Annotated in this window: 55 protein-coding genes and 1 riboswitch; of the genes, 24 read left to right on the top strand and 31 right to left on the bottom strand. The window is 74.4% G+C overall.

Annotated features, from left to right (window positions below; genetic code table 11):
• On the bottom strand, positions 1–680 hold a 680-nt coding region (locus ACR9ZK_RS02235; protein WP_481339672.1), incomplete at its 3' end, for a TrmH family RNA methyltransferase.
• 300 nt (positions 681–980) lie between these two features.
• Here ACR9ZK_RS02235 and ACR9ZK_RS02230 point away from each other — a divergent pair.
• Together ACR9ZK_RS02230 and ACR9ZK_RS02225 are read left to right on the top strand one after the other, a co-directional pair.
• Entirely contained in the window at positions 981–1,685 is a 705-nt protein-coding gene (locus ACR9ZK_RS02230; RefSeq protein WP_481339669.1) for a DedA family protein, read from the top strand.
• A gap of 112 nt (positions 1,686–1,797) precedes the next feature.
• Positions 1,798–2,784: a TIGR03086 family metal-binding protein gene (locus tag ACR9ZK_RS02225; protein ID WP_481339667.1), complete on the top strand. Its 987-nt coding sequence runs from the start codon at positions 1,798–1,800 to the stop codon at positions 2,782–2,784.
• Between the two features lie 89 nt (positions 2,785–2,873).
• Here ACR9ZK_RS02225 and ACR9ZK_RS02220 read toward each other — a convergent pair whose 3' ends face one another.
• Complete coding sequence (locus tag ACR9ZK_RS02220) at positions 2,874–3,617, bottom strand: LemA family protein (protein ID WP_481339664.1); 744 nt, start codon at positions 3,615–3,617, stop codon at positions 2,874–2,876.
• A 206-nt stretch (positions 3,618–3,823) separates the two neighbouring features.
• Between ACR9ZK_RS02220 and ACR9ZK_RS02215 the strand changes: the two genes are divergently transcribed.
• Positions 3,824–4,129 carry a DUF1905 domain-containing protein gene (locus ACR9ZK_RS02215; RefSeq protein WP_481339661.1) on the top strand — a complete coding sequence of 102 codons (306 nt, stop codon included), beginning with the start codon at positions 3,824–3,826 and terminating at the stop codon, positions 4,127–4,129.
• Positions 4,126–4,788, top strand: coding sequence for a hypothetical protein (locus ACR9ZK_RS02210; protein ID WP_481339659.1), 663 nt, complete (start codon positions 4,126–4,128; stop codon positions 4,786–4,788). Before ACR9ZK_RS02215 ends, ACR9ZK_RS02210 begins: the two co-directional genes overlap by 4 nt.
• Before the next feature lie 36 nt (positions 4,789–4,824).
• Here the strand turns inward: ACR9ZK_RS02210 and pyrE are convergent, their stop codons facing one another.
• Together pyrE and ACR9ZK_RS02200 are read right to left on the bottom strand one after the other, a co-directional pair.
• Positions 4,825–5,391, bottom strand: a complete 567-nt coding sequence (gene pyrE, locus ACR9ZK_RS02205) for an orotate phosphoribosyltransferase (protein WP_481339657.1) — start codon at positions 5,389–5,391, stop codon at positions 4,825–4,827.
• Between the two features lie 43 nt (positions 5,392–5,434).
• Complete coding sequence (locus ACR9ZK_RS02200; RefSeq protein ID WP_481339654.1) at positions 5,435–6,265, bottom strand: SDR family NAD(P)-dependent oxidoreductase; 831 nt, start codon at positions 6,263–6,265, stop codon at positions 5,435–5,437.
• A gap of 53 nt (positions 6,266–6,318) precedes the next feature.
• Between ACR9ZK_RS02200 and ACR9ZK_RS02195 the strand changes: the two genes are divergently transcribed.
• Together ACR9ZK_RS02195 and ACR9ZK_RS02190 are read left to right on the top strand one after the other, a co-directional pair.
• Entirely contained in the window at positions 6,319–7,164 is an 846-nt protein-coding gene (locus ACR9ZK_RS02195) for an exodeoxyribonuclease III (RefSeq protein WP_481339651.1), read from the top strand.
• A complete protein-coding gene (locus ACR9ZK_RS02190; RefSeq protein ID WP_481339649.1) occupies positions 7,161–8,051 on the top strand; it encodes an alpha/beta fold hydrolase in 891 nt (296 codons plus the stop codon). Before ACR9ZK_RS02195 ends, ACR9ZK_RS02190 begins: the two co-directional genes overlap by 4 nt.
• Positions 8,052–8,135: 84 nt before the next feature.
• Here ACR9ZK_RS02190 and ACR9ZK_RS02185 read toward each other — a convergent pair whose 3' ends face one another.
• Together ACR9ZK_RS02185 and ACR9ZK_RS02180 are read right to left on the bottom strand one after the other, a co-directional pair.
• Positions 8,136–9,947, bottom strand: a complete 1,812-nt coding sequence (locus ACR9ZK_RS02185; RefSeq protein ID WP_481339647.1) for an MFS transporter — start codon at positions 9,945–9,947, stop codon at positions 8,136–8,138.
• Positions 9,948–9,967: 20 nt separating this feature from the next.
• Positions 9,968–10,678 carry an LppX_LprAFG lipoprotein gene (locus tag ACR9ZK_RS02180; protein ID WP_481339645.1) on the bottom strand — a complete coding sequence of 237 codons (711 nt, stop codon included), beginning with the start codon at positions 10,676–10,678 and terminating at the stop codon, positions 9,968–9,970.
• Positions 10,679–10,806: 128 nt separating this feature from the next.
• Here ACR9ZK_RS02180 and ACR9ZK_RS02175 point away from each other — a divergent pair, with 128 nt between their 5' ends.
• Positions 10,807–11,508, top strand: coding sequence for a hypothetical protein (locus ACR9ZK_RS02175; RefSeq protein WP_481339643.1), 702 nt, complete (start codon positions 10,807–10,809; stop codon positions 11,506–11,508).
• A gap of 17 nt (positions 11,509–11,525) precedes the next feature.
• Here the strand turns inward: ACR9ZK_RS02175 and ACR9ZK_RS02170 are convergent, their stop codons facing one another.
• Both ACR9ZK_RS02170 and ACR9ZK_RS02165 read right to left on the bottom strand, forming a co-directional pair.
• Positions 11,526–12,980, bottom strand: a complete 1,455-nt coding sequence (locus ACR9ZK_RS02170) for a sensor histidine kinase (protein ID WP_481339641.1) — start codon at positions 12,978–12,980, stop codon at positions 11,526–11,528.
• Positions 12,977–13,627, bottom strand: a complete 651-nt coding sequence (locus ACR9ZK_RS02165; RefSeq protein ID WP_481339639.1) for a response regulator transcription factor — start codon at positions 13,625–13,627, stop codon at positions 12,977–12,979. Before ACR9ZK_RS02165 ends, ACR9ZK_RS02170 begins: the two co-directional genes overlap by 4 nt.
• Before the next feature lie 105 nt (positions 13,628–13,732).
• Here ACR9ZK_RS02165 and ACR9ZK_RS02160 point away from each other — a divergent pair, with 105 nt between their 5' ends.
• From ACR9ZK_RS02160 to ACR9ZK_RS02150, 3 genes are read left to right on the top strand one after another with little or no spacing between them, the layout of a single operon-like run.
• A complete protein-coding gene (locus ACR9ZK_RS02160; RefSeq protein ID WP_481339635.1) occupies positions 13,733–14,941 on the top strand; it encodes a LolA family protein in 1,209 nt (402 codons plus the stop codon).
• The gene (locus tag ACR9ZK_RS02155; RefSeq protein ID WP_481339633.1) at positions 14,938–15,900 is read left to right on the top strand and encodes an ABC transporter ATP-binding protein; all 963 of its coding nucleotides are present in this window, start codon (positions 14,938–14,940) and stop codon (positions 15,898–15,900) included. Before ACR9ZK_RS02160 ends, ACR9ZK_RS02155 begins: the two co-directional genes overlap by 4 nt.
• Positions 15,893–16,795: an ABC transporter permease gene (locus tag ACR9ZK_RS02150; RefSeq protein ID WP_481339631.1), complete on the top strand. Its 903-nt coding sequence runs from the start codon at positions 15,893–15,895 to the stop codon at positions 16,793–16,795. The genes ACR9ZK_RS02155 and ACR9ZK_RS02150 overlap by 8 nt, the downstream gene beginning before the upstream one ends.
• On the opposite strand, the gene clpB is transcribed toward ACR9ZK_RS02150, so the two are convergent.
• From clpB to ACR9ZK_RS02115, 7 genes are all read right to left on the bottom strand, one after another.
• A complete protein-coding gene (gene clpB, locus ACR9ZK_RS02145; RefSeq protein ID WP_481339628.1) occupies positions 16,785–19,370 on the bottom strand; it encodes an ATP-dependent chaperone ClpB in 2,586 nt (861 codons plus the stop codon). The genes ACR9ZK_RS02150 and clpB overlap by 11 nt on opposite strands.
• Positions 19,371–19,625: 255 nt before the next feature.
• Positions 19,626–22,862 carry an ATP-binding protein gene (locus ACR9ZK_RS02140; protein WP_481339626.1) on the bottom strand — a complete coding sequence of 1,079 codons (3,237 nt, stop codon included), beginning with the start codon at positions 22,860–22,862 and terminating at the stop codon, positions 19,626–19,628.
• Between the two features lie 95 nt (positions 22,863–22,957).
• The gene (locus tag ACR9ZK_RS02135) at positions 22,958–23,410 is read right to left on the bottom strand and encodes a heat shock protein transcriptional repressor HspR (protein WP_481339624.1); all 453 of its coding nucleotides are present in this window, start codon (positions 23,408–23,410) and stop codon (positions 22,958–22,960) included.
• Positions 23,411–23,449: 39 nt separating this feature from the next.
• Positions 23,450–24,481 (bottom strand): DnaJ C-terminal domain-containing protein, encoded by a 1,032-nt coding sequence (locus tag ACR9ZK_RS02130; RefSeq protein ID WP_481339622.1) that lies wholly within the window; start codon positions 24,479–24,481, stop codon positions 23,450–23,452.
• A 101-nt stretch (positions 24,482–24,582) separates the two neighbouring features.
• Positions 24,583–25,308, bottom strand: a complete 726-nt coding sequence (locus ACR9ZK_RS02125) for a nucleotide exchange factor GrpE (protein ID WP_481339620.1) — start codon at positions 25,306–25,308, stop codon at positions 24,583–24,585.
• Entirely contained in the window at positions 25,305–27,218 is a 1,914-nt protein-coding gene (gene dnaK, locus ACR9ZK_RS02120; protein WP_481339618.1) for a molecular chaperone DnaK, read from the bottom strand. Before dnaK ends, ACR9ZK_RS02125 begins: the two co-directional genes overlap by 4 nt.
• A gap of 246 nt (positions 27,219–27,464) precedes the next feature.
• Complete coding sequence (locus ACR9ZK_RS02115) at positions 27,465–27,764, bottom strand: hypothetical protein (RefSeq protein ID WP_481339616.1); 300 nt, start codon at positions 27,762–27,764, stop codon at positions 27,465–27,467.
• A 1-nt stretch (position 27,765) separates the two neighbouring features.
• On the opposite strand from ACR9ZK_RS02115, the gene ACR9ZK_RS02110 reads away from it, so the two are divergent.
• Positions 27,766–28,755, top strand: coding sequence for a PQQ-dependent sugar dehydrogenase (locus tag ACR9ZK_RS02110; RefSeq protein ID WP_481339614.1), 990 nt, complete (start codon positions 27,766–27,768; stop codon positions 28,753–28,755).
• Between the two features lie 29 nt (positions 28,756–28,784).
• Here ACR9ZK_RS02110 and ACR9ZK_RS02105 read toward each other — a convergent pair whose 3' ends face one another.
• The 4 genes from ACR9ZK_RS02105 to ACR9ZK_RS02090 all read right to left on the bottom strand — a co-directional run bounded on the left by ACR9ZK_RS02105 (position 28,785) and on the right by ACR9ZK_RS02090 (position 34,540).
• The gene (locus tag ACR9ZK_RS02105) at positions 28,785–30,557 is read right to left on the bottom strand and encodes an alkaline phosphatase D family protein (protein WP_481339611.1); all 1,773 of its coding nucleotides are present in this window, start codon (positions 30,555–30,557) and stop codon (positions 28,785–28,787) included.
• A gap of 84 nt (positions 30,558–30,641) precedes the next feature.
• Entirely contained in the window at positions 30,642–31,382 is a 741-nt protein-coding gene (locus tag ACR9ZK_RS02100; RefSeq protein WP_481339608.1) for a dienelactone hydrolase family protein, read from the bottom strand.
• A gap of 62 nt (positions 31,383–31,444) precedes the next feature.
• On the bottom strand, positions 31,445–32,764 hold the full coding sequence (locus tag ACR9ZK_RS02095) for a cation:proton antiporter domain-containing protein (protein ID WP_481339606.1): 1,320 nt from the start codon (positions 32,762–32,764) through the stop codon (positions 31,445–31,447).
• An 81-nt stretch (positions 32,765–32,845) separates the two neighbouring features.
• Entirely contained in the window at positions 32,846–34,540 is a 1,695-nt protein-coding gene (locus ACR9ZK_RS02090) for an alpha/beta hydrolase (RefSeq protein ID WP_481339604.1), read from the bottom strand.
• A gap of 133 nt (positions 34,541–34,673) precedes the next feature.
• Here ACR9ZK_RS02090 and ACR9ZK_RS02085 point away from each other — a divergent pair, with 133 nt between their 5' ends.
• From ACR9ZK_RS02085 to ACR9ZK_RS02065, 5 genes are all read left to right on the top strand, one after another.
• Complete coding sequence (locus ACR9ZK_RS02085; protein WP_481339602.1) at positions 34,674–35,516, top strand: alpha/beta hydrolase; 843 nt, start codon at positions 34,674–34,676, stop codon at positions 35,514–35,516.
• 86 nt (positions 35,517–35,602) lie between these two features.
• Positions 35,603–36,322 carry a DsbA family oxidoreductase gene (locus ACR9ZK_RS02080; RefSeq protein ID WP_481339600.1) on the top strand — a complete coding sequence of 240 codons (720 nt, stop codon included), beginning with the start codon at positions 35,603–35,605 and terminating at the stop codon, positions 36,320–36,322.
• A gap of 20 nt (positions 36,323–36,342) precedes the next feature.
• Entirely contained in the window at positions 36,343–36,762 is a 420-nt protein-coding gene (locus ACR9ZK_RS02075; RefSeq protein ID WP_481339598.1) for an MmcQ/YjbR family DNA-binding protein, read from the top strand.
• Between the two features lie 135 nt (positions 36,763–36,897).
• Complete coding sequence (locus ACR9ZK_RS02070) at positions 36,898–37,179, top strand: hypothetical protein (protein ID WP_481339596.1); 282 nt, start codon at positions 36,898–36,900, stop codon at positions 37,177–37,179.
• The gene (locus tag ACR9ZK_RS02065; protein ID WP_481339593.1) at positions 37,176–38,021 is read left to right on the top strand and encodes a 2-phosphosulfolactate phosphatase; all 846 of its coding nucleotides are present in this window, start codon (positions 37,176–37,178) and stop codon (positions 38,019–38,021) included. The genes ACR9ZK_RS02070 and ACR9ZK_RS02065 overlap by 4 nt, the downstream gene beginning before the upstream one ends.
• A 51-nt stretch (positions 38,022–38,072) precedes the next feature.
• Here ACR9ZK_RS02065 and ACR9ZK_RS02060 read toward each other — a convergent pair whose 3' ends face one another.
• Positions 38,073–39,458 carry an NAD(P)/FAD-dependent oxidoreductase gene (locus ACR9ZK_RS02060; RefSeq protein ID WP_481339591.1) on the bottom strand — a complete coding sequence of 462 codons (1,386 nt, stop codon included), beginning with the start codon at positions 39,456–39,458 and terminating at the stop codon, positions 38,073–38,075.
• A gap of 150 nt (positions 39,459–39,608) precedes the next feature.
• Between ACR9ZK_RS02060 and ACR9ZK_RS02055 the strand changes: the two genes are divergently transcribed.
• The 6 genes from ACR9ZK_RS02055 to ACR9ZK_RS02030 all read left to right on the top strand — a co-directional run bounded on the left by ACR9ZK_RS02055 (position 39,609) and on the right by ACR9ZK_RS02030 (position 44,241).
• The gene (locus tag ACR9ZK_RS02055) at positions 39,609–40,964 is read left to right on the top strand and encodes a transaminase (protein WP_481339589.1); all 1,356 of its coding nucleotides are present in this window, start codon (positions 39,609–39,611) and stop codon (positions 40,962–40,964) included.
• Positions 40,965–41,037: 73 nt separating this feature from the next.
• The gene (locus tag ACR9ZK_RS02050; protein WP_481339587.1) at positions 41,038–41,496 is read left to right on the top strand and encodes an SRPBCC family protein; all 459 of its coding nucleotides are present in this window, start codon (positions 41,038–41,040) and stop codon (positions 41,494–41,496) included.
• Positions 41,493–41,930, top strand: coding sequence for an EVE domain-containing protein (locus ACR9ZK_RS02045; RefSeq protein WP_481339585.1), 438 nt, complete (start codon positions 41,493–41,495; stop codon positions 41,928–41,930). The genes ACR9ZK_RS02050 and ACR9ZK_RS02045 overlap by 4 nt, the downstream gene beginning before the upstream one ends.
• Positions 41,927–42,376, top strand: coding sequence for a MarR family winged helix-turn-helix transcriptional regulator (locus ACR9ZK_RS02040; RefSeq protein WP_481339583.1), 450 nt, complete (start codon positions 41,927–41,929; stop codon positions 42,374–42,376). The genes ACR9ZK_RS02045 and ACR9ZK_RS02040 overlap by 4 nt, the downstream gene beginning before the upstream one ends.
• 121 nt (positions 42,377–42,497) lie before the next feature.
• The gene (locus ACR9ZK_RS02035; protein WP_481339581.1) at positions 42,498–43,490 is read left to right on the top strand and encodes an L-lactate dehydrogenase; all 993 of its coding nucleotides are present in this window, start codon (positions 42,498–42,500) and stop codon (positions 43,488–43,490) included.
• Positions 43,491–43,566: 76 nt separating this feature from the next.
• Positions 43,567–44,241 (top strand): TetR/AcrR family transcriptional regulator, encoded by a 675-nt coding sequence (locus ACR9ZK_RS02030; protein WP_481339579.1) that lies wholly within the window; start codon positions 43,567–43,569, stop codon positions 44,239–44,241.
• A 112-nt stretch (positions 44,242–44,353) separates the two neighbouring features.
• Here the strand turns inward: ACR9ZK_RS02030 and ACR9ZK_RS02025 are convergent, their stop codons facing one another.
• The 3 genes from ACR9ZK_RS02025 to ACR9ZK_RS02015 form a co-directional block, all read right to left on the bottom strand.
• Positions 44,354–44,782, bottom strand: a complete 429-nt coding sequence (locus ACR9ZK_RS02025; RefSeq protein WP_481339577.1) for an OsmC family protein — start codon at positions 44,780–44,782, stop codon at positions 44,354–44,356.
• Between the two features lie 78 nt (positions 44,783–44,860).
• Positions 44,861–45,883 (bottom strand): LLM class flavin-dependent oxidoreductase, encoded by a 1,023-nt coding sequence (locus ACR9ZK_RS02020; protein WP_481339575.1) that lies wholly within the window; start codon positions 45,881–45,883, stop codon positions 44,861–44,863.
• 43 nt (positions 45,884–45,926) lie between these two features.
• Positions 45,927–46,355, bottom strand: a complete 429-nt coding sequence (locus ACR9ZK_RS02015) for a hypothetical protein (protein ID WP_481339572.1) — start codon at positions 46,353–46,355, stop codon at positions 45,927–45,929.
• 24 nt (positions 46,356–46,379) lie between these two features.
• Between ACR9ZK_RS02015 and ACR9ZK_RS02010 the strand changes: the two genes are divergently transcribed.
• A complete protein-coding gene (locus ACR9ZK_RS02010; protein WP_481339568.1) occupies positions 46,380–46,700 on the top strand; it encodes a hypothetical protein in 321 nt (106 codons plus the stop codon).
• 15 nt (positions 46,701–46,715) lie between these two features.
• Here the strand turns inward: ACR9ZK_RS02010 and ACR9ZK_RS02005 are convergent, their stop codons facing one another.
• The 7 genes from ACR9ZK_RS02005 to ACR9ZK_RS01975 all read right to left on the bottom strand — a co-directional run bounded on the left by ACR9ZK_RS02005 (position 46,716) and on the right by ACR9ZK_RS01975 (position 54,648).
• A complete protein-coding gene (locus ACR9ZK_RS02005) occupies positions 46,716–47,930 on the bottom strand; it encodes a pyridoxal phosphate-dependent aminotransferase (RefSeq protein WP_481339563.1) in 1,215 nt (404 codons plus the stop codon).
• A 169-nt stretch (positions 47,931–48,099) separates the two neighbouring features.
• On the bottom strand, positions 48,100–48,672 hold the full coding sequence (locus ACR9ZK_RS02000) for a hypothetical protein (RefSeq protein WP_481339558.1): 573 nt from the start codon (positions 48,670–48,672) through the stop codon (positions 48,100–48,102).
• Between the two features lie 33 nt (positions 48,673–48,705).
• Positions 48,706–50,478 carry a polyprenol phosphomannose-dependent alpha 1,6 mannosyltransferase MptB gene (gene mptB / locus ACR9ZK_RS01995; RefSeq protein ID WP_481339554.1) on the bottom strand — a complete coding sequence of 591 codons (1,773 nt, stop codon included), beginning with the start codon at positions 50,476–50,478 and terminating at the stop codon, positions 48,706–48,708.
• A complete protein-coding gene (locus ACR9ZK_RS01990) occupies positions 50,471–51,067 on the bottom strand; it encodes a histidine phosphatase family protein (RefSeq protein WP_481339550.1) in 597 nt (198 codons plus the stop codon). The genes mptB and ACR9ZK_RS01990 overlap by 8 nt, the downstream gene beginning before the upstream one ends.
• A 1-nt stretch (position 51,068) precedes the next feature.
• Entirely contained in the window at positions 51,069–51,566 is a 498-nt protein-coding gene (locus ACR9ZK_RS01985) for a hypothetical protein (protein WP_481339547.1), read from the bottom strand.
• Between the two features lie 101 nt (positions 51,567–51,667).
• Complete coding sequence (locus tag ACR9ZK_RS01980; RefSeq protein ID WP_481339544.1) at positions 51,668–54,025, bottom strand: ATP-binding cassette domain-containing protein; 2,358 nt, start codon at positions 54,023–54,025, stop codon at positions 51,668–51,670.
• A gap of 8 nt (positions 54,026–54,033) precedes the next feature.
• Positions 54,034–54,648, bottom strand: a complete 615-nt coding sequence (locus ACR9ZK_RS01975) for an ECF transporter S component (RefSeq protein ID WP_481339540.1) — start codon at positions 54,646–54,648, stop codon at positions 54,034–54,036.
• Between the two features lie 68 nt (positions 54,649–54,716).
• Positions 54,717–54,832, bottom strand: a riboswitch (TPP riboswitch).
• 65 nt (positions 54,833–54,897) lie between these two features.
• On the opposite strand from ACR9ZK_RS01975, the gene ACR9ZK_RS01970 reads away from it, so the two are divergent.
• A complete protein-coding gene (locus ACR9ZK_RS01970; RefSeq protein WP_481339538.1) occupies positions 54,898–55,362 on the top strand; it encodes a DUF4235 domain-containing protein in 465 nt (154 codons plus the stop codon).
• A gap of 18 nt (positions 55,363–55,380) precedes the next feature.
• Here ACR9ZK_RS01970 and ACR9ZK_RS01965 read toward each other — a convergent pair whose 3' ends face one another.
• Positions 55,381–56,049, bottom strand: coding sequence for a response regulator (locus tag ACR9ZK_RS01965; protein ID WP_481339535.1), 669 nt, complete (start codon positions 56,047–56,049; stop codon positions 55,381–55,383).
• Between the last annotated feature and the right edge of the window lie 143 nt (positions 56,050–56,192).

Genomic DNA, 56,192 nt, shown 5'->3' with positions numbered 1-56,192 from the left:
GGGGTCGCCGGGATCGGGGCGTCGGGGGTGGGGCGCTGGTCGAAGACGTGGCGGCGGACCCAGGCGTGCATCGCCACCGCGGCGGCGGCGCCGGCATTGATCGACCGCGTCGAGCCGAACTGCTCGATGTGCAGGACCACGTCGCAGGCGGCCCGCATCGGTCCGGACAGTCCCGGCCCCTCCTGGCCGAAGACGAGGACGCAGCCGCGCGGCAGCTCGTAGGTCTCGATCGGCAGCGACCCGGGCAGGTTGTCCACGCCGACGAGGACGAGGCCCGCCTCGCGCGCCCACCCGGCCAGCCCGGCGGCGTCGGGGTGGTGGTGCTCGTGCTGGTAGCGGTCGGTGACCATGGCACCCCGACGGTTCCAGCGTCGTCGCCCCACGATGTGGAACGCCTTGGCGCCCATGGCATTCGCGGTGCGGATGACCGAACCGATGTTGAAGTCGTGGCCCCAGTTCTCGACGGCGACGTGGAAGTCGTGCCGCCTGGCGTCGAGGTCCGCGACGATCGCCTCGTGCCGCCAGTACCGGTACGCGTCGACGACGTTGCGGCGGTCACCGTGCGCGAGCAGCTCGGGGTCCCAGTGCTGCCCGACCGGCCACGTCCCCACCCACGGACCGACGCCCACCGTCCCGGTGGTCTTGGCGGTCTCCGCTGCCTTGGCGGTCCCCGCGGCCACGGCGGTCTCCGCGGTCTCGGTGAGCGCAGCGGGTTCGGCGGGCTCGGCGGGCACGCGCCGAGTGTACGGGCGTCGGCGGCGCGGGCTCGACGGGAGAAGGCCGGTGCGGGCATCGTCGCGGGCCTCGCGGCCCGGCGACCAGCGCCGCGCCGGTCCTCCTCCCTCGCTCCCGAGCCCATGTTCACCCGCCCGTCGACGGGACCGGAACCCGGAGCCGCACTTCGATACCGCATCGAGACCGGAGCGCGGCACGGCCGACACGGGGAAGGACCTCGCGGCCACACCGCCTACCCTTGGCGCATGCACGCACTCGCCGCCGTCCCGGCACTCGGCCCCAAGTGGATGGACCCGACGTACCTGCTGGACCAGTACCAGGGTGCGTTCTTCGTCATCGCCCTCGTCATCGTCTTCATCGAGTGCGGCCTGCTCTTCCCGATCCTGCCCGGCGACTCGCTCCTGTTCGCCATCGGCCTGTTCATCGCGACGCAGCAGGTCGACCTCAACCTCTTCGTCGCGATGGCGGCCCTCACCGTCGCGGCGTTCCTCGGCAACGTCGCCGGCTACGAGATCGGCCGGGCCGTCGGACGTCCGCTCTACGGACGGCAGGGGCGGTTCATCAACACCGCGAACTTCGACAAGACCAACGCGTTCTTCGACAAGTACGGCAACCGCGCCCTCGTCCTCGGCCGGTTCGTCCCCATCGTGCGGACCTTCATCACCGTCGTGGCCGGCATCGGCCGGATGCACCGCCAGCGGTTCTTCGGCTGGAGCGCGATCGGTGCCGTGGCGTGGGTCGTCAGCGTGACCCTGCTCGGCTACTTCCTCGGCCAGGTCTTCCCGGACCTGACGAAGAACATCGAGTACGCCATCCTCCTCGTCGTCCTCGTGTCGGTCATCCCCATGGTCATCGAGGTCGTCAGGCACCGTCGCGAGGCCCGCGAGGTCGCTGCGGAGATCAGCGACGCGAGCGGCGAGGAGCGCCTCCGCGGCGAACCGCGCGCCTGAGCCGGTCAGCCGCCCCCACGTCCACGACGCGTCGGGGACGTTCCGGTGAAGCCGGGACACCGCGTCGCCGACCGGAGCACACTGGTCGGTGCAGGGGTGGACGGAGGCCGACGTGGACACCGAGACGACGGACCGGGCCGCACGCCCGGACGAGCCGCACGACCCGGCCGGGCCGGAACCGCCCGACCTGTGGACCCTCTACCGCGCCAGCGTCCGGGGGTGGACCGACCGGGTGGCCGAGCTGGCGGAGGACGACTGGGACCGACCGACGCCGTGCTCGGCGTGGACGGTGCGCGACCTCGTCAACCACGTGACCGGCGAGGACCTGTGGACCGTGCCGCTCATGGAGGGCGCGACCCTCGAGGAGGTCGGCGGCCGGTTCGACGGTGACGTCCTCGGCGCCGACGGTGCCGGGGCGTCGACCCGGGCGGCGCAGGAGGCGCTCTCGACGGTCGAGCGGACGCTGCCGAGCCACGGCACCGTCCACCTCTCGTACGGCACCGAGTCGATGGAGGAGTACGTCCGCCAGCTGCTCGCCGACCACGTCGTGCACGGCTGGGACCTCGCGGCCGCGACCGATGGCGACACCGGCCTCGACCCCTCACTCGTCACCGCGGTGGCGTCGTGGTTCGACGACCGCGAGGAGCTGTACCGCTCCGTGGGGGCCGTCGCCGGCCGACGCGGCATGACCGGTGACGCCGGCGCGGACCTGCTGGCCCGGTTCGGCCGGGACGCCTCGTGGGGCGCGGCGCACGCCGCCTTCGCGGCGTTCGTGGCGGCGTTCGGCCGTGGGGACGTCGACGCGATCATGGCGCGGATGACGGACGACTGCGTCTTCGAGGCCACCGGGCCTGCGCCGGACGGGGTGCGGCACGAGGGCGCCGACGCGGTGCGCGCGGTCTGGGAGGACCTCTTCGCGGGCACGCGCGACCCCCGGTTCACCGAGGAGGAGTCGTTCGTCGCCGGGGACCGCGGGGTGCTGCGGTGGCGTTTCGACTGGGTGGAGGCCGACGGCTCGCCCGGTCACGTGCGCGGCGTCGACGTCGTGCGGCTGCGCGACGGCCTCGTCAGCGAGAAGCTGTCCTACGTCAAGGGCTGAGGGCCCGGACGGCAGCCACGGCTGCGGGGGACGCGGCTCACGCGTCGGTCCGTCGGTCAGGCGTCGGTCCGGCGTCGCTCACGCGTCGGTCACGCGTCGGGTCGGGTGCGGTCGATGCTGGGGTCGGGCGCGCCGAGGTCGGCGGGCGCGTCGGCCTGCGGGAGGGCCGGACCCGGCTGGGTCGAGGGCCCACCGACCGCGCCCGGCTGCGTGGACCCGCCGACGGTGGCCGCGCCCGGGCCGGCCGGTGCCGACCCGAAGGTGCCGGGTGCCTGGTCGCCGAACGTGACGCTGGGGACGGCCGCCTCGCCGGCCGGTGTCTCGAAGTACTCGGCGCGCTTGACGCCGCCCATGCCCGCGACGATGTTCGAGGGGATGCTCTCGACCTTGGTGTTGAGGTCACGCACGAGGGCGTTGTAGTACCGGCGAGAAGAGGCGATGCGGTCCTCGGTGCTCGACAGCTCCTGCTGGAGCGCGAGGAAGTTCTGGTTCGCCTTGAGGTCGGGGTAGGCCTCCGCGACGGCGATGAGGCGCCCGAGCGCCTGGCTCAGCGCACCCTCGGCCTGGGCGGCCTGCGCCGGCGACGGCGAGCCGGACATCGCCGCCGAGCGGGCCCGCATGACCTCCTCGAGGGTGCCGCGCTCGTGGGCGGCGTAGCCCTTGACCGTCTCGACGAGGTTGGGGATGAGGTCGTGGCGACGCTTGAGCTCGACGTCGATCTGCCGCCAGCCCTCCTCGACCCGGTTGCGCAGGCGGATCAGGCCGTTGTAGCTGACGACACCCCAGACGACGAGGAGCACGACGAGCGCGAGCAGGATCCAGACGATGATCATGGGGTCTCCCCGTAGGCGTGTGCGTGGCGTCAGGGTTCAGCAGGGGTGCAGCAGGGTCCGAGTGGTGGCACCGATCCTAGACCGGCGGGTCCCGCCCGCCGGGGGCTGCGCGGCGACGCCCCTGCCCAGGGGACCGGCGCTCCGACGCCGTCCGACCCGGCCGGGCTCCCTCCGGCGCTGTCGGTGCGGCTTCGTACCGTTGTCCCATGGAGGACGTGCCGCTCGCCTTCGACTTCACCGCCGAGCTGTGGCGGTGGGACGCGCAGTCGGGCTGGTTCTTCGTCACCGTCCCGCCCGACGAGTCCGAGCTGGTCCGCGAGCGCCCACGTCCCCCGCGCGGGTTCGGGTCGGTGCGGGTGCGCGTCACGGTCGGCCGGTCCACGTGGGCCACGTCGGTGTTCCCGATCGCGTCCCGCGGCGGGTACGTGCTGCCGATGAAGCAGGCGGTCCGCCGGGCCGAGGGGCTCGACGAGGGCGACCCGGCCGACATCCACCTCGAGGTGCTGGGGTGAGCGAGGTCGGGGGCGGGCCGACGCCCGGTCCGGCCGCCAACCGCGTGACGCCGCTCGGTGACGTCGTCGCCGTCCCGGGCCGCGGGGCGTGGATGGGCAACCGGGGGCGGCTGCACGAGGGCACGGGCACGAGGCAGGTGCGCAGGCACCACGTCGGCCGGGCCTGGATCACGTGCGTCCTGGCCTTCCGCGACCGGCGCGTCGACCAGTGGCACCCGGGTCGCTACACCCCGCTGTTCTTCCTCGACGAGGCCGTGGCGCTCGCGGCCGGGCACCGACCGTGTGCCGAGTGCCGGCGCGGCGACTACGTGCGGTTCCGCGACCTCGTGGCCGAGGCGCTGGGGGTCGGGCGGCTCGCCGCGCCCGAGCTGGACCGCCTGCTCCACGAGGAGCGCTGGGACTCCCGCCACCGCACCCGGCGGATGCACGCCGCCGCCTGGGCCGACCTGCCCGACGGCGCGTTCGTCCTGCTCGACACCGGCCCGGCCCGCGTCGCCGGACCCACGGTCGTCCCGTGGCTGGCGACCAACACCTACGGTGACCCGGTCCCGCGCCCGGCGCTCGGTACCGCCGTCGTCCTCACGCCGCCCTCGAGCCTCGACGCGCTACGGCGCGGGTACCCCGTCCAGGTCGGGGCGCCCGCGCCACCCGACGCGTGAGGCGTCAGTCCAGCGCCATCTCGCCGGACCTACGGCTCAGGCGAGTCCGAGGTCCTCGAGGGTGTAGACGAAGCGGTACTCGACACCGGCCTCGTCGGTGATGCGCTCGCCGGCGCCGGTGGCGCGGTCGGCGATCGTGGCCACCGCCACGGGGTTGCCGCCGTCCTCGCGGACGGCCTTGACTGCCTCGAGCGGGGAGGCACCGGTCGTCGTCGTGTCCTCGACGACGAGGACGTCGCGGCCCTTGACCGACGGGCCCTCGATGCGCTGCTGGAGGCCGTGGGCCTTACCCGCCTTGCGCACGACGAAGGCGTCGAGCCGCTCCCCCGCGCTCGCGGCGGCGTGGAGCATCGAGGTGGCGACCGGGTCGGCGCCGAGCGTCAGGCCACCGACCGCGTCGAACGAGAGGTCCTTGACGAGGTCGCGCATGACGATGCCGACGAGGGGCGCTGCCTCGCCGTCGAGCGATATGCGGCGCAGGTCGACGTAGTAGTCGGCCTCCTTGCCCGAGGACAGCGTGACGCGTCCGTGGACGATGGCCTTGTCCTTGATGATCTCGAGGAGGCGGGCGCGGGCGGTGGCGGTGTCGGGCGTCTCGGTCACGCCCCCGATGGTAGGGGTCCTCGCGACGGCCCGGCGTCGGGGTTCAGTCGCCGCGACGGCTCGGCAGCCGGGTGCTGCGCAGCCGGCCGCGCACGAGCGGGCGCGGCAGGACGCGCAGCAGCGTCGAGACCGCCTTGTACTGCAGGCCCGGCACCGACACGACGCGTCCGTGGGCGACGTCCTCGAGGCAGTCGGCGACGAGCCGGTGCGGGTCCAGCCACAGGAAGCGGGGACCCGGGCTGGAGATCCCGGCCCGCTGCTGGAACTCGGTGCTCGTGAACCCCGGGCACAGCGCCGTTGCGGTGACCCCGGTGCCGGCGAGGTCGCCGGCGAGGCCCTCGGTGAACACCGTGACCCACGACTTGGCCGCCGAGTACGTGCCCGAGGCGAGCCACCCCGCCACCGAGGACACGTTGACCACCGCACCGTGGCCGCGCTCGACCATCGCCCGGGCGCCCGCGTGCGACAGGACGAGGACGGCCCGGGTCAGCACGTCGAACATCCGCTCCTCGTCGGCGAGGTCGTTGCGCAGGAACCGCCCACGCAGCCCGTAGCCCGCGTTGTTGACGAGGAGGTCGACCGGCCGCGCCGGGTCCGAGAGCCGGTCGGCCACGCGCTGGAGCGCCTCCCGGTCCGACAGGTCGGCGGTGAGCACCTCGACGTCCGACCCGGTGCGGCGCAGCGCCGCCGCGAGCTCCTCGAGCCGGGCGGTGTCGCGCGCGACGAGGACGAGGTCGTGCCCGCGCCCGGCCAGCTGCACCGCGAACTCGCGGCCGATGCCGGCGCTCGCGCCCGTGACGAGGGCGGTCGGGCGCCTCCGGTGCGAGGCGTCGGGCGGGCCGGGGGCTGCCTCGGCGGGGGTGGGCTCGGTCATGCGGCACACCCTAGGCAGCACGCGGGCTCCTTGTCCCTCTAGGGTGTCCGACCATGCGAGTCGCCACGTGGAACGTCAACTCGATCCGATCCCGCATCGACCGGGTCGAGGCGTGGCTGGACCGCACCGGCGTCGACGTGCTCGCGATCCAGGAGACGAAGGCGCGTGAGGACCAGTTCCCGTTCGAGCGCTTCGCCGCGCGAGGCTACGAGGTGGCGCACCACGGGCTCAACCAGTGGAACGGCGTCGCGATCGTCTCCCGGGTCGGCCTGGAGGACGTCACGGTCGGTTTCGACGGCATGCCCGGCTGGGGCGAGCCCGTGGCGCCGGAGGCCCGCGCCATCGGGGCGACGTGCGGTGGGGTCCGCGTCTGGTCGCTGTACATCCCGAACGGGCGCTCGCTCGCCGACCCGCACCTGACGTACAAGCTCGACTGGCTCGCGGCCCTGGCGCGCACGGGGCGAGGATGGCTGGCCGCCGACCCGGACGCGCAGATCGCCCTGCTCGGCGACTGGAACATCGCGCCGACGGACGCCGACGTGTGGAGCGTCGAGTACTACGCCCACCGGACCCACACGTCGCCGGGTGAGCGGGCGGCCTTCCAGGGTGTCGTCGACGCGGGGTTCACCGACGTCGTCCGCCCGCACACCTCCGAGCCCGGCACCTTCACGTACTGGGACTACACGCAGCTGCGGTTCCCCAAGCGGCAGGGCATGCGCATCGACTTCGCGCTGTGCTCACCCGGCCTCGCCCGCCGCGTCGTCGGTGCCGCCATCGACCGGGAGGAGCGCAAGGGCAAGGGCGCGTCCGACCACGCCCCCGTCGTCTTCGAGGTGGCCGACGACGGTGTGGCGGGTCCCGCGGCCGGCGCGTCGGACGCGACGGGTACGCAGGCGTGAGGCGCCACGACCGCCGCGGCATCGTCACCCCCGACGGCGCCGTCCTGTCCGTCCACACCCATGCCGACCCGGACCTCCCCCCGGACGCACCGACGGTGGTGCTGACGCACGGCTGGGCCGTCCACCACGAGAGCTGGCTGCCGGTCGTCGAGGCGCTCGGCGACACCCCGGTGCGCATCGTGCTGTGGGACCAGCGCGGGCACGGTCGCTCGACGATCGGACTGCGACGGGCCGAGCTCGCGTCCCTGTCCGTGGAGCACACCGCACGCGACCTCGATGTCGTGCTGCGCGCGGTCGTGCCACCGCCGTCACCCGTCGTGCTCGCCGGCCACTCGATGGGCGGCATGACCGTCATGGCGCTCGCCGGGCAGCGCCCGGACCTCTTCGGCCCGCGGGTGCGTGCCGCGCTCCTCGTCGCCACGGCGTCCGCGGGCGTCGCCCTCGGCGAACGGCCCGGCGAGGCTGCCGTCATGCGGCTCGCCGCTCGCGGGCTCCCGTTGCCGCCGGGTGCCGCCGGGCGCATCCGGGCCCGGGTCGGCGGCCTCTTCGGTGAGGGTGCCGACCCGGTGGCCGTCGAGAGCGCCCGGGCCCACGTCGCCGCCATGAAGCCGGCGATGTTCGCAGCCTTCTACGGTGCGCTGCTCACGGCCGACCAGCGGGGCGGCCTGCTCGGCCTCGAGCGCATCCGGGTCGGCATCGTCGCCGGTCGCCTCGACCCGCTCGTGCCGGTCGCGCGGGTCCACGCGCTGCGCGTCACCCTGCCTCACGCGACGTTCACCGAGCTGCCCGGGGCGGGCCACATGCTGCCGTGGGAGGCGAGCGACGTCCTCGCCGACGAGGTGCGCGACCTGCTGGCCGAGGTGCGCGCCCGTCCTGCCTCCGCCTGACCGCGGTACCGTCCCGTACGCCCCCGGACGCCTGCGGCAGACCCGGGCCGACCTGGAGGCCCGGAGGCTCGGCGCCTCGCGCCGTCAGAGCCCGACCGGCCGCGGGTCGGCCGCCGTGGCGGACCGGGCACGCGTGCGTGGCGTGCCGAGCGTCGTCGCGACGACCGCCGCGCACCCGGCGGCCACGGCACCGCCGAGGAACACCGTCTGCACCTGGACGACACCGGCCGCGAGCAGGGCGTCGGTGTCGAGCGGGTCGGGCAGGTGGCGCACCGCCTCGAAGTAGCGGGCCAGCCCGATCGAGGTGAGCAGCGCCAGCCCCACGACCATGCCGACCATCCGGGCCACGACGACGAGCGAGCCGGCGACGCCGTGCGCGTCGGGTGGTGCGTCGGCGAGCGCGGCGTCGTTGACGGGCGCGAGGGCCAGGCCGACGCCGAGCCCGACGAGCACGAGCACGAGGGTCGTCGGGAGGGTCTCGACGACCGACTCCAGGGTCCAGCGGGACATGAGGACCATCCCCAGGGCCGCGAGCGCGAGGCCGGACGCCGCGACGGCGCCGTCGCCGAGGCGGCGCAGCGACCAGCCGCCGAGGAGCGCGCCGACCGGGACCGCGAGGAGGAAGCGGACGAGGACGAGTGCCGCACCCGTCTCGTCGTACTCGTCGGTGAGGCGGGCCAGCAGCGGGACGTCGACGACGACGGCGACGAGCGCGGCCCCGACGAGGAGACTGACGACGTAGGCGCGCAGGCCACGCGGGCCGAGGACGCCGCGTGGCACCAGCGGGTCGGGGGCCACGCGGTGCCACACCGCGAGGAGCACGAGGGCGAGCGCGCCGACGGGCAGGAGGCGGTAGCCGAGCGGGCCGACGACCTCCTTCTCCGGGTCGGACGATGCGAAGGTGAGCACGAGGCTGCCGAGCGCCACCGCGACGAGCCCCGCCCCGAGGAGGTCGGCCCGACGCAGCACGGGCCACCACCGCGGGGCGGTCACCAGAGCGGTGACCACGAGCAGCCCGAGCCCGGTGACGCCGACGGGCGTCAGCACCTTCGACGTGCCGGCGAACGGCACGAAGGGCAGGCCCAGCCGCACGTCCGTGACGAGTGGCTCCGGCGCCGCGAGCGCCAGCCACACCGTGGCGAGGCCGAGGACGGCGGTGACCGCCGCGACGCCGGTGGCGACGCGGCGGCCCGTTCGAGAGGGCGCCCGCACACTGCCCCGGGAGCCTCCCGCGCTCCCCGCGCTCCTCGCGCTCCTCGCGCTCCTCGCGCTTCCTGCGCTTCCTGGGCTCGCGCGACCGAGCAGCCGGAGCACGAGGTGCAGCAGCAGCCCCGCGACGACGTTGGCCCAGAAGATCGCCCGCCAGCCCTGCCAGGTGAGGATGACGGCACCGACCACCGGCCCGAGGACCGAGCCGAGCTCCTGCACCGCCCCGACGACCCCGAGCGGGGTGCCGCGTCGGTCCGCGGGCCAGAGGTCCGCCACGAGCGCCAGCGTGGCCGGCACGAGGCCGCCGCCGCCGACCCCCTGCAGGACCCGTCCGGTCACGAGCACCGGCATCTCGGTCGCGAGCGCCGTGACGGCCGAGCCGACGACGAAGACGACGAGGCAGCCGAGCAGGATGCGGCGCCGGTCCAGCACGTCGGACAGTCGGCCGATGAGCGGGAGCACCGCGACGTAGCCCAGGAGGAACCCGGAGATGATCGGCGTGGCCCGCTGCAGGGCGTCGATGCCGATGCCGACTCCGGCCATCATGTCGGTCAGCGCCAGCACGACGACGTACGTGTCGGCCGCCGCCAGCGCGACCGCCGTCGACGCCACGGCGAGGAGGCCGAGCCGGTGGCGGGGCGGTGCGCCGACCGGGCCCGGCGTCTCACGGGTCGGCTGATGCGTCACGGGCAGGTCACCGTCGACCCTCAGGGCCTGGTGATGGTGACGGGCTGGCCGTACCTGTCGAGCGCCAGCGTGTACGTCGAGCGCGTCCCGGACCCGAAGAAGGCTCCGGTGAGGCCGACGGTCCGCAGCTGCTGTCCGTCGGTCAGGCCGTAGGACACCTCGTAGCTGCCGGAGCGGTCGCCGATGAGGAACAGGTCGACGACCGACGCGCCGGGCAGCGTGCCGGTGATCGTCGTCAGCACCTCGGCGCCCCGACGTACCTGCGTGCCGACGCGCGGCGTCTGCGTCTTCGTCAGCAGCGTCGTCAGGCCGTGGTCGGGCGAGAAGAGGGTGGCGGGGTCGGGCAGGCCGAACGTCCTGGGGTCGATCTTGTTGGTGCCGGGCACGAGCGGCAGCTTGGCGTAGACCTCGCCACCGACCGACGTGATCTCGGCGTCGGCCTGGATGCCCCTGAGCGCCACCTTGAAGGTGCCCTTGAACGCCGGTGGGTGGGTGCCCCATCCGTCGGCGGACACGATGCCGCTCGAGCCGTCGGGCACCCCCGAGCTCGTCAGGGCCAGGTGCACCGACGTCGCGGCGTCGACCTGGCTCTTGGCGGCGGCCAGGCGCTGGGCCGGCGTCAGCGACGTCTGCGCGGGTCCGGGGCCCGGGCTCCCGCTCGAGCACGAGGCGGCCGTGATGATGCAGAGGCCGGACAGCACGGCGGCGGCGATCCTTCGGGTGACGCGCATGCGCGTCAGGCTAACGGGTGCCGGTGGTGGGGCCCGGCGCCACGGCGCCGCGGGCGAATGCGGGTATGGCTAGGGTCGATGGACCTCGACGGCGGGACCTTCCCGACGTCCGGATGAAGGAGCACACCATGGCCCTCCTCGGAGTCGTCCTCCTCCTGCTCGGCATCGGTGCCGGCGCCACAGCGGTGGTCGCCGCCCGATCCACCGCCTCGACGCTGACCGTCACGGCCCTGGGCTTCTCCCGCAACGCCACGGCCCTCGAGCTCGTCCTCTACGGCGCGATCGCCGTCCTGCTCTTCGCGCTCGGCTGTGCGCTGCTCGCCGCGGCGGCCCGGCGCCGGACGCGGGCGCGTCGTGCGGAGCGCGACGCGTCCCGGGTCGCCGAGCTGGAGGACCGGGCGGTGGCCGACCGGCTCGAGCACGAGCGCCGCTTCGAGGAGGCCGGGCTCCGCGAGGAGGACCTGCGCCGCCGCGAGAGCGAGCTGGCCGCTCGGCACGAGGGCCTCGACACCCGTGAGGCCGAGCTCGAGAGTCGGGAGGCAGAGCTGCGTGAGAGGCAGGTGCCCTCGCGGGCCGACGTCGTCATGGGCCGAGCGGACGGGAGCGTGGCCGAGGGCACCGCACGCTGGTCCGACGAGGCCGGGACCGACACCGGGACCGACGCCGCAACCGGGACGGGAGCCGAGGTCGCGCCCGGACCGGTCGACCGGCGGGTGGACGAGCGGCCCGGCGACCGGACAGCGGAACGCACGGACGACCGCCACGACGAGTCGACGGGGACCGGTGACTCCACGGTCGAGCTGCCCGCCGACCGCGGCACCCGCGCCTGAGGGAGAACGGCCGCTCCTCAGCCTCCGGGGGTGGGGGCCGAGCCCGCCGGCAGGGTGACGACGGCGCGGACGCCCGGGCCGGCGTCCTCGAGCCGCACGTCGCCGCCCCAACGGCGCACGAGGGCCCGGGTGATGGCCAGGCCCAGCCCGGTGCCTCCGCTGTCGCGGTCGCGCGCCTCGTCGAGCCGGGTGAACCGGTCGAAGACCCGCTCGCGGTCGGCCTCGGGGATGCCGTGCCCGTCGTCGGCGACGACGACCTCGACGCGGTGGCCCACCGCGGACGCGTCGAGGACGACGGCGGTCCTGGCATGGCGGACGGCGTTGTCGAGGAGGTTGGTCAGGGCCCGGGTGAGGTCCTCGGCGGCGACCCGCGCGTCGACCCGCCGAGCCGCGAGGCCGGGCGCCGTCCGCACCGGTACCCGGGCGGACGCGTACCGCGCTGCGAGCGCGGACGCCAGCGCGGCCACGTCGACGGTCGTCCCGGTCGCGGCGGCCGAGGTCCCGGCGTCGTCCGCGCGGGCCAGCAGGAGCAGGTCGTCGACGAGGGTCGCGAGCCGCTCGACGTCGGGCAGGACCTCGGCCGGCAGCCGCCCGCCCTCCCCGAGCCGCTGGGCCACCTCGAGCTGCGTCCGCATGCTCGCGAGCGGGCTGCGCAGCTCGTGGGCGGCGTCGGCGACGAAGGCCCGCTGCTTGCGTCGGGCGGTGGCGATCCGGTCGAGCATCGCGTTGAGCGTCGTCGCGAGCGCGCTGACCTCGTCGTCGGTCGGCGGGACGGGCAGCCGTTCCCGTTCCGAGGACGCGTCGTCGACGCGTTCGGCGCCGCGCCGCAGCGCCTCGACGGGCGCGAGCGCCGCGCCGATGACGCGCCAGGCGATGGCCGCGAGCGCCGCCAGCAGGAGCGGGAAGATCGCGAGGAGCAGCCAGCGGACGGTCCGGGCACTCTGCTCGATGTCGGCCGTCGGCGCGGCCGCGACGACCGTGTAGGCGCGGCCCCGGCCGTCCTGGGGACCTGCTGCGACGGCCGCGACCTGCAGCTGCCCCGAGAGGCCGGAGCGGCTGCCCGGGACGACGACGGCCGCACCGGCGAGGGCCTCCCGTCGCTCGTCGTCGGTGACGAGCGGGGTCAGCCGGTCGGCGGTGACGGAGCCGCTGACGACGCGACCCTGGGCGTCGAGCACCTGGAGCACCTGCGCTCCCGACACCGGGACGGGGTCGGGGACGCGTCCGGCGTCGACGAGCAGCGCCACCTGTTCGGCGCTCGAGCGGGCGGCCGACTCGACCGAGCGGGACAGCGACCCGGTGAGCACGACGTAGAGCAGGACGCCGCCGATGACGAGCGCGCCGGCCACCCCGACGAGCCCGACGAGCATGAGACGTCCGCGCAGCCCCACCCGCGCGAACCGGGTCGAGGGCCCGGTCGAGGGCCCGGTCGAGGGCCCGGTCGAGAGGCGGGGGCTGCCCGTCGTGCTCACCGGGCCATCCGGTACCCGGCGCCGCGGACCGTCTCGATCCGCGACCGGCCGAGCTTGCGCCGGAGGTACCCGACGTAGACCTCGACGACGTTGGGGTCATCGAGCCCGCCCCACACGCGGTCGAGCAGCTCGTCCTTGGGCACGACGGCGCTGTCGGCCCGCATGAGGTGCTCGAGGAGGAGGAACTCGCGCGGCGCCAGGGCCACGTCGGCGCCGTCCACCTCGACGCGTCGGGTGGCCGGGTCGAGCGTCACGCCGGCGCGGCGCAGGAGGACCGGACGCGGTGCGGGGTCGCGGCGCAGCAGGGCCCGGAGCCGGGCGACGAGGACGACGAACGAGAAGGGCTTGGTCAGGTAGTCGTCGGCGCCGTAGTCGAGCCCGTCGGCCTCGTCGTACTCGCCGTCCTTGGCAGTGAGCAGCAGGACCGGGACCCAGTTCTCCTCCTCGCGCAGGGTCCGCACGACGGTGTAGCCGGACATCCCGGGCAGCATGATGTCGAGGACGACGACGTCGTAGCCGCCGAACCGGGCCGCCTCCAGGCCGGCGAGGCCGTCGGCGACGTGGTCGACGACGAAGCCCTCGGCACCGAGCCCGCGCACCAGCGCGGCGGCCATCCGCGCCTCGTCCTCCACCAGCAGCACCCGCACACCGTCACCATGTCACGCCCCACCTGCCGTGCGCCGTCGAGCGGGCCGATGCCGCACCACCGCGCTCTCAGTCGGCTCTCAGTCCGGGCGGCGCACGATGGGTCCATGAGCATCTTCACCGACCACCCGGCCGCGCGCTGGGGCCTGCCCGCCGCCGCCGTCGGCGTCATCGGCGTCGCGGCGCTGACGATCAACCAGACGGCCTCCGCCGACGCGGGCCTGCCGCCGCGCACGCCGCAGCAGCTGCTCGCCGACGTGCGGTCCGCCGACGTCTCGAGCCTGTCGGGAACCGTCGTGCAGACGTCCGACCTCGGTCTGCCCCAGCTGCCGGGCCTCACAGGAGGCGGTCCGGTGGGTGGCGGAGCCGGCGGGGCGGCCGGCAGTTCGCTCGCCTCGGTCCTGTCGGGCACGCACACGTGGCGCATCTGGGTCGACGGCCCGACGCGTCAGCGCCTCGCCCTCGTCGGTACGAGCGGCGAGTCGGACGTCATCCGCAACGGGCGCGACCTCTGGCTGTGGTCGAGCACCGACAAGACGGCTGTCCACCACACCCTCGGCGCCGGTGACCAGCGCCCGGCCCTGCCGCACCCGACGGCGAGCCTGCCGGCCGGCGTCCCGAGAACCCCGGACGAGGCCGCGTCGACGGCGCTCGCGGTCATGGGCAGGGACACGACGTTGACGACGTCCGGCACCGCGTCGGTCGCCGGTCGCTCCGCCTACGAGCTCGTCCTCACCCCGAAGGACCGGGCGACCCGCATCGCGTCGGTGCGCATCGCCATCGACGCGGAGAAGCACGTGCCGCTCCGGGTGCAGGTGTACTCGACGAAGCTGTCCAACCCGGCCTTCGAGGTCGGCTTCACCGCCGTCGACTTCTCGAGACCGGAGGCCCGGCAGTTCTCGTTCACCCCGCCTGCCGGCACGACCGTCACGCAGTCCGACGCGGTCGCCCCGAAGGGCATCGCGGGGACCAACCCGGCGCTGTCGAAGGAGCGAGCCGCCGCTGCTGCCAAGGCAGCCGGCGCCCTGCGCGTCGTCGGCTCGGGGTGGAGCACCGTCGTCGTCACGAGGATGCCGTCCGAGCCGGGCACCGGCTCAGGGACCGGCTCGGGCACCGGCTCAGGGGCCGGCTCAGGGGCCGGCACCGCGGCGCAGCTGCAGACCCTCCTCAAGGCGCTGCCGGCCGTCTCGGGCACCTGGGGCTCGGGTCACGTCCTCGAGGGCACCCTCTTCTCGGCCGTCGTGACCGACGACGGCCGGGTGGCCCTCGGGGCGGTGGCGCCGGACACCCTCTATGCCGCCCTGGCCTCGAAGTGACCGACGCCCGGGACGGCTCGCTCGTGGCCGGTGACCTCGCGATCGCCAGCCGCGGCCTGACCAAACGGTTCCGGGGCGCGGCGGCGGTCGACGGCATCGACCTCGCCGTGCCCCGCGGCTCGGTCTACGGGTTCCTCGGGCCCAACGGGTCGGGCAAGACGACGACCATCCGGATGCTGCTCGGACTCGTCCGCCCGACGTCGGGGACGAGCACCCTTCTGGGACAGCCGATTCCGCGGGCGGCTCAGGAGGTCCTCCCCCGGGTCGGCGCCCTCGTCGAGGGTCCGGCCTTCCACCCCTACCTGTCGGGCCGGGCCAACCTGCGCCGCCTCGACGCCGCCGACCTCACGGCCGACCCCCGCAGTGCCGGCTCCCGTGTCGATGCCGCCCTCGACCGGGTCGGCCTGCTCGCCGCGGCCGGCAAGCGGTACCGCGCGTACTCGCTCGGGATGCGCCAGCGCCTCGCCATCGCCGCGGCCCTCCTCGTCCCGCGCGAGCTGCTCGTCCTCGACGAGCCGACCAACGGCCTGGACCCGCAGGGAACCCGGGAGGTGCGCCACCTCGTCGCGTCGCTCGCCTCGGACGGCACGACGGTGTTCGTGTCGAGCCACCTGCTCTCCGAGGTCGAGCAGATGTGCACGCACCTCGGGGTCATGAGCGAGGGCCGGCTCGTCGCCCAGGGCTCGACGTCGCAGGTCCGGGGTGGCGCGGCCCCGGTCGCCCGCGTCCTGACCGACCAGGCGGACGAGGCCGCGCGGATCCTGGCCGAGCTGGGCGTCCGCTCCGTCGAGCCGGTCGCCGGCGGGGTGCGCGGCGTCCCCGACGGCGTGGCGCCGGAGAAGATCGTCGCCGCCCTCGTGCAGGGTGGCGTCGGGGTCCGCGAGTTCACCGTGACGAGCCCCAGCCTCGAGGACCTGTTCGTCGCGCTGACCGGGGAGGGTTTCGATGTCAGTGGCTGAGTCCGTCCCGTCGCCGGGGCCTGCCGGTCCGCGCCCGGCACCGGCCCCGCCGGCCGCCTCGCGGCGACCCCGCCCGGCGACGCGGTTGTCCCCGCGGCTGCTGTGGTCCGAGCTCGGGCTCATCGGCGGCCGCCGTCGCAACCAGATGGGCCTGCTCGTCCTCGCGGCCGTGCCGGTCCTCATGGCCGTCGCGGTGCGGATCTCCACACCGCGTGCCGGTCGCGGGCCGGACTTCCTGTCCTCGATCACCTCGAACGGGCTCTTCGTCCCGCTCGCCGCACTCGGCGTCGAGATGGGGCTGTTCCTGCCGCTCGCCATCGCCATGCTCTCGGGCGACTCCGTGGCCGGCGAGGCGAACCTCGGCACGCTGCGCTACCTGCTCACCGTCCCGGTGGGCCGCACCCGCCTGCTGGCCGTCAAGTACGCCTCGCTCGTCATCGGCGCCCTGTGGGGCGTGGCCGTCGTCACGGTCGCGGGCGCGCTCGTCGGGATCGCCCTGTTCGGCACCGGGCCGATGACGACCCTGTCGGGCACGCAGCTGCCGTTCTGGGCCGCGGTGTGGCGCGTCGTCCTCGTCGGGCTCTACGTCGCGGCAGGGCTGGCCGCCCTCGGCGCCGTCGGGCTCTTCATCTCGACCCTGACCGAGCAGCCGCTGGCCGCCACCGTCGCGCTCATGATCTTCACGATCCTGTCCTGGATCGCCGACTCGGTGCCGCAGATCTCGTGGCTGCACCCGTGGCTGCTCGTCGACCAGTGGGGCGCCTTCGGTGACCTGCTGCGCGACCCGCCGTTCTGGGACAACATCGCCCGTGGCCTCTGGGTCGACCTCGGCTACGCCGTCGTTTTCTGGCTCCTGGCGTGGGCCCGGTTCTCCGGCAAGGACATCACGAGCTGACGTGGGCCGTGAGCTCGCCGAGGACGAGTTCGTTCCCGGCCGGGTCCACGTCGACGGTGACCGTCTGGCCGTCGCGGACGTCGCCGGCCAGCAGGCTCCGGGCGAGCCGGTCGCCGATCTCGCGCTGGACGAGCCGACGCAGCGGCCGCGCACCGTAGGCGGGGTCGTACCCGCGCTCGGCCAGCCAGCGCCGGGCGGCCTCGGTGACCTCGAGCGAGATCCGGCGGTCCGAGAGCCGCGCCGCGAAGGCACGCACCTGCAGGTCGACGATGTGGGCCAGGTCGTCCTGCGAGAGGGCGTCGAAGACGACGACCTCGTCGAGCCGGTTGAGGAACTCGGGCTTGAACGCCGTGCGCACGACCGCCATGACCTCGTTGCGCTTCTCCTCGGGCGACAGGATCGGGTCGACGAGGTACTGCGAGCCGAGGTTGCTCGTCAGCACGAGGATGACGTTGCGGAAGTCGACCGTGCGGCCCTGGCCGTCGGTGAGGCGGCCGTCGTCGAGCACCTGCAGCAGGACGTCGAACGTCTCCGGGTGGGCCTTCTCGACCTCGTCGAGGAGCACGACCGAGTACGGACGCCGCCGCACGGCCTCGGTGAGCTGACCGCCCTCCTCGTAGCCGACGTAGCCGGGGGGCGCGCCGATGAGCCGGGCCACCGCGTGCCGCTCGGAGTACTCCGACATGTCGATGCGCACCATGGCGCGCTCGTCGTCGAAGAGGAAGTCGGCCAGGCTCTTGGCCAGCTCGGTCTTGCCGACGCCGGTGGGGCCGAGGAAGAGGAAGGAGCCGGTCGGGCGGTCGGGGTCCGAGACGCCCGCGCGCGTGCGGCGGACCGCGTCGGACACCGCACGCACGGCTTCGGCCTGCCCGATGAGGCGGGCACCGATGTGCTGCTCCATGTGCAGCAGCTTCTCCGACTCGCCCTCGAGCAGGCGCCCGGCGGGGATGCCGGTCCAGGCCGAGATGACGTCGGCGATGTCGTCGGCGCCGACCTCCTCCTTGACCATCGGGGCCTCGTCGGACGTCGTCGCCGTGGCCTCGCGCTCCTGGGCTGCGGCGAGCTCCTTCTCCAGCGTCGGGATGTCGCCGTAGAGGATCTTCGAGGCGCCGCCGAGGTCACCCTCGCGCTGGAGCCGGTCGGCCTGGGTGCGCAGGTCGTCGATGCGGGCCTTGAGGTCGCCCACCGCGTTGAGCCCGGACTTCTCGGCCTCCCACCTCGCGTTGAGGGCGGCCAGCTCCTCGGTGCGGTCGGCGAGGTCCTGGCGCAGCCGCTCGAGGCGGTCGCGCGAGGCCGGGTCGGTCTCCTGCTCGAGGGCGAACTCCTCCATCTTGAGCCGGTCGACGGCGCGCCGCAGCTCGTCGATCTCGACGGGGCTGCTGTCGATCTCCATGCGCAGCCGCGAGGCGGCCTCGTCGATGAGGTCGATGGCCTTGTCGGGCAGCTGCCGGCCGCTGATGTAGCGGTCGGACAGCGACGCCGCGGCGACGAGCGCGGAGTCGGCGATGGTCACCTTGTGGTGCGCCTCGTAGCGCTCCTTGAGGCCGCGGAGGATCGCGATGGTGTCCTCGACCGAGGGCTCGCCGACGAAGACCTGCTGGAAGCGCCGCTCGAGCGCGGCGTCCTTCTCGATGTGCTGGCGGTACTCGTCGAGGGTCGTCGCGCCGACGAGACGCAGCTCGCCGCGGGCGAGCATCGGCTTGAGCATGTTGCCGGCGTCCATGGCGCCCTCGCCGCCGGCACCCGCGCCGACGACGGTGTGGATCTCGTCGATGAAGGTGACGATCTGCCCGTCGCTGCCCTTGATCTCCTCGAGGACGGCCTTGAGGCGCTCCTCGAACTCGCCGCGGTACTTCGCACCGGCCAGCATCGCGCCGAGGTCGAGGCTGTAGAGGGTCTTGTCGCGCAGGCTCTCGGGCACGTCCCCCTCGACGATGCGCTGGGCCAGGCCCTCGACGACGGCGGTCTTGCCGACGCCCGGCTCGCCGATGAGGACGGGGTTGTTCTTCGTGCGGCGCGAGAGCACCTGCACGACGCGGCGGATCTCGGCGTCGCGGCCGATGACGGGGTCGAGCCTGCCGTCGCGGGCCAGGGCCGTCAGGTCGGTGCCGTACTTCGCCAGGGCCTCGAAGGTGCCCTCGGGGTTCTCGGTGGTGACCGCTCGGCCGCCGCGCAGCTCGGGGATGGCCTTCTCGATGGCGTCGGCGTCGAGGCCGAACTGGCCGGTGCGCGCGACGGCGAGCAGGAGGTGGTCGGTGGAGACGTAGGTGTCGCCCATCGCCGTCATGTACTGCTGCGCCTGCTTGACGACGCGGCCCGCGGTGGGCGACAGCTGCGGCTGCTGGGTACCTCCGCTCACCTGCGGCATCGCGGCCATGGCCTTCTCGGCGGCCGTGGTGGCCGCGGCGACGGACGAGCCCCCGGCCGTGAGCAGCGCGGGGGTCGTGGTGCCGGACTGTGCTGCCAACGCGAGCAGCAGGTGCGCCGGCTCGATGTTCGGGTGGTGCTTGCCGGTCGCGGTGGTCGCGGCCTGGGCGAAGGCCTCCTGAGCCTTGTTGGTCAGCTGAAGGTCCATGCGTTCTCCTGTGACGAAGCGGGACGAGCGGGACGAGCGGGGGGTGAGGATGGACGACCGGGATACGACTGGTCGCCGTCCACCCGGGACAACGGTCCCGCAGTTGAGTGTATTCCGCTCAACTTCGTGCGTGTGTGACAGGCCGAGAGGATGCCCCTGTCGGGTCGGGGCGGCCGTGCGGGCCGGCGCCGGACCAGCAGCCGTCGTCGGCGGGGAGCGCGGTCGGGCTCCACGGGCCGAGTCTACGGTCGGTGGTCAGGCCTCGCCGGGGTCCAGCCCCGTCTCGACGACGCGCTGGGCCAGCTCGCGCAGCTTGATGTTGCGGTTGAGCGAGTGCTGCCGCAGCGTCTCGAACCCCTGCACCGCCGTGATCCGGTGGCGCTCGATGAGGACGCCGACGGCGTGGCCGATGACGCGATGGCTCTCGATGGCCTGGCGCAGCTGCGCCTCCTTGGTCTCGCGGTCCTGCCGGGCCGCGACCCGGTCGACGGCGTGGGCGAAGAGCTGGGCGACGAGGTCGCCGGCGATCTCCTCGTCGGCCGAGACGATGCGGGGTGCGCGCAGCCGGACCCACACGCGGACCGGCGACTCCGGGCCGTCGGGCTCGAAGAGGATGCCCGGGGCGACGCCGGCCCGGGCGTCGTACCCACCGGGCAGCCGGCCGGTGGTGAGGACCGAGCGGGTCAACGGGTGCAGGTCGGCGACCGGCGTCGGGCCCTGCGGCTTGAAGTACAGCCGCTCCGCCTCCGAGCCGCCTGCCACCTGGACGGTCGCGATGCCGTCGAACAGGACGCTGAAGCCGGCGATCGCGGCCGAGACCACCTGCTCGAGCTCCTGGGCCGAGCGCAGCTCGGCGGCCAGCGCGGCCGCACGCGCGCGGCGCTGCTCGCCCTCGTGCTGCAGCGTCGTGTCGCGCACGACGTTGACGACGAGCGTCGGGTGCATCCCGCTGGCGGGGATGACCGAGGACGTGGTCGAGACCCAGGCCCGGCTGCCGTCGCGGCGGGCGAGGGGGAAGGTCTCCTCGACCGGCTCGCTGGAGGCCAGGATGCGCGCGATGCGCTCGGTCGTGGTGCCCGGCCCCTCGACGCTCCACGGGTAGGGCGGCGCGATCGGGCCGTCCTCGAGGCTCCAGCCGTAGGAGCGGGTGAACGCCTCGTTGAGCGACACGACCCGACCGTCGGGCTCGAACACCGACAGCGGCTCGTGCAGCGAGGCGACGACGGCGCGCCGCCAGGCGGCGTCACGTGCGCGTTCGTGGGCCCGGGCGAGGTTGGCCGACAGGCGCGCCCGCAGGTGCCGCATCGCGAACGGCTTGGCGACGTAGTCGTCGGCGCCGCGACCGAGGCCGGTGACGCTGGCCTCGTCACCGGCCCGAGCGGTGAGCATGACGACGGGAACGTCGGCCAGGGTGTCGTCCTCGCGCACCGCCCGGAGCAGCTCGAGGCCGTCGAGGCGCGGCATCATGACGTCGGCGAGGACGAGGTCCGGCCGGCGGGACCTGGCCGTCGCCAGCGCCTCGACGCCGTCCCTGGCCGCCACGACCTCGTAGTCGTCCGCGAGTGCCTCGCTCAGGTAGGCGCGCATGTCGGCGTTGTCCTCGGCGAGCAGCAGGAGCGGGCGCCCACCCGGCTGTCGGGAGGCGGGTCCCGACCCGGACGCGGTTCCGGCGTCGGGGCGCGCCGGCCGGTGGGCGGCTGGGTCGGCGTCGTCCGCGGTGTCGGGGCCGGGGTCGGGGTCGGCGTCGTCCGCGGTGTCGACGCCGTCCGGGGCCGACGCCACGGCGTCGGCGCCGGCGTCCCAGCCGTGCGCCTCGGCCAGGAAGGACTCGACGGTGCGCGGCGTGATCGAGGGGCTCGCCGGCGGGGAGCCCGCGGGCGGCCGACCCCAGGGGAGGTAGACGCCGAAGGTGCTGCCCATGCCCTCGACCGAGTCGACCCAGGCGTCGCCGCCGTGCAGCTCAGCGAGCTGGCGCACGAGGAACAGGCCGATGCCGGCGCCCTCGCGCGACCGGATGCCGTCGGTGCGGGGCAGCTGCCGGAACCGCTCGAAGACGGTGGCGAGGTCGTCGGTCGGGATGCCGATGCCGGAGTCGGTGACCAGCACCTCGAAGCCCTCGGGAAGCTCGTGAAGGGTGACCTGCACGCCGCCGGCGGGCGTGTACTTCAACGCGTTGGACAGCAGGTTGAGCACGATGCGCTCGACCATGTCCCGGTCGACCCACGCAGACCGGCCGAGGTCGGGGATGTCGGTCGTGAAGGTCAGGCCCACGCGGTGCACGGCCGGACGGAAGCTCGCGGCCAGCCCCCGGACGAGCTCGGCGACGTCGGTCTCGACGCGGTGCGGCTCGACCCGCCCGGCGTCCATGCGGGTCAGGTCGAGCAGCTGGTCGACGAGGACCTTCAGCCGGTCGGTGTTGCGCTCGACGAGCTCGAGGTGTGAGCGCACCGCCGCCGGCAGAGCGGGCTCGCCGAGCGCGTCCTCGACCGGCCCGGCTATGAGCGTCAGCGGCGTGCGCAGCTCGTGGCTGATGTTGGCGAAGAAGACGGTCTTGGCGGTGTCGAGCTCGGCGAGCGCCTCCACGCGGTGCCGCCCGGCGTCGAGACGGCGCACGCCCGCGAGCGCGGCGGCGACGTGCGACGCGCACAGCTCGACGTAGGCCTGCAGCTGCTCGTCCCACGGCCGCCGGAGGTTGGCGGTGACGACGAGCGAGGCGCTGGCCCGCCTCCGGCCGGGCTCGACGACCGGCACGACGTGGACGCCCGGGTCCGGCGCGCTCGTGCCGTCTACCGGGCCCTCGATGAGCCCGACCGACGCGTGGTCCTCGACGTTCTCACGCATGATCTCGAGCGCGAGACGCTCGACGTCCTCGGCGGTGGCCGCACCGGCGAGGGCCGCCCCCAGCCGTGACACGACCGAGGCGCGACGCTCGGCCAGCACCTTGCCGGTGGTCTCGGTGGCGATGTCGAGGACGCCGGCCACCTCGCCGTCCGGTCCGGTGACGACGCTGTAGGACCACGTGAAGTAGGCCTCCTCGAGGAAGCCGTTCCGGTCGACGACGAGCAGCTGGTCCTCGTCCCAGGAGGGGACGCGGGTGCGCGCCACCTCGGCCAGCCGCGGCGCGATCTGGTCCCACACCTCCGGCCACACGTCCCGCACCGGCAGGCCGAGCGCGGCGGGGTGCTTCGCCTCACCGAGCAGCACCCGGTAGGCGTCGTTGTAGACCATGAGCAGCTCGGGACCCCAGCACACGAGCATGGGGAAGCGCTGTGCGAGCGCGGTGTCCACGACCGCGACGAGCTCGGCCGGCCAGTCGTCCACGGGACCGAGGCCGGTGGCCGCCCAGTCGGTGGTGGCCATGAGGCGGCCGATCTCGGTGTCCGGCAGGGCGAGCCGGTGGCTGCGCCCGGGTGCCGCGAGGGTGGAGGACCGGTCGAGCCCGCCGTCCGGCGTCATCGGGGCGTGCGGCTGGGACAACAGGAAGACCTCCACGTGGGCAGGGTGCAGCGCGCGCCCACACGGCTGGAGGCCCGGTCATCCTCGCACCTGCGCCGTGCGTTGCCAAACGACGTGCGCGAGGCGGGTGGTCAGCGCTCCGGGCGCCAGACGACCAGGGCCTGCGACGCGGGGGTGCGCGGCGGGCGCTGGCCGGGCCGCAGCGGGACGGCGTCCCCGCGCGGCCCGACGGCGAAGAAGCGCGCGCTCGCGTGGAGCGCGGCCTGGGTCTGCTCGAGCTCGGCGGCGAGCTCCTCGACCCGCGACCGCAGCGCCGTGACGTGGTTCTCGAGGTCGAGGATGCGCTGGATGCCCGCGAGCGACACGCCCTCCTGCGACAGCCGCTGCACCTCACGGAGCAGCTCGACGTCGCGGGTGCTGTAGCGCCGCCCGCCCCCGCGGGTGCGCGACGGCGTGACGAGGCCGAGGCGGTCGTACTGGCGCAGCGTCTGCGCGTGCATGCCGGCCAGCTCGGCGGCGACGGAGATGACGAAGACGGGCGCGTCGTCGTCGTGCCCGGCGGGGCGCGCGCTCCTGCGTGACATCGTCGGCACTCCCTTCCTCGTTCTCGTCGCCGGCCGGCCTCAGGCCCGCGCTCGGCGGAACAGGTCGGCCCTCGGGTCGTGGCCGTCCTCGGCCGCGGCCATGGTCTCGATCGCCGCGCGAGCCTCGTCGGTCAGGCGCTGCGGCACGACGACCTGGACCTTCGCGAGGAGGTCGCCGGTGTGCTCGCCGCGGCGGACGCCACGGCCCTTGACGCGCAGGACCCGGCCGCTCGGCGTGCCGGGCGCGATGCGCACCTTGACCTGCCCACCGTCGAGGGTCGGCACGGGGACCGTGGCCCCGAGCGCCGCCTCGGCGAAGGTGACGGGCAGGTCGACGGTGAGGTCGTCGCCGTCGCGGCCGAAGACCGGGTGCTTGTCGACGGAGACGGCGAGGATGAGGTCGCCCGCAGGCCCGCCGGCCTCGCCCTGGCGCCCCTTGCCCCGGAGGCGGATCTTCTGGCCGTCCTTGACGCCCGGAGGGATCCGCGCCGTGATGCGGCCGAGGTCGGGCGAGGAGAGCGTCACCGTGGAGCCCTCCACCGCGTCGCGGAAGCCGATCGTCGTCGAGGCCTGGACGTCGGCGCCCGGCCGCGGACCGGCCGTCGCGCCGTACCCGCCGTACTGCTGGCCGAAGCCGCCGGCACCACCCGGACCCGCGCCACCGAACATCTGGCCGAGGATGTCCTCGAGGTTCGGCTGGCCGGCGCCCGCACCCCCGCCGCCGAAGCGGACACGGGTGCCGCCGGGACCGGCCGCACCGCCGAACGCCGAGAAGATGTCCTCGAAGCCGGCGCCCCCACCGCCGGGACCGCCCGCGGTGAAGCGAGCACCCCCGTGCGACATGGCGCGGATGGCGTCGTACTCGCGGCGCTGCTCGGGGTCGGACAGGACGGCGTACGCCTCCCCGATCTCCTTGAAGCGCTCCTCGGCGCGGGTGTCGCCGACGTTGTGGTCCGGGTGCAGGTCGCGGGCCAGCTTGCGGTAGGCCTTCTTGACCGCGGCAGCGTCGGCGTCCTGGGGCACGCCGAGGATCGCGTAGAAGTCCTTCTCGAACCAGTCCTGGCTAGCCATGGCGCACCTGCCTCTCCTCCTGCGGCTGCTCGGTGGGACCTGCGGTCCTCACATCATCACGGATGCCGGCCGACGCGTGGGGCCTCGGCGCGGTGTGGCGCTCACGCGGGGTCGGCAACCGACACCCGCGCCGCGCGGACGACCCGGTCCCCGATGCGGTAGCCGGGCTGGAGCACCTGCACGACGGTCGTGCCCGACGCGCCGTCGGGCAGCTCGGCCTCGACGTGCATGAGCGCCTCGTGCACCGTCGGGTCGAACTCCTGGCCGGCCTCGCCGAGGCGCTCGACGCCGTACCGACCGAGGACCGCCTCGAGCTTGTCGGCGATGGCCGCGAACGGGCCGCTGGCGAGGTCGCCGGCCTGCCGCGCCATGTGGATGTCGTCGAGGACCGGCAGCAGCGACTCGACGACGCTGCCCACGGCGGTCGTGCGGATGACGTCGCGGTCGCGGTCGACACGCTTCTTGTAGTTGACGTACTCGGCCTGCAGCCGCTGGAGGTCGGCGAGGTAGGACGCGGCGAGCGCGTCCTCCTGCTCCAGCGCCTCACGCTCGTCGGCGCGCTCGGTGCCCGCTCCGTGGTCGAACTCGTCGTCCCCGCCGGGCTCGGACGACGCGCCCGGACCACCCTCGTAGTACGTGTGGTGGCCCCGCGAACCGGAGTCGGCCGCACCGGCGCCGGCCGCACCGGCGGCGCCGGAGGCGCCACCGGTGCGGGGGGTGGCGGCGGCCTGGCCGCCGGCACCCTGCGCGTCCGTCACCTCGGGGCCACCGGCGCCGGGCCGCACGGCCTCGGCCTCGGGGTTCGGGGTGCTGTTGGACTCGGTCACTTGGCTTCCCTTGCCTCGTCCTCGTCGACGACCTCGGCGTCCACGACGTCGTCGTCGGCCGCACCGGAGCCCGTCGGACCGGACTGGCCGCCGGTCGGACCCGTGCCGTCGGAGCCCGCCGCGCCGGCCGAGGCGGCGCTCGCCTGCTCCGACGCGTAGACCGCCTGGCCCATGGCCTGGGACTTGGTGTTGAGGTCCTCGATCTTGGCCTTGATGTCCTCGACCGTGGCCTCGGAGCCCTCGGCGATCGCGGCCTTGAGGTCGGCGAGCGACTCCTCCACCGGCGTCTTGACGTCAGCCGGGATCTTGTCGCCGGACTCCTTGAGGAAGTTCTCGGTCGAGAAGACGAGCTGCTCGGCCTGGTTGCGGACCTCGGCCTGCTCCCGGCGCTGCCTGTCCTCCTCGGCGTGCGCCTCGGCGTCCTTGACCATGCGGTCGATCTCCTCCTTGGACAGGGCCGAGCCGCCGGTGATCGTCATCTTCTGCTCCTTGCCGGTGCCCTGGTCCTTGGCACTGACGTTGACGATGCCGTTGGCGTCGATGTCGAAGGTGACCTCGATCTTCGGCACGCCGCGCGGTGCCGGCGCGATGCCGGTCAGCTCGAAGGTGCCGAGCGACTTGTTGTGCTGGGCGATCTCGCGCTCACCCTGGAAGACCTGGATGAGGACCGACGGCTGGTTGTCGTCGGCGGTGCTGAAGATCTCCGAGCGCTTCGTCGGGATGGCCGTGTTGCGCTCGATGAGCTTGGTGAACAGGCCGCCCTTGGTCTCGATGCCGAGCGACAGCGGCGTGACGTCGATGAGCAGGACGTCCTTGCGCTCGCCCTTGAGGACGCCGGCCTGCAGGGAGGCACCCATCGCGACGACCTCGTCGGGGTTGACGCCCTTGTTCGGCTCCTTGGCGGTCAGCTCCTTGACGAGGTTGCTCACCGCCGGCATGCGGGTCGAGCCACCGACGAGGACGACGTGGTCGATGTCGGACACCTTGATGCCGGCGTCCTCGATGACCTTGTGGAACGGGGCCTTCGTGCGGTCGAGCAGCTGCTTGGTCATCTGCTCGAACTGGGCGCGCGTCACCGTCTCGTCGAGGTGGATCGGGCCCTCGGGCGTCATCGAGATGTACTGCGCCGAGATGTTCGTGGAGGTCGCGGTCGACAGCTCCTTCTTGGCGCGCTCGGCCTCGTCGCGGAGGCGCTGCATCGCGATCTTGTCCTTGGACAGGTCCTGGCCGGTCTTGTTCTTCACCTGCGTGATGAGGTGCTGGACGATGACGTCGTCCCAGTCGTCGCCACCGAGGTGGTTGTCGCCGTTGGTGGCGCGCACCTGGATCGTGGCGAAGCCGTCCTCGGCGTCCTTGCCGACCTCGAGGAGGGACACGTCGAAGGTGCCGCCACCGAGGTCGAAGACGAGGATGAGCTCGTCCTCCTTGCCCTTGTCGAGGCCGTAGGCGAGGGCCGCGGCGGTGGGCTCGTTGACGATGCGCAGGACGTTGAGGCCCGCGATCTCGCCGGCCTCCTTCGTGGCCTGGCGCTCGGCGTCGTCGAAGTACGCGGGGACGGTGATGACGGCGTCCGTGACGGTCTCACCGAGGTAGGACTCGGCGTCGCGCTTGAGCTTCTGCAGGATGCGGGCGCTGATCTCCTGCGCCGTGTACGTCTTGCCGTCGATCTCCGGCGACCGCCAGTCGGTGCCCATGTGGCGCTTGACGGAGCGGATGGTCCGGTCGACGTTGGTCACCGCCTGGCGCTTGGCGACCTCGCCGACGAGCACCTCGCCGTTCTTGGAGAACGCGACCACCGACGGGGTCGTCCGCCCGCCCTCGGCGTTCGCGATGATCGTCGGCTCGCCGCCCTCGAGGACGGAGACGGCCGAGTTGGTGGTACCGAGGTCGATTCCGACCGCACGTGCCATGGTGACTCCTTGATGCTGGTGGTCCGTGGTTGACAGCTCCTCGCTCAATCTGCGTCAGCCGGGCGGTCGTTGTCAAAACCGGGCTCGCAAATCTTGCGCTCACTGGACTCAACTTCGCACCACGCGGCATTGTTCCCGCGTCGAGCGGGACGTCGGCACCTCGTGCGGCCCGGGACGGGCCCGTGGGCCCGAGGGGGCAGCACCCACAGGCGGGGTGGGTAGGTTCGGTGGACCAGCCTGGGGAGGTCAGACCGTGCCGCGACCCCGCTCCGTCACGCGTGCGCTCGGCGCCGCGACGCTCGCCGGCGCCCTGGCCACGGGTGCCTGCTCGGGCGGCGGTCCACCGGCCGGCTCTCCCGCCGGCGGGACCCTCTCCTCGGTGGCGGGCTCGGGCACCGCCGCCACCTCGGTCGCGACGTCGACGGCGCCCGCGTCCTCGGCGTCCCCGACCAGCCCCTCGCCGACGACGCCGGCGACGCGCACGACCCCGGCGACGCCGAGCCCGCCGGTCACGTCGCGGGCCGGGCGACCCACCGGCTCGGCCACCGTGCTGCGGACCCTGGCCACCGGGCTCGACGTGCCGTGGGGACTGGCGCTGCTCCCCGGCCGCTCGGGGGTGCTCGTCACGACCCGGGACGACGGGCGCGTCCGACGCGTCGACCTGGCCTCGGGACGCGCGACCCTCCTCGGGCGCGTGCCCGGCGTCGTGTCGAACGTCGATCAGCAGGGCGAGGCGGGCTTGCTCGGGATCGCGGTGAGCCCCCGGTTCGCCGCCGACCGGACGCTCTTCGTGTACTTCTCCACCGCCGCCGACAACCGCATCGCGACGCTCACCTACGACCCGACGCGGGCGCCGGGCCGGCAGCTGAGCACGCCGCGCGTCATCGTCCACGGCATCCCCCACGGGCTGCACCACAACGGCGGGCGCCTCGCGTTCGGGCCCGACGGCGCGCTCTACGCGACGACCGGCGAGGCGGGCGACCGCCCTCTGGCACAGGACCGTTCGTCGCTCGGCGGCAAGATCCTGCGGATGACGCCGGGCGGGCGGCCCGCACCGGGTGACCCGTTCGGGACGCTCGTGTGGAGCTACGGCCACCGCAACGTCGAGGGGATCGCCTGGGACGCCGCGGGCCGGCTCTGGTCCTCCGAGTTCGGCGACCACCTGCACGACGAGCTCAACCTCGTCCGCCGGGGCGGCAACTACGGGTGGCCGCAGACCGAGGGCCGGACGTCCGAGCCCGGGATCGTGTCGCCCCTCGTGCAGTGGAGCCCGGACGAGAGCTCGCCGAGCGGGATCGCCATCGCTGCCGGCTCGGCCTGGCTGGGCGGCCTGCGCGGGGAGCGCCTCTGGCGGGTCCCCCTCGACGGCGCGCGGACGGCGGGCGACCCGCAGGCCTTCCTCGACGGCCGCTACGGACGCCTGCGCAGCGTCCTCGCCCTCGACGACCGGACCTTGCTCGTGACGACGAGCAACCGCGATGGGCGCACCTCCCCTCGCCCCGGCGACGACCGCATCCTCGTCGTCCGGGTCAGCTGAGGTCGAGTCGAGGTCGAGTCGAGGGCGCGTCAGGCCCGTGCGGGCAGCCGGACGCTGCCGACGGTCGTCAGCTGGGGGTGCGCGTCGTCGCCGTCCCGCACGACGCCTCCGCGCCAGACGATGGCAAGGTCCCGGCCCTGGACGGTCAGCTCGGCGAGGCAGTTGTCGAACCAGGGTCCGTCGGTGACGGTCCACGGGTACGCCGGGTCGGGCACGTGACGGGAACGCCGGGCCAGGAACCGCATCGGCGCCACCAGTCCCCGGGCGAACAGCGACATCATGACCCGGATGCCCCGCGGCATCGGGTTGCGGACCGGCGAGCACACGGCCTGCACGATCCGCGACCGCGCGCCGTGCCGACCGGGCTCCACGACCTCGGCGACGTAGGAGTTGTGGACGTCGCCGGACAGGAAGGTGATGGTCGCGGGGGCGCGGCCCCGGTTGCCCCGGGCCACGTCCATGACCATCTCGAACACCTCGACGAACCCGTCGCCGAACGCGGCCCAGTGCTCGAGGTCGATGACCCGGCGGCTCTTCTCGGCCAGGCCCGCGACGAGCCGACCGTGGCCACCACTGCTCGCCAGGACCTCGTCGATGGCCTCGAAGTCGTGCAGCCCCGGCGGCAGGAGGAAGGGCAGCGAGGTGCCGACGAGGAGGTGGTCGACGTCGCCGGTCAGCTGGGCGTCGAGCCAGGCGGCCTCGTCGGGGTTGAGCATCGAGCGTCGCTCCGGCTCGAGGACGCGGGCGGCCCGGGAGTCGACGACGACGAGGCGGCTGTCACCGAGGTCGCGCCGGTAGCTCCAGCGGTACACCTTGGGGTGCCGGTCCACCCGCTCCACGAGGTCGAAGAGCGGCTCGGTGAGGTCGGGCTCCTCGGCACCGGACGCCGCGGCTGACAGGACCGGGGCGTACACCTCGTCCTTCGCCAGCTCGTCCGGGGAGAGGTTGCCGAGGTGCTGGTAGACCCAGTACGACGCCAGCCCACCCATGAGGCGCTCGTGCCACCATGGGGTCCGGTTGATCTCCTCGTGCCAGGACCACGAGGTGTTCCAGTCGTCGCGGATGTCGTGGTCGTCGAAGATCATGCAGCTCGGCACCGTCGAGAAGAACCACCGGTTGGCCTCGTCCGACCACGCGAGCCGGTAGAGGTGGCAGTACTCCTCGAAGTCCTTGATCTCCTCCCCGGGCGGTTCCTCCAGCGAGCGCCGGGAGGCGATGAACTCGCGCATCTCGTCGGAGGTCTCGTCGGCGTAGACCTGGTCGCCGAGGAAGGCGATGAGGTCGGGCCAGTCCACCGTGCCCTCGGCGAGGGCCAGGGCCAGGGTGCGCAGCGCGTCGACGCCGTTCGAGGCGTTCCCCGCGGCGTCGTGGGACACGCTCGTACGGCACGACCCGAAGAGCAGCCGGGTCGGGCGCCGCGGGTCCAGCGTCCGGAGGCGGGGCGCGGGGAAGCGACTGTCGTCGGGGGGCCACACCCGCGTGTCGTCGACCTCGAGCGTGTACTCCCACGAGCCGCCGGGCTCGAGCCCGTCGACGACGACGAGCGCGTAGTGGTGCCCGCGCACGAGGAAGGTCGGTGCCGACCAGGCCCGCCCGTCGGCGCGGACGGTCACGGTGGCTCGTCCCGCCGTCTCGGCCCACACCGTGCCTGCGGTCTCGCCGACGTATCGCAGCATCGGGCCGAGGACGAGCGGCGAACGGGCATCGAGGGTCCCCGAGTCCGTCGGCGCGCTCGGCGCGCCCGCCTGCTGGGGCTGGTTCGGCGTCGCGGGGTCGGCGGGCTCGCTCGTCGAGGGGCTCATGGACACAGGCTTACCCCCCGGCGTCCGTTCCGGGGCCGGAAGCGGCGAGGAGAACGCTGTGAGCAGCGTTCCGGGCCTCGGTCCTCAGCCTCCGAGGCGCTCTGCGAGGAAGGCGAGCGTGCGCTGCCAGGCGTCGGCGGCGACCTCGGCGTGGTAGCGCGACGGCGCGTCGTCGTTGAAGAACGCGTGCCCGACACCGTGGTAGACGCGTGCCGTGAAGTCGACGCCGGCCTGCTCCATCCGCGCCTCGAGCTCGGGGACCTGGCCGGTGATCCGGCGGTCCTGCTCGCCGTAGAAGGCCAGGACCGGGCAGGCGATGGTCGCTGGGTCCGCGTCCTCCGGGAAGCTGCCGTAGAACGGGACGGCGGCCCGGACGCGGTCGTCGGCGGCCGCGAGCGCGAAGGCGTACGAGCCACCGAAGCAGAACCCCACGACGCCGACGCGACCACGGACCGCCGGCTCGGCGGCGAGCGCCTCGACGACGCCGCGCAGCGCCGGCACCGCCCAGGCGGCGAACTCGGGTTGGCGGGCGGGCGTCGTCGCCGCGCGCAGCTGGGGCTGCGCGGCCGCCCGGTCCTGCTCGCTCCCGCTGTTGACGAGCTGGAAGATGCGGGTGCCCACCTCGGGCGTCAGGCCGACGTGCGCGAGCAGGTCGGGGGCGAGCGCGACGTAGCCCTCGGCGGCGAACCGGTCGGCGACGTCCTTGACGTGCGCGGTCAGCCCCCAGATCTCCTGGATGACGACGACCGCACCGCGGGGGTCGCCCTCGGGGTCGGCGCGGTAGGCGGACAGCTCGTGCTCGGGGAACTCGGTCATCGTGCCCATGGGGCCGTCCTACCAGGCACGGCTGGGAGCCCGGGGCCGCACGACGTCCGAGGTCCGACGCGTCAGGCCGTGGCCTGGCGTCGGCGCTCGAGTCGGCGCAGCACCGGGGTCGCGAGGACGCCGTGGACGAGCACCGACAGCGCGATCGTCGCCGCCACCGTGGCCCAGAGCCAGCGCTCCTCCGGGAACGTGTGCTGGCCGGCCGCCCAGGCGAGGTAGTACAGCGTGCCGACCCCCCGCACCCCGAAGAAGCCGGCCGCGCGGCGCTCGTCCGGCTCGAGGCCGCCCGGCTGGTCCGGCCGCCGGGCCCGCACCGCAAGAGCCAGCCACCCGGCGAGCGGGCGCAGGACGAGCACGACGGCGCCCGCGACGAGGACCCCGCGCCAGTCGAGGGCCGACAGGATCCCGTTGGTCATCCCCATGCCGAGGAGCATGAGGACGACGAGGGTCAGGAGGCGCTCGAGCCGCGACACGACCTCGTGCATCGCCGCGTGGTACTCGTGGCCGCGCTCGGCCGCCCGGATCGTCATGCCGCACGTGAAGACGGCGACGAACCCGTAGCCGCCGAGGACCTCGCTCAGGCCGTACGTCGTGACGAGGGCGGCGACGGCGAGCAGCGGCTCCCCCTGCTCGGCGAGGCGCAGCGAGCGCCGGGGCGAGCGGAACGCCACCCTGGCGAGCAGCCACCCGACGAGGATCCCGACGCCGACGCCGACCGCGAGCTTGCCCACGAGGTCCCACGCCAACCAGCCGGCGCCCCAGGCGGTGACCGGGCCGAGCGCCGCGAGGAACACCGCGGCGTGCACGAACGGGAACGCCAGCCCGTCGTTGAGGCCGGCCTCGGACGTCAGGGCGAACCGGACCTCGTCGTCCTCGTCGATCTCCTCGAGCTCGTCGAGCGCCTCGCCGTGCCGGGTGCGGGGGCCGGCGACCTGGACGTCACCGGCGAGCACCGGGTCCGTGGGCGAGAGGGCCGCGCCGAGCAGGAGCGCCGCGGCGGGTGCCAGGCCGAGGGCCCAGCCGAGCAGGGCCACCGCCGCGATGGTCACCGGCATCGCGACGGCGAGCAGGCGCCACGTCGGTGACCAGCGGCGCCACGTGCTGCGGTCACCGAGGACGAGCGGCCGGTCGAGGGCCAGGCCCACGCCCATGAGGGCGACGAGGACGGTCAGCTCGGTGAGGTGCTCGGTCTGCGGGCGGATGTGGACCGGGTCGAGGACGAGCCCCTCGGGCAGGGGCAGCAGGCCGATGAGGACCCCGAGGCCGAGCAGGACCATCGGCGCCGACACCGCGAACCGCTCGAGGGCGGTGGGCAGCACGGCGGCGAGCAGGAGGGCGAACCCGAGGATGAGGTACACCGCGCTCGCCGACACAGGACGCATCGTCCCATCCCGTGCCGGGCCGCCCGGGCTCCCGTGCGTCGTGCCGTGCCGCCCCCCGCTCCTTCGACGCGTCGAACCCGGTCAGGCCACCCGGTTGACGGTCTTCTCGATGCCGGCGACGAGGCGCGAGTAGTCGTCGGTCGGCGAGCCGCCGAGGACCGAGCCCCAGGCGGGCACCAGCTCGGCGCCGTACCGGTGGCCGAACCCGTCGGGCGGGTCGTGACCCACGGCCATGTCCGTGGTCAGCTGCCAGAACGTCGCGAACGGGATCCACGTGACGTCCGGGTTGACGTCGCGGCCGCGCTGCTCGCGCAGCCAGTCGGGCTGCTCGCCCAGGAGCGCCGGGTTCCACCACACGACGGGGTCCGACGGGTGCTGCGCGTAGACGAACCGCGGGAAGTCCCAGGGGCCGTAGGGCCGCCCGTAGTAGTCGTGGGTCAGCTGGTCACCGCTGGCCGCGAAGCGGAAGTGCCGGCCGTCGTCGACGACGGGCACGATCTCGGGGGAGCCCTCGTTGCGCTCGGCCGTCAGCTCGGCCGCGATGTGGGTGAAGCTCGGTGTGCCGACCCAGACCCCGCCCTGGGCGCGCGCCAGCATGTCGGCCGCGTCGCGGAAGGCGGCCTGCCCACCGTACGAGCCGAGCGACTCGCCGCCGACGACGAGCTGGGGGCGGTGCCCCTGCGGCAGCGTTCGCCACACGGCGTAGACCCGGTCGAAGAGCGCCCTGCCGGCCTCGCTGGGCGTGTTGCGGTCGGTGAGGATGGCGAGGGCGCTCGGCAGGAACGAGTACTGCATCGCCGCGATGGCCGAGTCGCCGTTGCTCAGGTACTCGATGGACTGGGCCGACCAGTCGTCGACCCAGCCGGTGCCGGTGGTCGTGATGACGGCGAGGACCCGGCGCTCGAACGCGCCCGTGCGGCGCAGCTCGCGGACCACGGCGTCGGCGACGTCCTCGATGGACCGGTTGTCGGTGCGGCCTGCGTAGACCCGGATCGGGTCGAGGGCGTCGCGTCCGGTCGCCGAGGAGATCTCCTGTGCCGTGGGCGCGCTCGTGACGAACATCTGGCCCTGGTACCCGAGGCTCTGGTACGTCTCGTACGACCCGGGTCCGCCGGACAGGAACGGCGAGCGGGGCGCCGGGCGGTTCGACGGCGTCTCGGCGTTGACCTTCGCGGCGACGGCGGTGAAGACGTCGAGCCCCCGGTGGAACAGCACGCTGTCGGTGACCCAGGCGGTCGTCGTCGCCACGACGACGACGGCGATCATCGACGCGACGGCCTTGGGCAGCACGCGCTCGGCGGCCTCGGCCAGGCCGTGCGTCATGCCGCGCAGCCCGCGCGCGATGAGGAGCAGGAGCACGGCGATGGCGGTCGCGAGGGCGAGCGCCAGGGCCCAGTCGAACGGGTCGAGGGGAGCCAGGCGCACGACCGCCGCGGTGCGGGCCTGCGAGCGGACGTTGGCCACGGTGATGCCGATGACCGCGACGGCCCCGAACAGCGGTGCCGCCACGCGGATCCAGTGGCGCGCCTCGCCGCTGACCTGCACCCGCAGGTCGATGAGGCGGGCGACGGCACGCACCGCCCAGGCGACGAGGACGCCGAGGGCGTAGCCGACCGCCGCGCACAGCCCGCTGATGAGTCCCTGGTAGTACCAGGTGCGGGGCAGCAGGCTCGGGGAGGTCGAGATGAGGAAGTATCCGGCTCCGAAGAGCAGCCCGGTGCGTGACAGGTGCCACCACCGGCGGCCCCGTCGCGGGTCACCGGTGGCGTCGGGCACGGTGCAACCCTAGATCGGCGGTGCGACGCCCCGCCTCCGGTTTGTCCCTGACCGGTCCCTGACTGCGGCACTCGACCGCCCGCCCCTCCGGGCGCCGAGGCCGGGCGGGCCCAGGCGGGGAAGGATGGGTGGGGTGAGCCGTGACGACCGACGCATCCGCACCTTCACCCGCGACGGCCTGCGCTTCGACGTCGAGGACGCCGGGCCGCTCGGCGGTGAGGTCGTCGTGCTGCTCCACGGGTTCCCGACCGACCGGACCAGCTGGTACGCGGTGGCGCCGCACCTGCACGAGGCGGGCCTGCGGACGCTGGCCCCCGACCAGCGCGGCTACTGCTCCGGTGCCCGGCCCACCGAGGTCGACGCGTACCGCACCGACGAGCTCGTCGCCGACGTGCTCGCGCTCGTCGACGCCTCCGGCCGCGAACGCATCCACGTCGTCGGGCACGACTGGGGCGGCGGCATCGCCTGGCTCCTCGCCGGCAACCACCCGGACCGGGTGGGGTCGCTGACCGCGCTGTCCACGCCGCACCCCGCCGCGCTCGCCCGGGCCTGGCGCGGCGGCTGGGACCAGCGTCGACGCTCCTGGTACATGGCCGCGTTCCAGCTGCCGGCCCTGCCCGAGCAGGTCATGGCCCGAGGCTTCGAGACCCTGATGCGGCGCAGCGGCCTGCCGGCACCGGACCGGCGCCGGTACGCCGACCACCTCGCCAGCCCGGCGGCGATCGCCGGGCCGATCGGGTGGTACCGCGCATCCCGGCGCTCGTCGGTACCGGCCCGCCGGGTGCGGGCGCCGACGACGTACGTCTGGGGTCGCCACGACCCCTTCCTCGGGCCCATGGCGGCGCACCTGACCGCCGAGCACGTCGCCGCGCCGTACGAGCTCGTCGAGCTCGATGCCGGGCACTGGCTGCCCGAGACCCGCGCCGCCGACTGCGCCGCGGCCGTCGTGCGCAGCATCGCCCGGGCCACCGCCTGAAGCGTGCCGCCCGGTGCGTCCCGCCGCTGCCCGCATCACCTCGCCGATGCCGGGAAGACCCGGCGGCCGAGGTAGGTTGCACGACCGTGGAGATCGACATCTGGTCGGACATCGTGTGCCCGTTCTGCTACGTCGGCAAGCGTCGGCTCGAGGCGGCGCTCGCCGGGTTCGAGCACGCCGACGAGGTGACCGTGCGCTGGCACAGCTTCGAGCTGGACCGCGGCGCCGAGCCGGTGTCCGACCGGCCCCTCGTCGACCTCGTCGCCGACAGGTACGGCATCTCCCGCGAGCAGGCCGTCGAGCAGCACCGCTCGCTGGCCGCGGCGGCCGCCGAGCACGGCCTGACCTTCGACTGGCAGCGGGCCCGCTACTCCAACACCTTCGACGCGCACCGCGTCGTGCACCTCGCCGCCGAGCACGGCCTCGCCGACGTCGCCCACGAGCGGCTCATGCGGGCCTACTTCACCGACGGGCTCGCCGTCGGGGACCGCGAGACCCTGGTCGGCCTCGCCGCCGAGATCGGCCTCGACCCCGACGCGGTCCGCGTCATGCTCGCGTCCGACGACTACGGCAACCACGTCCGCAGCGACGAGGCGACCGCCAGGATGCTCGGCATCGAGTCCGTCCCCTTCTTCGTGCTCGACCGCCGCTACGGGGTCTCGGGCGCGCAGCCGGTCGAGGTGTTCGCCGACGCGCTCGCGACGGCCTGGGCGCACCGTGACGACGACCGCGAACCGGTGGCGGCGGGCGCCGGCTGCGGAGGTGGCTGCGGGGCCGGTGGCTGCGGAGGCGTCTGCGGGCGCTGACCGGCGCCTACGGTGGGAGCATGGCCCACCCGACGATGTTCGAGGACGCCGATCCCTACCTCACGCGGCTGCGCGCCATCTGCCTCGCGCTGCCCGGGGCCGACGAGAAGGTGTCGCACGGGCGGCCGAACTTCTTCACCCGCAAGGTCTTCGCCATCTACGGCGGCGTCCTCAAGGGTGACCACGACCCCGAGCCCTACCGCCAGGCGCTTCTCGTGCTGCCGGACGAGGCCGACCGGCCCGCCCTGCTCGAGGACGGCCGCTTCGTCGTGCCGGGCTACTACGGACCCTACGGGTGGCTCATGCTCGACCTGCGCCACCGCGAGGGCGCCGAGGGGGTCGACTGGGACGAGGTCGCCGAGCTCGTCGACGCGTCCTACCGCCGCACCGCGCCCGCCCGCTTCGTCGCGCGGCTCGACGCCTCGAGGACCGGGCCCTGACGGCGAGCCCCGGCTCACGGCGACGTGCCGTGGGTCGCGGGTCGTCCCGTCCTGACGGGCCCGGGGCACCGCCTCCGGCCGTAGGGTGTGCCTTCCCGGCCGGAGACGACCGGGCGGGTCGGGAGGGAGGCCGCGGTGGGACGGCACACGGAGCGTGCGGTGTCGCAGCGCCGGGCGGCGGTCGCGACCGTCCTCGCGTCGGCCCTGCTCCTCGCCGGTGGCGCGCTCGCGTTCCGGCACTCGCTCGACGAGCGCCCGCCACGGCCGGGGATCCACGCCCCCACGCAGACGCCGACCCCGACGCCCGAGGCCCCCGGGCCCAGGGCGTCGCAGGAGACGCCGGACGCCGGAGGTCGCACGAGCGCCCCCGGGACGGGCCCGAGCCTGCCGGATGATCCGGATAGCGTGAGCAGGTGAGCGGCACGGACGCGTGGCACAGCCAGGACCGGCACCTCGTCCGCCTCGAGTGGGGACCGAGCGGGTCGGTCGCCCTGGCCCGGCACGCGCGCGAGGCCGGGTCCGAGGTCGTCGTCGTCGTCGTCGACGTGCTCAGCTTCACGACGTGCGTCTCGGTCGCGGTCGACCGGGGGATCCGCGTCCGCCCCTACCCCTGGAAGGACGCGTCCGCCGTCGCGTTCGCCGCGGCCCACGGGGCGGTGCTCGCCCACCCGCGCGGCCCCGCGCAGGCGAGCGGTCGGCCGGGCGCTGCCCCTCGCTCCGGTTCGGCCGGCGTCGTCACCCTCTCCCCCGGGTCGATCCGCGCGGCCGAGGGACTCACCGACCTCGTGCTCCCCTCGCCGAACGGGTCCACCGTGAGTGCGCGGCTGGCCGACACCGGGGCCGAGGTGGTCGCCGCGTGCCTGCGCAACCGCACCGCGGTGGCCCGCCACCTGGCGGACCGGTTCACGGCCAGCCCGAACCGACCACCGGTTCTCCTGCTCGTGCCCTCCGGCGAGCGGTGGCCGGACGACTCGCTGCGCCCCGCCGCGGAGGACCTCTGGGGCGTCGGTGCCGTGGCCGATGCGTTCGTGCGGCGGCTCGAGCACCGTGCCGGCCCTCTCCTGCTCAGCCCCGAGGCCCGCGTCGCGGTGTCCGCCTGGGACGGCGTCGCCGGCTCCCTGGACGCCGACCTGCACGCGTGCTCGAGCGGCCGCGAGCTCGTCGAGAAGGGCTGGGCCGACGACGTCGCCGTGGCCGCCGAGCTCGACGCGTCCGACCTCGTACCGGTCCTGCGCGACGGCGTCTTCGCAGCCGCCTGATCCGCGGCCTGACCAAGGCTGACCGGCCGCCGACGCGCCGGCGCTCCCCGGCTACTGGCCGATCGCCGTCCAGAACGCGGATGCCGCACGCGAGCGGCGCCCCGTGCGGCGCTCGGACCAGTCGGCCGAGGTCATGAGGGCGTTCACGGCGTTGACGCCGAGCCAGCGCAGCGGCTCCGGTTCCCAGTTGCGCGAGGTTCGCCCGACCCAGGGCAGCGTCGTGAGGTCCTCGGGGTCCTCGCCCCGGATCATCGCCGCGAGGGTGCGCCCGGCCAGGGCGGACGTGGCGACACCGTCGCCGACGTAGCCCCCGGCGAACGCCAGGCCGGTGTGGCGGTCATGGCGCACCGAGGGGAACCAGTCGCGCGGCACGCCGAGGTTGCCGCCCCAGCTGTGCGTGAACCGCACCCCGTCGAGTGCGGGGAACAGCTCGAGGAGGATGGCCCGCAGCCGGGTGTGGACGCGGTCGTCGCGGTCGTAGGCCGGGGAGACTCGAGACGCGTAGTGGTAGGGAGCACCCCTGCCGCCGAAGGCGATCCGGCCGTCCTGGGTGCGCTGGCCGTAGATGGTCAGGTGCCGGTTGTCCGCGAAGGTGGTGCGCCGGTCCAGGCCGATGCGGGCCCAGACGTCGTCCGGCAGCGGCTCGGTCGCGGTCATCAGCGAGTAGACGGGCGCGATGGCCCGGCGGCGGCCGGCCACGGTCGGGGTGTAGCCCTCGGTGGCGAGGACGACGTGCTCGGCACGGACCGTGCCGTGGGGGGTGACGACGCGGCGGGCGTGGATGTCGGTGGCCGGGGTCCGCTCGTGGACGAGGACGCCGCGTCGCTCGACCGCACGGGCGAGCCCGCGCACGAGCCGCGCGGGGTGCAGGGCGGCGCAGTGCGGGGTCCACGCACCGCCGAGCGCGTCGGGCACCCGGACGAGACCGGCGACCTCGTCCACGTCGAGCAGGCGCAGGTCGTCGCGCCCGAACCCCCACTCGTGGTGCTCGCTCACCTCGGCGCGGATCCGCTCGAGCTGGGCGGGGTTGCGGGCCACGGAGACGTAGCCGCCGTGCGCGAAGTGGCAGTCGATGCCCTCCTCGTCCGCGATGCGGCCCACCTCGGCGACGGTGTCGTGCAACCGCCGCTGCATCCGCACGGCGGCGTCGCGGCCTCGCTCGGCGGCCATCCGGTGCAGCGACGCGGGGAAGAGCGCCGAGCACCACCCGCCGTTGCGGCCCGACGCCCCGAACCCGGCGACCTCCCGCTCGAGCACGGCGACGCGCAGCGTGGGGTCGGACGCGACGAGGTGGTAGGCGGTCCAGAGGCCCGTGTAGCCGGCCCCGACGACCGCGACGTCGACGTCGAGGTCCCCACCCAGGCAGGGGCGGGGCTCGAAGTCGTCATCGCACGTGTCGTGCCACAGGCTCAGGCCCCGGTAACCGCTCGGTAGCATGCCCGGATCATGCCACGGTGAGGTGTTCGCGCAACCCTCTGGGAAGGTGCCATCTCACTGGAATCGCATTCCAACACCTACGGATTCCGAAGGTGTGGGCCGCCGCCGCCACCCCTTCCGCAGAAGGCGCCGAGACGGCATCATGCCGCCATGAGCACCGTCGACCGCACCCGCCTCGCCGACCTCCATGCGCGCGAGCGCGCGGCGTTCACCGCGGCGCACCCGGCGTCCCGCGCCCTCGCCGACCGCGCCCGCGCCCACATGCCCGGCGGGGTCCCGATGAGCTGGATGGTCAAGTGGCCGGGCGACTTCCCGGTCTTCGTCGCCGAGGCCGCGGGAGCCCACTTCACGTGCGTGGACGGCATCGACCACGTCGACCTGTGCCTCGGCGACACCGGCGCGATGATGGGCCACTCCCCGGCGCCCACCGTCGAGGCGGTCACCCGGCAGCTGCGGCGCGGCATCACGACGATGCTGCCGACCGAGGACGCCATCGCCGTCTCGACGGGCCTGGCCGACCGCTTCGGGCTGCCCTTCTGGCAGTTCACCCTGACGGCCACCGACGCCAACCGGCACGCCATCCGCTACGCGCGCCACCTGACCGGCCGGTCGAAGGTCGTCGTGCACAACTACTGCTACCACGGGTCGGTCGACGAGGCCTTCGCGACGATCGGCGAGGGCGGCACCACCGTCGACCGCCGCCACAACATCGGCGCGCCGGTCGACACCGCCGAGACGACGCGCGTCGTCGAGTTCAACGACCTCGACGCCCTCGAGAAGGCCCTGTCGCACGGCGACGTGGCCGCGATCCTCGTCGAGCCCGCGCTGACGAACATCGGCATCGTGCTGCCCGACGACGGCTACAACGCCGGCGTGCGTGAGCTCGCGACGAGGTACGGAGCGCTGCTCGTCAACGACGAGACGCACACGATCTGCGCCGGGCCGGGCGGTTACACCGGTGCCCACGGCCTCCAGCCCGACCTGCTCGTCATCGGCAAGTCGATCGGCGGCGGGATCCCCTGCGGCACCTTCGGGTTCACGCAGGACGTCGCCGACCGCATCGCCCGCTCGGTCGACCTCGAGGACATCGACGTGGGGGGGATCGGCGGCACGCTCGCCGGCAACGGGCTGTCGATGGCGGCGATGAAGGCGACGCTCGAGCAGGTCATGACGCCCGAGGCGTTCGAGCACATGGTGCCGCTCGCCGACGCGTGGGCCGACGGCGTGCAGGCCGGCATCGACGCCGTCGGTGCGGACTGGCACGTGACGCGTCTGGGCGCGCGGGCCGAGTACAACTTCTCGAGGGTGCCCTCGCGCAACGGCCAGGAGGCGCACGACGCCGACGACTTCGAGCTGCAGCAGTACCTGCACCTCTACGCCCTCAACCGCGGCATCCTCCTGACGCCGTTCCACAACATGGCGCTCATGAGCCCCGCGACGACCGCGGCCGACGTCGAGGCGCACACGGTGATGTTCCGCGCGTGCGTCGAGGAGCTGTTCGCCTGAGCCGGTCCGAACCCGGCCACCGACGCCGGGGTCCGGCCCTTGACCATTTAGTAAGCGCGCTTATTATGTGTCCATGACCGCCCTCGCGTCGCTCACGACCACCGTCCCCGCCTCCCCCGCGCAGCTGTTCGCCAGGTGGGCCGACTGCGACACCCATCCCGAGTGGAGCACCGACCTCGCGTGGGTCCGCCTCGACGGGCCGGTACGCCTCGGCGCCACCGGCCGCCTGCGTCCCCGGGGCGGCCCGCGCTCCCGGTTCACCGTCACCGAGCTCGTCCCCGACCGCACGTTCGCCGACACGACGCACCTGGCCGGGGCGCGCCTCACGTTCCGCCACCACGCCGAGCCGGTAGCGGCCGGGGCCGAGGTCACCGTCACCGTCAGCCTCGAGGGTCCCCTCCGCAGCCTCTGGGCGCGCCTCCTCGGCGGTCCCGACGCCCTGCGTCGCGGCATCGAGAAGGACCTTGCGAACCTCGTCGCACTGCTCGTCCCGGCCAGCGCGACCGCCCCCTCGGCGGAGGAGTCGCGATGAGGTGCTGGCTGGGCGTCGTCTCGGCCGCCCATGTGCGCCGCGGGGTCGAGCTCGGCATCGCCCAGGTGCACCACGGGCGTCGACCCGGCCTCGCGCGCATGGCTGCCGGCGACGGGCTCGTCTACTACTCGCCGAAGCAGGAGCTGGGGTCCACGACGCCGTGCCGCGAGTTCACCGCCGTCGGGCGCATCGCCGACGACGAGATCTGGCAGGCCCACGACGGCGACTTCCGCCCGTACCGCCGGCGCGTCGACTGGGAGCGGGCCGACCCGGTGCCGCTCGCCGACCTGCAGGACCGCCTCCTGCTGACGCGAGCCCCGAACTGGGGGTACGCCTTGCGTCGCGGCCTCCTGGCTCTCGACGAGGCGGACTTCCGGCTCGTCGAGGACGCCATGACGGCGGCCCACCGCGCGACAGGCGGTGCCCGCGCATGAGCGGCCTGCAGACCCGGTTCACCGACGAGGCCGACAGTCCGGGCCTGCTCCTGTGGCGCGTCAGCACCCGGTGGCAGGCCGCGGTCCGCGACGCCCTCGCCCCGTTCGAGCTGACCCACACCCAGTTCGTCCTGCTCGCCTCCCTGACCTGGCTGCGCGGCGACCGCGACGACCCGGTCAACCAGCGCGACCTCGCCGAGCACGCGCGCACCGACGTCATGATGACCTCCCAGGTGCTGCGCGCGCTCGAGGGCAAGGGCCTGCTCGAACGCCGCCCGTACCCCGGCGACGCCCGGGCTCGCGACCTCGTGCCCACCGCCGCCGGCGTCGACGTCGTCAACCGGGCCGTCGTCGCCGTCGAGGACTGCGACGCCCGTTTCTTCTCGACTGCCGGCGACGCCCTCCCCGCCCTGCGGGACGCGCTCGTCCGGCTCCAGAACGCCTGAACCGAAGCACGCTTCACCGCGGGTGCGCTCTCGGCTGGCCGCGGAGCAGGGCGTCGATGACCGTCGCGCCGGCCCCGGTGGCTAGCCTTGCCGCAGACCCGCACCGCCGAGCACGGGAGTCATGTTGAGCACGATCCCGCACCCTCTCACCCCGTCGACAGCACCGCGCCGCACGACGCGGCTCGGCATCGTCGGCGCGGGCGCCGTCGGCGCGACGCTGGCCTACGCCGCCCTGATGCGTGGGACCGCCCAGACCGTCGCGCTGTTCGACATCGACGCCAAGAAGGTCCAGGCCGAGGCGCTCGACCTCAGCCACGGCATCCAGTTCATGCCGATGGCGCACGTCGTCGGCTCGGACGACGTCGCGGTGCTCGCCGGCTGCGACGTCGTCGTCTTCACGGCCGGGGCCAAGCAGAAGCCGGGACAGTCCCGGCTCGACCTCGCCGAGTCGACGATCGGCATCGTCCGTTCCCTCCTGCCACGCCTCGTCGAGGTGGCACCGGACGCGGTCCACGTCATGGTGACCAACCCCGTCGACGTCGTCACGTGGGCCGCGTTGCAGGTGTCGGGGCTCCCCGACGCGCGGCTGTTCGGGTCGGGCACGGTCCTCGACTCCTCGCGGCTGCGGTTCCTGCTCGCCGAGCACCTCGGCGTCGCGGCGCAGAGCATCCACGCCTACGTCGTCGGTGAGCACGGCGACTCCGAGCTGCCGCTGTGGTCCTCGGCGAGCGTCGGCTCGGTGCCCCTGCTCTCCTGGCCCGGCGCGGACGGCCGCCCTGCGCTCGACGAGGCAACCCGTGACCGCATCGCGCTCGACGTCGTGCAGTCGGCCTACCGGATCATCGAGGGCAAGGGCGCGACGAACTACGCCATCGGGCTCGCCGCGACCCGCGTCGTCGAGGCCCTCGTCAACGACGAGCGGCGCATCCTGCCGGTGTCCAGCCGCCTCGAGGACTACCTCGGCATTCGCGACGTCTGCCTCTCGGTGCCGGCCATCGTCCACGCCGGTGGTGTCGGCGACCGGGTCGAGGTGCCGATGACCGACGCCGAGCTGGCCGGCCTGCGCCGGTCCGCCGAGGCCGTTCGCGCGACGGCCCGCCGCTTCGGCTTCTGACGGCATCGCGCGGACCGACGTCGCCGGGCCCCGGATGCCGCCCGCACGGGCGCACCGATCGGTCCAGAATGGGTCGGTGAGCACCGCGCGGGCGACCTACCACCACGGGGACCTGCGCCGCGCCCTCCTCGACGCCGGTCTCGAGCTCGCGCAGGAGGGCGGCCCGGACGCGGTCGTGCTCCGGGAGGCCACGCGTCGGGTCGGCGTCTCGGCCAACGCCGCCTACCGGCACTTCGCCGACCGCGACGCCCTTCTCGGCCACGTGGTGTCGCTCGCCCAGGCCCGCGCCGCCGACGTCATCAGCGACACGATGGACGCCGTCGGCGACGGCCTCGACGCCGGGGCCCGGGCCCGCGCCCGCTTCCGGGCCGTCGGCGTCGGCTACCTCCGCTTCGCGATGGACGAGCCCGGGCTGTTCCGCACGGCCTTCGCGGTGCCCGTCGACCTGTCCCGCGCCGCCTCCCCCGAGGCGGCCGGCCGCGACGGGCGCACCCCGTTCCAGCTGCTCGCGGAGTCGCTCGACGCCATGGTCGACACCGGCGTCCTGTCCGAGGCGCAGCGGCCCGGAGCCGAGCTGCTCGCCTGGTCGGCCGTGCACGGCATGGCGATGCTCGCCCTCGAGGGTCCGTTGCGTGACCTGCCCCCGAGCGCCATCGCCGAGCTCGCACCGCGCCTCGTGACGATGGTCGACCTCGGTCTCGGGCTGACCCCCGAGGCGAGCGGCGACGCGACGGAGCCCGTCGCCCCTTGATCGGCACGGCGACCCGGGCTGGGGCCGGCCGATGCGGTTCAGTCCGGCGACCTGTCAGCGGACCGGGTGCAGATCGCCCGACCGGAGCCGGGTCGGCGGCCGGTCGGGCCGGTCACTCGATGCTGGTCGTGACCTGCTGTCCGAGCTCGACCGTGCGGCTCACGGTGCACCACTCGTCGTGCGAGCGCTGGACGAGCCGCGGCAGCATCTCGCGCGCGGCGTCGCCGCCGTCGCCGTCGGGGAAGCGGACCCGGAAGCGCACCTCGATGTCCTGCAGGTGGTTGCCGTTCTCGTCCTTGATCTTGTCGGCGGTCACCTCGACCTCGAACCGGTCCGGCTCGGCCCGACGGGTCGTCACGGTGTCGACGTCGACGGCCGTGCAGCCGGCGATGCCGGCGAGGAGCAGCTCGACCGGCGAGAGCTCCTCGGTGCCGGAGCTGACGGTGATCGAGCCGCCGCGGTCGTTGCGCACGGTGTAGCGGCCGACGCTGTCGCGGGTCAGGGTGACGCGGCGCAGGTCCTTGGGGTCTCTCTCGGTCATGGGGTGCAGCCTCTCAGAGGTCGTGGGACGGCAGGGGTCGGGTCCGCGGGCGGGCCCGGGCGTCGGCAGCTCGGGTGCTCAGAGCCAGGCGTCCGCGAGCAGCTCGAAGGTGCGCAGCCGGTCGGCCGGGTCGTAGGCGCCGCACGTCACGACCACCTCGTCGACGCCGGTGGCCTCGACGAAGCCAGCCAGACCGTCGCGGACGGTGTCCGGCGTGCCGACCAGTGACACCCGCGTCATGTCGAGGACGGCCTGCCGTTCGGCCGCGCTCCACTGCGACAGCAGGCTGTCGATGTCCCCGACCGGCTTGGTGACGCCGCCGCGGCGGCCGGTGACGATGCTGTGGAACCGGGCGAGGACGCTGGTGTAGAGGCGCTCTGCCTCGGCCTGGGTGTCGGCGACCATGACGTTCATCCCGGCCATGGTGCGCGGCGCGTCGAGCCCGCCGGGCAGCGTCGAGGGCACGAACCGGCTGCGGTACACCTCGAGCGCGCTCATGAGCGCCGCCGGCGCGAAGTGCGACGCGAACGAGTACGGCAGGCCGAGCGCCGCCGCCACCTGGGCGCCGCCGTGGCTCGAGCCGAGGATCCAGACCGGGACGTGGGTGCCCTCGCCGGGGACCGCGCGCACCTTGGCGTCGGGGTCGGGGTCGCCGAGGTAGCCGAGCAGCTCCTCGACCTCACCGGCGAAGTTCATCGCCGCGGCCTCGTTGCGGCGCAGCGCCCGGGTCGTGAAGGGGTCGGTCCCGGGCGCGCGGCCGAGCCCGAGGTCGATCCTGCCGGGGTGCATCGTGGCGAGGGTCCCGAACTGCTCGGCGACGACGTAGGGGGCGTGGTTGGGCAGCATGATGCCGCCGGCCCCGACGCGGATGGTCTCGGTGTGGTCGGCGACGTGGCCGATGAGCACCGCCGTCGAGCTCGAGGCGACGCCGCGCATGTTGTGGTGCTCGGCCATCCAGTAGCGCTGGTAGCCCCACTTCTCGGCGTGCCGCGCGATGTCGACGGTCGCCGCGATGGCCGCACCCGCCGTCCCGCCCTCCGCGACGGGGACGAGGTCGAGGATGTTCAGCTGGGCGGTCGGCGCGGTGCGGGAGGAGCTCACGAGGGTGCCAACCGACCGGCCCGGTCGGGGTATTCCGTCCGGGTCACGGCAGGCCGAGCTGGACGATCTCGTCGCCGTGGTCCGGGCAGAAGGCGTTGACGCCCGCGGCCATGAGCTCTTTGGTGCGAAGCGCGTCGCCGGTGTTGCCGAGCGCCTTGCCCGCGTCGTCCACGGCGATCTGCCGCAGGGTGACCCCGCCGTTCTTCAGCGCCCAGCACGTCGTCGTCCCCGTCTGGAGGTCGTCCTCGAGCGTCGCGGCCGTGATCGTCACACCACGGTTGCGGGCGTCGAGGACGAAGCGCGCCTCCTCCTGGGTGATCCCCGGGCGGGCGCGGGCGATGTCGGGCGGAAGGTCCTGCAGCGTCGGCGCGTCGCTGCCGCAGGCACCGAGCGTCCCCACGGCAACGGCCACGACCGCGGCCGCGGTCGCGGTCGAGGGCAGAAGGTGGGCACGGCGTCGCGGCCGGGTCACGGTGTCCATCGTTAGGCTGAACGCGTGAGCGACGCGGATCGTCCCGACCACACGCGGGCCGGCGACGCCGAGGGCCGCGACGCCGAGGACGCGCCGCGCCGCGGGCTCCTGTCCGACACGCCCCTCGCGGGGGGTTCGGTCGCCGCGGGACTCGCCGGCGTCGTCGTCGGCTTCCTCTTCGTGCCGCAGCTGCTCGCGCTCGCCCTCGGCGGGCTGAGCCTGGCCCGACGCGAGCCGAACGGACGCGGCCGCGCACTCCTCGGCATCGGCCTCGGGCTGCTGACGACGGTCGTGTGGGGTGTCGTGCTCGGGCTGCTGCTCAAGTGGTGGGTCACCTCGCGCTGAGGTCCGCCGGAGCCGTCACTGCGAGTACGTCGACAGGAACTTGGCGAGCCGGCCGACGGCCTCCTCGAGGTCCTCGACCCGGGGCAGGAAGACGAGCCGGAAGTGGTCGGGCGTGGCCCAGTTGAACCCGGTGCCGTGCACGACGAGCAGGTGCTGCTCGCGCAGCAGGTCGAGCGCGAACTTCTCGTCGTCGCGGATGTCGTGGACCGCCGGGTCCAGGCGCGGGAAGAGGTAGAGGGCGCCCTGGGGCTTGGTGCAGGAGATCCCGTCGATCTGGTTGAGCATCTCCCAGGCGATGTTGCGCTGCTCGAGGAGGCGACCCCCCGGCAGGATCAGCTCGTTGATCGACTGGTAGCCGCCGAGCGCCACCTGGATGGCGTGCTGGGCCGGCACGTTGGCGCACAGCCGCATGTTGGCGAGGATGTCGAGGCCCTCGAGGTAGCTGCGGGCGTGCTCCTTGGGACCGGTGATGGCCAGCCACCCGGACCGGAAGCCGGCGACGCGGTAGGCCTTGGACAGCCCGTTGAACGTGAGGCAGAGCAGGTCCGGCGCGAGCCCGGCGATCGAGGTGTGCGTCGCGCCGTCGTAGAGGATCTTGTCGTAGATCTCGTCGGCCATGACGATGAGCTCGTGCTCGCGGGCCACCTGGACGATGCCCTCGAGGACGTCGCGCGGGTAGACGGCGCCGGTCGGGTTGTTCGGGTTGATGACGACGATCGCCTTGGTGCGGTCGGTCACCTTGCTGCGGATGTCGTCGAGGTCGGGGGCCCACCCGGCCTGCTCGTCGCACACGTAGTGCACCGGCCGGCCGCCGGCGAGGCTCGCCGCCGCGGTCCACAGCGGGTAGTCCGGCGCCGGGATGAGCACCTCGTCACCGTTGTCGAGCAGCCCCTGCATCGCCATGACGATCAGCTCGCTGACACCGTTGCCGAGGTAGATGTCCTCGACCCCGAGGTGCGGGAACTCGCGCACCTCGTAGTGCTGCACGATGGCCCGTCGCGCCGACAGGATGCCCTTGCTGTCGCTGTAGCCCTGGGCGCGCGGCAGCTCCTGGATGACGTCGACGAGGATGTCCTCGGGCGCCTCGAAGCCGAACGGCGCGGGGTTGCCGATGTTGAGCTTGAGGATGCGGTGGCCCTCCTCCTCGAGCCGCTTGGCCTCGGCGAGCACGGGTCCGCGGATCTCGTAGCAGACGTCCTGCAGCTTCTTGCTCTGGCTCACCGCGCGCATGCGACCTAGGGTCGCACCGCCGGACGCGGGTTCCCGGCAGATTCCCACCATGTGGCACGTCGCGTCGGTCACGTCGGCCCGTGTCCCGAGGCGTGGACACGGCAGTCCGGGCGGTGGACGGCCGGCCGGGTCGCGCCGGGGCCGCACGTTGCGGCCCGTCGGGACGCGGTCAGCGGCCGAGGCAGCCGAAGGCCGAGGCGGGGCTGCGGCCGGTCAGCGTCGTGACGAGCTGGTCCATGCTCGGCGCGACGAGGTCGATGGTCAGGGCGCGCCCGCCGACGGTGTGGGTCAGGTGCGCGAGGGCCGGCGGCGTCGGGGCCGACGCGACCCACCCCTTCTGCTCGAGGTAGCCGACGACCTGCGAGGCCGCGGGGCCGGTCGAGGGCGGGTAGGTGCGGGTCAGGACGCCGTCGTCGGAGCCGTGGCACGGCGGGGCCTCGCCGTGGCCCTGAGGCGTCAGGAGGCGGTCCATCTCGGTGACCGTCTCGCCCAGTGCGGTCCAGGCGGCGAGGTCGTCGGCGTGCACGCGCGAGGTCCAGGCCCACCCGGCGACGCCGACGAACGCGAGCAGCAGGACGACGAACACGATGCCCGCCGGTCCCGGTCGGTGCCGGCCGCGCGGCGGCCCGTCGTCCGAGCCGGGCCGCGCTCGGGCCGTGGGCGGACGACTGCGCTGGGTCGGTCCGCCCGGTCGTGGCCGCGTCGGTCCGGGGACCTCGTCGACGAAGCCGGAGTCGCTCACCGGCACAGTGTGGGACAGCAGTCCCCCACGGCGTCAGGACCGGCTCCGAATGTCTCCATTCCGTAACCGGACATCGGCCCTTGGCCGGTTGGCCGGCCGGAGCAGGGGCCGGGACAGGTCGTGCAGGGGTGGGTCGAGGCGTCGGGCCGCGCGGCCGGCGAGCACGATGAGCACGACGAGCGCGACGAGGTCGAGCGGCACCCCCACGACCGTGGTCGTCAGGCCGAGGCTGTAGCCCTCCGGCAGCGTCATGAAGCACACGACGGTGGCGAGGACGGCGAGCGGCTTCTCGGCGCGCGCGGGCGACGGGACCGGTGACGGGGCCGGCGACGGGACCGGCGACGGACCCAGCGCCACGGCGAGCACCGGCAGCACCCACAGGAGGTACCAGGGGAGGAAGACGGGGGCGAGCACGACGACGGCCAGCATTCCCCAGCCGAGGGAGCGCACGACGCGGGCGGTGTCGTCGGACGCAGCCCGGCGGCCACGTCGACCCGAGGCCCGGCGTCCGGCGGGCCCGGTCGACGCGGTGGGCACGGGTGGCTTGGCGGCCCCGAGCCACACAAGGACGAGCAGGATCGCGAGCACGACGAGGGCCACGGTCCGGGCGGCGTCGATGGCGGGCTCGCGCCAGCCCGGCTGTCCGAGGACGGTGCCGAGGGCCTGCACGGCGATGCCGACGCCGGTGGGCAGCGACGTCCACTGCTCGTTGCGACCGGGCGTGCCCCCCGGGTCCAGCCACGCGAACCCGAGCCGGGTGGCCAGGCCGCCGACCGCCATCGCGACGCCCGTGACGAGCAGCGTGAGGAGCCCGGCGCGGACGGTGCCCGGCCATCGCAGCGGCCCGCTGCGACCGGAGCGGCGCAGCGTGCGCCGCGCCCAGAGCAGCGCCACGAACGGCGGCGCGACGACCGCGGTCACCTTGACCATCGCCCCCAGCGCGACGACGGCGCACGCGGCCACGAACCGCCCGCGCAGGGCGAGCGCGAGCCCGCCGAGCACCGCGGCGACCATGAGGGCGTCGTTGTGCGCCCCGCCGACGAAGTGCGCGCCGACGAGCGGGCAGGCGACGGCGAGCCAGGTGGCGCGGGCGGGGTCGGTGCCGAGGCGCCGCGCGAGGTCGGGCACGGCCCAGCCGATGACCAGCACGCCGGCGACGGCGAGCAGCCGGAGCAGGAGCAGCGCCAGCCACAGGTGGCCGCCGGACACGGACGCCACGCCGCGGGCGAGGAGCAGCCACACCGGGCCGTACGGGGTCGGGGTGTCGAGCCAGGTCGGTGCCGTCGAGAGCCGCCAGTCCGAGTCGAGCTCGCGCACGGTGTGGTCGTACGGGCTCAGTCCCTCCGACCACAGCAGGCCCTGCGCCGCGTACGAGTAGAGGTCGCGGCTGTAGAGCGGCACGGACGCGACGAGCGGGACGAACCACAGCGCCGCCGTGGTCTGCCACCAGCCGACCGTGACGCGCGCCCACCGCAGCCGCCACCACGCGACGACCAGCCCCGCCATGGCGAGCAGCGCGACGCTCGCGAGCAGCGGTGAGCCGCCGGTGTCACGCCACCACCGCACGCCCGGCCAGAGCACGCCGCGGTTGAGCGACGGGCGGGAGCCGGCCCCCCACGAGGCAGCGGCGAGCGCGACGGACGACGCCACCCCGGCCCACCGCCAGCGGCCGGGTCGGAGGCGCCGCGAGGCCGCGGCCAGGGAGGCCACGCGGTCCGGGTCGTCGCTCACGAGGCGCGCCCCCACGTCGCGGACCCACCCGGCGCGGGACCGCTGCGGCGCGGTGGGCCGGGACGCGTCAGCCATGCGTGACCGGCTCGTCGCCCCACGCGAGGAGGCGCCAGCCGGCGTCCGGGTCACCCTCGAGGGTGACGACGTGGGTGTTGTCGACGCGACGGTCGTCGAAGAACGACCCGGGCAGGCCGAGGGAGGCCGCGCACCAGACGCGCATCGCGGCGCCGTGGCTCACGGCGAGCGCCGACTCGTGGCCGTCGGCGACGATGCGCGCGATGGCGGCGTCGTAGCGGGCGAGGAACTCGGCGCCGCTCTCGCCGCCCGGGATGACGTGGAAGGGGTCCTCGCGCCACCTCACGAGGGCGTCGACGTACGGCTGCCACTCGGTGGACATCTCCCAGTCCCCGGCCTGGATCTCGCGCAGGCCGGGCAGGACGACCATCTCGAGGCCGAGCTCGGCAGCCAGGGGTGCGGCGGTCTGCTGCGTGCGCACGAGGTCGGAGGTGTAGATGGCGGCGAGGTCCTCGCCGCGGAGGCGCTGGGCCAGGGCGTGGGCCTGGGCCCGTCCCTCGTCGGTGAGGTCGAGGCCCGGCACCGCGGTGTCGAGCTGGCGGGCGACGTTGGCGTGGGTCTGGCCGTGGCGCACGAGGAAGAGCCGCACGTCACTGGTCCTTGACGGTGACGCCGGTCAGGCACTCGACGCCCTTCTTCGGGCCGGTCCAGAACCTCTCGACCGACACGGGGGCGCTCTGGCCCGCCTGGAGCGGGACGTCGACCTCCTTGCTGACGACCTCCGAGCCGTCGGCGGTCTTGACGATGAAGACGGCCACGGTGAAGGTGTGCTGCTCCGTGTCGGGGTTCTTCAGCGTCCCGGTGAGGTCCCACACGTCGCCGGCGCCAGGCGCGCACCGGACGCCGCTGAGGCTCGAGCCGGCGTCGAAGAGGCCGCCGTCGCCCGCGGCGGACGGTGTCGGGTCGTCGGTGGTGGTTGCCGTGTCGGGCAGGATCGTCGGCTGGACGGCGACGCTCACGGTCGGGGCGAGGCTGTCGTCGGGGTCCGACGGCGTCGGCTGGCCGCAGGCCCCCAGGACGGCGGCCACGAGCACCAGCGGGACGGCGCCCGCGAGCGACCTCGGGACGAGACGACGGGGACGCGGCACGGGTCCACCTCTTCCTGCTGTGCTGCGGCTGGGGCTGCGGCGCGGGAGGGCGGATGACCCGACCCGGCGCGGTTCGCGCCCATTGTGCCCCGCGTCCCTGTTCAGGGCAGGAGCAGGCGCGCGGCCACGCCGGACGCGATGAGGACGAGGCCCGCGAGCACCGCGAGCGTGTCGGCGGCCCGCCACGGCGCGGGCCCGGCCCACGTTCGCCGGCGCGCCTCGGCGAAGCCGCGGGCGTCCATGGCGAGCGCGAGCGCCGCCGCCTGCGTGAGCGCGCCGAGGAGCAGCCCGCCGGTGACGACGACGGCCTCGCGGCCACGCGCCACGGGCCCCGACCGGGCGCGGACGCCACGAACCCGGCGCGTCGTCATCAGCTCGCCCCAGAGCACGTCGAAGGACTGGAGCCGCTGGAGCGCCGCGGTGGCGGCGACGACCGGTCGGGCCGGCAGCCGCAGCCGCTGGGCGAGGTGGTCGCCGAGGGCGTCCGGGTCGACGGCGCCGACGACGACCGCCGAGGGCACCAGGAGGGCGAGGACGCGCAGCGCCGCACCGGCCGCGACCTCGAGGTCGCGCCCACCGAGCAGCCAGGCCGACCACGCGACGCCGACCACGGCCAGCGCCGCGGGAGCGAGCCGGGCGAGGACACCGCGCAGGCGCGCGGCCGGACGACGCCCCTGCCCCGGCGCGAGGAGGGCGAGGGCGGCCAGCGCTCCCTCGACGACGAGGACGGCGAGGCCCTGGCGCCACGTGTCGAGCAGCGCCGGCAGCGGCAGGACGCACAGCGCGGCGAGGACGAGGGCGAGGGGGCCGGCGCGGGCGACGAGGGTGCGCCGCTCGGGCACGGGGTCCGGCGGCGGCTGCTCGGGTCGGCCGACGGTGCGGACGCGGTCGGCCCGGGCGACGACGCCGGGGTCGTGGGTCGTGACGACGACGGCCGACCCCTCCCGGCGGGCGGCCTCGAGGACACCGGTGACCGCCGCCCACGTGAGCCGGTCCTGGCCGACCGTGGGCTCGTCGGCGAGCAGCAGCGCCGGACCGTGGGCGACGGCCGAGGCCATGGCCAGCCGACGCTGCTCCCCGCCGGAGAGCCGGCGTGGGTCGGCGCCCGCGAGGTGGGTGAGCCCGAGCGCGTCGAGGACCGCGTCGGCGCGGGCGGCGGCCGCCGACGGATCGGCTCCGAGCGCCCGCAGGGTGGTGAGCACGTCGTCCCGGACGGTGCTGCCGACGACGGCGGTCGCGGCCCGCTGCGGCACCCAGGCCACGACGCGCGCGAGGTCGGGCGAGGCCCAGGCGTGCGGCGGCTCGACCCGCGCCCGGGAGGCGTCGTCCCCCGGCACGAGCGGCAGCGCCACGTCGACGCGTCCGGCGGCCGGCTCGAGGAGGCCGCCCAGGGCGGTCATGAGCGAGGACTTGCCGGCGCCGCTCGGCCCGACGAGCGCCAGCGTGCGCCCGGCGTGCGCCTCGAGGTCGGCCCCGACGACGGCGGTGGTGGTCCGGGCCGGCTCGCCGAGCCGACGGGTGCGGTGCTCGACGCCGACACCGACAGCCGCCGCGACGACGCCACCGTCGGGGACGACGCCCGCGGCGGCGCCGGGCAGGGCCGGCAGGTCGAGGGAAAGCGGCTCGGGGTCCCGTGCGCCCGGCACCCAGATACCTTGTGCGGCAAGGGCTTCCGCCTCACGCTCCAGCACTCGGCCTGGCGGGCCGTCGGCGACCACGGCACCGTCGGAGCCGAGCACGACGAGGCGGTCGACGAGATGGACCCACCCGTCGAGGCGGTGCTCGACGACGACGAGCGTCAGGCCACGGCGCTGCACGACGTCGGCGACGACGCGTCGCACCCCCGCCGCCGTGTCGGCGTCGAGCATCGCGGTCGGCTCGTCGAGCAGGAGCACCGACGGCTCCATGACGAGCGCCCCCGCGAGGGCCAGCCGCTGCGACTCCCCGCCGCTCAGCGTCGAGGGCGGGCTCGACCACGGCATGGCCAGGCCGACCTCGTCGAGCGCCGTCTCGACCAGGGGCGGCATCCGGTCGCGGGGCAGCCGCACGTTCTCGAGCCCGAAGGCGACGTCACGACCCACCGTCGAGGCCACGACGCCGGCGCCGGGGTCCTGCAGGACCAGGCCCACCGACCCCGGGACCGCCTGAGGGGCAAGGCCCCCCACGGTCACCTCGCCCGACAGCTCACCGGCGTCGGCGGTGAGCAGCAGCCCGGCGACGGCGCGCAGCAGCGTCGACTTGCCCGACCCGCTCGGCCCGGCGAGCAGGACGCGCTCGCCGGGCTCGACGGTGAGGTCGAGGTGCTCGAGGACCGGCCGCGCCCGCCCGTACGGACGCCAGGTCAGGTCGCGGACCTCGACGCGGGCACCGACCGGAGCCGCGTCGAGGGCCGACCCGTCGGGGGCTGCTGCGTCGAGGGCCGGCCGGCCAGCGGGGACGGCGCCGGACGGGCGGTGCACGAGGGACCTCAGGAGGCGGTCCGCTCCCGCGCCTCCTGGCCCGGCGGGAACGCCGACAGCGCTCCGGCGCGCGCGAGCAGCCGCGTCAGCCCGACCGCGAGGAGCGAGCCGAAGACGGCCACCGAGCCACCGAGGAGGAACAGGTAGGCCACCTTGTAGCCCCAGCCCCAGTCGGTCCAGTACGAGTACCACTCGTAGACGGCCTCGAGGGCGCCGCCGAGGAAACCTCCGACGAGCAGCGGCGCCCAGCGGTAGACGGTGTAGCCGAACAGGGCGAAGCCCAGCTCGACGCCGAGGCCCTGCGCGAGGCCCGAGACGACGGTGGTGATGCCCCACTGGGTGCCGATGAGGGCCGAGACGACCGCGGCGAGCAGCTCGGTGAACACGGCTGCGCCGGGTCGGCGGATGACGAGCATCCCGACGATGCCGGCGACGAGCCATGGCCAGTTGAAGAGCGCGCCGAGCGGCGGGAAGCCGGCCGAGACGGCGTCGGACGGGATGGCGTAGACCAGCCCCCAGGCCCAGTAGGCGACGCCGAACGCGACGGCGAGGAAGGCGCAGGTGAGCAGGTCGATGGTGCGCCAGCGGGTCAGCGGCCCGCTCGCGGTGATGGTGCTGGACATGGTGTGGCTCCCGGGTTTCCGATGGATACCTCGGGGAGGGCACGCCGCGGCGTCGTGACGCCGGCGGGTGACCTGAGATACCGACTTCCTTCGCCGGTGCTAACCGGAGCAGGTTCGAGGGTCTGCGGCTCGGCCGTGGGGCTGCCGCACTCTCAGCGCGTCTCGCGCTCCCCTGTCGTATGGGTGTGGGTGGTGCTGTTCAGTTGTCGGGGGTGACTCTACCCCTGACGCCATGGGTACAGTCACGCCATGGCACGGAGCGCGAAGAAGGCGAAGGGCGCGGCCTCGCGGGCCGTCGCGAAGGCGGACGACGCGAGGACCCACCACACGGCCGCCGGCAACGCCACGTGGAAGATGCTGAGCGTCGGGGCCACCCTCGTCGCCACCAAGGTGGCCACCGACGCCGCGCAGCGGGGCTGGAAGCTCGCGACGGGCCGCAACGTGCCGGTCAAGGGCGACTACGAGCGTGAGCGCACCCGCGACGTCGTCCTCTTCACCGCGATCTCGTCGATGGCCGTGGCCGCCGCCCGGGTCGCCGCCGAGCGCGGCGCGGCGACGTACTACCGCCGCTCGACCGGCCACCTGCCCAAGGCGCTCGAGGACGACCAGGTCGCGCCGAAGGACAAGAAGGCCGCCAAGAAGCTGGCCAAGGCCAGAGCCAAGGCCGAGAAGGCGACGCAGAAGGCCATCGAGAAGGCCACCCGCGGTCGCTGAGCGGAACCTCCGGCCGGCCTACCCGTCCCCGACGCGCACCAGGCCGGTCTCGTAGGCCAGCACGACCATCTGCACGCGGTCGCGCAGGCCCAGCTTGGCCAGGATCCGGCCGATGTGCGTCTTGACGGTCGCCTCGGCGAGGAAGAACGACGCGGCGATCTCGGCGTTGTTGAGGCCACGGCCGACGGCCTCGAGCACCTCCCGCTCGCGCTCGGTGAGGACGTCGAGCCGGTCCAGCCCGTCACGGCGGTCCGGCTCGTCGAGGACGGGCAGGAAGCGGTCGAGGAGCCGACGCGTCGGGCCGGGCGCGACGACGGCGTCGCCGGTGCGCACGGCCCGGATGGCGGCGAGCAGCTCGGCCGGTCCGGCGTCCTTGAGCAGGAACCCGGCGGCGCCGGCACGGAGCGCGGCCAGGACGTACTCGTCGAGGTCGAACGTCGTGAGGACGAGCACGCGCGGCCCGGATGCGCCTGTGACAGAGGCCGCGTCGACGATCCGACGGGTGGCCTCGATGCCGTCGAGGCGGGGCATCCGGACGTCCATGAGCACGACGTCGACGTCGCGGCCCGGGAGCAGGTCGAGGGCGGCCTGGCCGTCGCCGGCCTCGCCGACGACCTCGACGTCGGGCTCGGCGTCGAGGACCATGCGGAAGCCGGCGCGCACGAGGGCCTGGTCGTCGACGATCATGACCCGCACCGGGCCGGTCGGGTCGAGGGGTCGCGGCGGGGTCATCGAGCCCTCTCGTCGGCCTGTCTCTTATACACATCTCCGAGCCCACGAGACGGAGCTACATCTAGTGTGGCGGCTTCTGTTTGGAAAAAGGGGGGGGG

Source organism: Monashia sp. HAY1-5C, assembly GCF_056755255.1.
This window is presented reverse-complemented; position numbering and strand designations above follow the sequence as displayed.

Bases quoted from the DNA above. Each gene is read 5' to 3' on its own strand.
- ACR9ZK_RS02075 (WP_481339598.1), top strand. From the start codon at position 36,343: ATGGCCCACCCGACGATGTTCGAGGACGCCGATCCCTACCTCACGCGG.
- ACR9ZK_RS02175 (WP_481339643.1), top strand. From the start codon at position 10,807: ATGGCCCTCCTCGGAGTCGTCCTCCTCCTGCTCGGCATCGGTGCCGGC.
- ACR9ZK_RS02200 (WP_481339654.1), bottom strand. From the start codon at position 6,265: ATGACCGAGCCCACCCCCGCCGAGGCAGCCCCCGGCCCGCCCGACGCC.
- ACR9ZK_RS02005 (WP_481339563.1), bottom strand. From the start codon at position 47,930: ATGCGCGCGGTGAGCCAGAGCAAGAAGCTGCAGGACGTCTGCTACGAG.
- ACR9ZK_RS02025 (WP_481339577.1), bottom strand. From the start codon at position 44,782: ATGACCGAGAGAGACCCCAAGGACCTGCGCCGCGTCACCCTGACCCGC.
- ACR9ZK_RS02095 (WP_481339606.1), bottom strand. From the start codon at position 32,764: ATGCGTCCTGTGTCGGCGAGCGCGGTGTACCTCATCCTCGGGTTCGCC.
- clpB (WP_481339628.1), bottom strand. From the start codon at position 19,370: ATGGACCTTCAGCTGACCAACAAGGCTCAGGAGGCCTTCGCCCAGGCC.
- ACR9ZK_RS02180 (WP_481339645.1), bottom strand. From the start codon at position 10,678: ATGCGCGTCACCCGAAGGATCGCCGCCGCCGTGCTGTCCGGCCTCTGC.
- ACR9ZK_RS02230 (WP_481339669.1), top strand. From the start codon at position 981: ATGCACGCACTCGCCGCCGTCCCGGCACTCGGCCCCAAGTGGATGGAC.
- ACR9ZK_RS02195 (WP_481339651.1), top strand. From the start codon at position 6,319: ATGCGAGTCGCCACGTGGAACGTCAACTCGATCCGATCCCGCATCGAC.
- ACR9ZK_RS02060 (WP_481339591.1), bottom strand. From the start codon at position 39,458: ATGCTACCGAGCGGTTACCGGGGCCTGAGCCTGTGGCACGACACGTGC.
- mptB (WP_481339554.1), bottom strand. From the start codon at position 50,478: ATGGCTGACGCGTCCCGGCCCACCGCGCCGCAGCGGTCCCGCGCCGGG.
- ACR9ZK_RS02130 (WP_481339622.1), bottom strand. From the start codon at position 24,481: ATGGCTAGCCAGGACTGGTTCGAGAAGGACTTCTACGCGATCCTCGGC.
- ACR9ZK_RS02220 (WP_481339664.1), bottom strand. From the start codon at position 3,617: ATGATCATCGTCTGGATCCTGCTCGCGCTCGTCGTGCTCCTCGTCGTC.
- ACR9ZK_RS01965 (WP_481339535.1), bottom strand. From the start codon at position 56,049: ATGATCGTCGACGACCAGGCCCTCGTGCGCGCCGGCTTCCGCATGGTC.
- ACR9ZK_RS02045 (WP_481339585.1), top strand. From the start codon at position 41,493: ATGAGGTGCTGGCTGGGCGTCGTCTCGGCCGCCCATGTGCGCCGCGGG.
- ACR9ZK_RS02035 (WP_481339581.1), top strand. From the start codon at position 42,498: ATGTTGAGCACGATCCCGCACCCTCTCACCCCGTCGACAGCACCGCGC.
- ACR9ZK_RS02105 (WP_481339611.1), bottom strand. From the start codon at position 30,557: ATGAGCCCCTCGACGAGCGAGCCCGCCGACCCCGCGACGCCGAACCAG.
- ACR9ZK_RS01970 (WP_481339538.1), top strand. From the start codon at position 54,898: ATGGCACGGAGCGCGAAGAAGGCGAAGGGCGCGGCCTCGCGGGCCGTC.
- ACR9ZK_RS02050 (WP_481339587.1), top strand. From the start codon at position 41,038: ATGACCGCCCTCGCGTCGCTCACGACCACCGTCCCCGCCTCCCCCGCG.
- ACR9ZK_RS02100 (WP_481339608.1), bottom strand. From the start codon at position 31,382: ATGGGCACGATGACCGAGTTCCCCGAGCACGAGCTGTCCGCCTACCGC.
- ACR9ZK_RS02135 (WP_481339624.1), bottom strand. From the start codon at position 23,410: ATGTCACGCAGGAGCGCGCGCCCCGCCGGGCACGACGACGACGCGCCC.
- dnaK (WP_481339618.1), bottom strand. From the start codon at position 27,218: ATGGCACGTGCGGTCGGAATCGACCTCGGTACCACCAACTCGGCCGTC.
- ACR9ZK_RS02160 (WP_481339635.1), top strand. From the start codon at position 13,733: ATGAGCATCTTCACCGACCACCCGGCCGCGCGCTGGGGCCTGCCCGCC.
- ACR9ZK_RS02055 (WP_481339589.1), top strand. From the start codon at position 39,609: ATGAGCACCGTCGACCGCACCCGCCTCGCCGACCTCCATGCGCGCGAG.
- ACR9ZK_RS02215 (WP_481339661.1), top strand. From the start codon at position 3,824: ATGGAGGACGTGCCGCTCGCCTTCGACTTCACCGCCGAGCTGTGGCGG.
- ACR9ZK_RS01975 (WP_481339540.1), bottom strand. From the start codon at position 54,648: ATGTCCAGCACCATCACCGCGAGCGGGCCGCTGACCCGCTGGCGCACC.
- ACR9ZK_RS02040 (WP_481339583.1), top strand. From the start codon at position 41,927: ATGAGCGGCCTGCAGACCCGGTTCACCGACGAGGCCGACAGTCCGGGC.